We start from the raw sequence: 57,671 nt of genomic DNA on the forward strand, positions 1-57,671 counted from the left end.
TATAAAAATTAAATAGAACCTCACGAGTGATATAATTCCCTTCTTCAGATAGATTGATTTAAAAAGCTTTTAATGTTTTTAAGGGAATAACCTTATGGTGAAATCTCGTTTAAGAGAAAGATTGGCACAGAGATTTTGAATGAAGAGAAAGGTACAAACATCGTCGTAGGAATTCAATACCTCCATAGGCTGTGTTGGGTAAAAGCTGCTTAAGAGGAAAGAAGAGGTAAGCAAAGGATCCCTAAAGAAAAGACCTGTAGATAAATCCTGAAGTTCCCATTATACAAGAGATGGCCGCTGGGGAATATGCGAGGTCATGAAAGTCTCAAGAGGTGGCTTTTATAAGTGATGGAAAGATTGGAATGCCTTCGGAGAAAACATTGGAAGACTAGGATTAAAAATATCCTGAACGATGCCCCCGGAAACTGAAAGGGAGCAATAGTTACAGACGTGTAAAAGGTACTTTAATATCGTGATTCCAATAGAAATTAAACGACCTGAGCCCATCATGTACATATAGGACTCAGGTCGTTTAAAACCTTTTTATTCCTGCCTACTTGACAGGAATAACTATTCCTTTTTAATGCCCCGCCTTAATCCCGGCAAGATGCTTACGTCCCATGAGAAGGACAAGCATGCCGACAAAAACGACGATCCCGCCGACTGTATATGGTGTGCTTGCGGTAAAGTGTTCAGACAGCATTCCCGCAATCCACGGAGCGAGCGCACCGCCGATGAAGCGGACTGAGCTGTAGGCTGAAGACGCGATTGAACGTTCAACCGGCGCAGAACCCATCACAGCAGTTGTCATGATCGTATTCACCATACCAAGGACAGCACCGGCCACAACGATACATGTAATAATCAACGCCTGATGCTCTGTCCAGATGCCCATAATGATCAGAATGACCGCAAAGGCGATAAAGAGAACAACCAAGGAACGCACTGTGCCCAGCGCTTTGTGCACGATCGGCGCCGTAAAGACTGACGTAATCGCCAGCAGAAGTCCCCAGCCAAAGAAAACATACCCAAGGCCGTGTTCATCTAAATCCAGTACGAACGGAGAATAAGCGAGCAAAATAAAAAATCCAAAGTTGTATAAGAAAGCCGATACCGCCATTGTCAAAAGGCCTTTATATTTGAGTGCCTTCATGGCGTCAAATACCCCAACGCGCTTCGCCGGTTTAGGCAATTTCGGCAGCATCAAGGAAATGGCGATTAACGCAATAAACATCAGGACAGATACCCCGAAGAACGGCGCGCGCCATGAGATGCTTCCAAGCTCTCCGCCTGCAAGCGGTCCGACGGAAATCCCGAGTCCGAGCGCCGCCTCATACAAAATAATCGCTTGAGCGCTGCCGCCGACAGACACGCCGACAATGACCGCAAGCGCTGTTGAAATAAATAAAGCATTACCTAGTCCCCAGCCGCCGCGATAGCCGACAAGCTGAGCAATTGAGCTTGAACTTCCGCCAAGCGCTGCAAAGACAATAATAAAAATAAGTCCGAGAATTAACGTCCATTTTGCGCCGATCCTGCTGGAAATGGCTCCTGAGAAAAACATCATAAATCCGGTAACGAGCAAATAACTTGTAAATAAGAGTGATACTTCACTAGGTGAAGCATGTAATTGTGCGGCAATCGCCGGAAGAATAGGATCGACCAGCCCGATTCCCATAAAGGAAATCACACAGGCAAACGCGACAGCCCATACCGCTTTCGGCTGATTCAGCAAACCTGTCTTCTGATTCACTTGTTTTGTATTGTCCATTTGATCTGACCTCCATCTTTATTCCATTAAAAGAAACGCTACAAAAATAGCGTTTACCAAACGTTTTATTCGATTGATTGAATGGCATGCTCCGCTTTGTCTTTCATCCCGTGCAGACGTTCCTTAAAGCTTTGGAATGTGCGGATTTTTTCATCAATCAAATCCAGCTGGTGATTCAGCGTTTCCTGAATTTCCTCCAGCTTCTCTTTCCGTTCCTTTGGATCCAGTGACAACAAATACCCCTCTTTGTTTAACTCAAGCTGGCGGCTGGTTTCCATGAAATGCTGAAGCTCCTGAAGGGAAAAACCAAGCACTTCCTTTGTGCTGATCACTTTCTCAAGCTCCTCCATATCATCCTCTGAATAAAGCCTTACACCGCCGTCTGTCCGTTTCGGCGCCGGAATCAAGCCGATTTCTTCATAAAACCGGATGGTCCGCTTTGTCAGTCCGCTTCTTTTGGCCACTTGATCAATCTTCATCCATTCCATGGTAAATCCCCCTTCGCCTGTCCTGTTATTATTATACACCTTTTGGACCTTAACGTAAACGTTAAGTTTTGAAATGTAATAAAAAAGACGAGTACATAAAGCACCCGTCTTTCATTATCCTATTTTAAGCCAAGCTCCCTGTCACTGACAAAGACTGGTTTTGCATGCTTTCAGAAAGCAGTCGATACGCGATAACCTTCTTCTTGTACTGTTTCACGACATCGATATGGTCATCGTAGCTGTACACAAACAGCTTTACATCTTTTTTGCCTTTTTTCGTATCTATCACGAGCGGTGTTCCGCCGTTTTCAGGGTATAAATAACGCTCTTCGTCGCCTGGGTAAATATAATATTTCTCCAGGAAGACAGCTTCGTTAAATTGATCGATCATGTGCCTTTTCTCATCACCCTCGAGCCGTTTTCCATCTAGAGAGAGAACAGCATCTTCGTCGTTCAGCTTGGCGTGCACCTCGAATTTGCTGAGCAGCCATTCTATGACGCCTGTTGGCAGGCAGGTTAATACGATTTTCACCAGACTCATGAGGATTAACATCACGATAGCCCATGTCATACTTCATCATCTCCGTTAGTTTTCCGTGTGCCGCTGACACACAATTCCATCCTATCATAAGCTGGCCGTTTCGTTTTTGTACATTATGTGAAAAAAAGTGCGGCCTGCTGCGGCCGCACTTTTCTAACTTTCAAGTTCTTCAATCATAAGGGACAATTCTGTCCAGCGGTCCATAGCCGCCTCAAGCTCTTCCGCCGTTTTCGCCTGCTCGGCCATCAGCTCTTGGATTTTTCCGAAATCGCTGCCTGCTGCGGCGATGTCAGCTTCAAGCTGCTCATGCTTTTCTTCCAGCTGGGCAATTTTATCTTCGATGCCGTCCCATTCAAGCTGATCTTTGTAGGAAAGCTTTTTCCGTTTTTTCTTCGGCTCAGCTTCGGGCTGTTTTGCTTCAGCAGCCGGTTTTTCAGCTGTTTTTTTCGCTCTTGATTCCTCCATGTAATCACTGTAGGAGCCTTGGAAGCGGGAAATGACGCCATTTCCTTCAAACACAATCAAACGGTCGACGACACGGTCAAGGAAGTAGCGGTCATGGGATACGGTGATGACGACGCCAGGGAACTGGTCGATATAATCCTCCAGGACGCTTAATGTTTCAGTATCCAAATCGTTCGTCGGCTCATCGAGAAACAGGACATTCGGCTCCTGCATGAGAACCTGAAGCAAGTATAAACGGCGTTTTTCTCCTCCGGACAGCTTACGGATATACGTCTGCTGCATCGAACGCGGGAAGAGGAAACGCTCCAGCATTTGTTCAGCTGTAATGATATCGCCATCCGCCGTTTTTACGACCTCCGCCGTTTCTTTTATATATTCAATGACCTTTAACTCGCCATTCATTTCACTGTGATCCTGGGTATAGTAGCCGATTCTTACTGTTTGGCCGATCGTAATATGCCCGCCGTCAGGAGTGATTCGTCCGGCAAGGCTGTTTAACAGTGTTGTTTTTCCAATGCCGTTTGGCCCGATGATCCCGATTCGTTCACCTGGTATAACCAGTTCATTGAATCGATCGACAAGCACGTTTCCTCCATAAGCGATCACCACGTTCTCCGCTTCGATTACTTGCTTTCCAAGACGGTGGGAGCCGATCGCAAAGTCGAGCGACCCGGCTGACTGAGGGCCTTTCTGCTCCTTAAGCGATTCTACCCTGCCGATTCTCGCCTTTTGTTTTGTGGAGCGTGCTTTCGCTCCGCGTCTGAGCCAGGCCAGTTCACGGCGCAGCAGATTTTGCCGCTTCGTTTCTTTTTGCTCGGCCTGCGCTTCCCGTTCCGCGCGTTTTTCCAAAAAGACTTCATAGTTGCCTTTGTAGGTATAGAGACTGCCCCGTTCAAGCTCATAAATTCGGTTTGTCACGCGGTTTAAGAAGTACCTGTCGTGCGTCACCAGCATGACAGCGCCTGGATATTGCGCCAAATACCCTTCAAGCCATTCAATCGTTTCATTATCCAAATGGTTCGTCGGCTCGTCTAAGATCAGGAGGTCGGCGGGCTGGATTAAGTTTTTCGCAATCGCCACCCGTTTTTTCTGTCCGCCTGAGAGCTCGTTGACAGGCTTTGTCACGTCAGTTACTCCCAGCTTCGATAACACCGTTTTCGCCAAGGTATTCGCATCCCACGCAGTGTTTGCGTCCATTTTCGCCTGCGCAGCCAGCAGGTGTTTCTGGCGTTTTTCATCTTCCGGGTCTTCTCCCAGTTCATAGAGCGCCTTTTCATATTCACGGAGCGTTCTCATGACAGCCGATTCACCAGAATAGATATGCTCCAGCACAGTTTGCCCCGCAGGCAGCTTCGGGTCTTGATGAAGAAATTCGACGTGCACACTGCCGGATTTCGTAATTTCTCCCTCTTCAATAGATTCCAAGCCGGCAATCACTTTCAGCAGCGTTGATTTTCCGGTGCCGTTCGGCCCGATTAATCCGATTCTCTCATTCTCTTCAATATGAAAGGAGATATGGTCAAATAACGTCTTATCTCCGTATGTTTTGTAAAGGTTCTCCGCTTTTAGTATGCTCATGGTTCCTATCAATCCTCACGTAAGTTCATGTGTACATTTTAAATCAGCCGTTGGAATAAAACTAGTAAAAGAGCAGACAAATTTCATGGAAATACCGGACGAAAAAAAAAGACCGGGGACTCTGTCCCCAGTCTCTTACTCTTCTTCAAGCGCTTTCTCTGCCATTTTAGCGAGATGCTGCGCACTGCCTGAGATCTCCTGCATCGTGGCGGAAATCTGTTCAACAGCAGCAGCTTGTCCGTCAGTATGCTGATTAATCGATTCAATCGATTCTTCTAGCCCTTTTAACAGGCTGTGGATTTTTTTCGTGATCTGATCGATCTGGCCGACATTTTCTTTCGAATGCGTCGCAAGCTTTCTGATTTCATCCGCTACGACAGAAAATCCTTTTCCGGACTCCCCTGCCCGTGCGGCTTCAATCGCAGCATTTAAACCGAGCAGATTGCTCTGGTCAGAAATGCCTTTCACGGTTACTGAAATATCGGCGATTTCTCCCGCGCTTTCGCTTACCTTTTTCGCTTGTGAGGAAATGCCCGACATTTGCGATGAGAATCCGTTAATTGATTCAGAAATATCGGAAATGGCCGCAGCCGTTTGTTCAACGACAGCCGATAAGCTTTCCGCTACATCATGAAGCTTAGAGGACTCCTCAAGGCTCGTGCCGAGGCCCACTCCCCCAATCACTCTTCCGTTCTGGTCATGAAGCGGGATGGCGCGTGCGATTAATGGAAAGCCGAACAACTCCTTCGGCACCATGCTCGTTTTTTTCTGATTGCTGCGGATCGCGTCTGTGATGATATCCCCTTCCTGCAGCGGATCTCCGGCTTTTACGTTAAGGGAAAAGGTTTTTGCCGGAATATTGACCAGCAATTTCTCCGTATCATAAATGCCGATTGTAATATCATCCTGAACTAGGCTGTTTAAATAAGGGGCTACTTTCACAAATGCGTCTAGAAGATCTGCTGTTTCATTTTCCGTTCTTATGCTCAATTCCAATCACTCCTTTTATTAGTAAGGGAAGCTGCGTTTTTCGTGCTGAACCGAAATCCATTTCAGCGTCGTAAATTCTTCAAGGCTCCAATCGCCATTTAATCGGCCGAGGCCAGATTGCTTTTCACCGCCGAAGGCCACATTCGGCTCATCATTAATCGTCGTGTCATTAACATGGATCATGCCCGTTTCAATGCGTTTCGCAAAAGCCACGCCGCGCTCCAGATTTGAGGTATGTACGGCTCCGCTTAAGCCAAATGGGGTATCGTTCGCGATATCCACCGCTTCGTCTTCTGAATCAAACTTCATGAATGAGACGACTGGCCCGAACAGCTCTTCCTTGGCAATGCTCATAAACGGTTTCACGTCTTTTAAGATGGTCGGCTCCACGATCGTCCCGTTAAATCCGCCAAGCTTCACTGGAACAGCCCCTTCTTCAATCGCTTTCTCAACAGATTTCATTAATCCGTCAGTCTGCCTGCTGTTGATTAAAGGCCCGATAATCGTATCAGGGTCCATCGGGTCGCCAACTTTCAGCGATTCCACTTTTGCCTGATACAGCTCAAGGAATTGATCATAAATTGATGAGTGAACCAGTACGCGATTGGCTGACATACAAATCTGGCCTTGGTGGGTAAATCTGCTGAACACTGCCGCATTGACTGCATATTCGATATCCGCGTCTTCAAGCACGATAAAGGCGCTGTTTCCGCCAAGCTCAAGAAGCGGCTTTTTAAAGTGCTTCATCGCGAGCTGGCCGATGTAGCTCCCCACTTTCGTAGATCCTGTAAATGAGATGATCCGCGGCACCGGATGTTCGACAAAGCTGTCACCGATTTCTGCAATGTCAGTGACAACAACATTCAGCAGTCCTTTCGGAACGCCCGCGGTTTCAAAAATCTTCGCAATCAGCGTACCGCCGCAAATCGGTGTTTCTTCGTGCGGCTTCAAAACGACGCCATTGCCTGCTCCGAGTGCCGGCGCTACTGATTTCATAGATAAAAAGAATGGGAAGTTAAAAGGACTGATGACACCGACAACGCCTGCCGGCACGCGATATAATCTGTTTTCCTTGCCGTCTATTGTAGAAGGAAGAATTTTCCCCTCCATGCGGACAGGGAACGTCGCCGCTTCTTTCATGATATTTTTCACGAGTCCGATTTCAAAAGCGGCTTTCAGCCTTGTGCCGCCCAGCTCTTCCATAATCAAATAAATGATGGCTTCTTCATTCTCTTCTATATACGTTACGGCTTTTTCTAAAATTGCTCTTTTCTCGAATGGGTTGACCGCATCCCACTTTTTCTTTGCCAAAGCCGCTGCCCGGTATGCTTCATCTACATCATCAGCAGTCGCTTTTTGAAAGGATGTGATTGTTTTTTGAGTATAAGGATTTTTGTTTTCCAATACATTTGGGCTTCTGCCCTCCTGCCATTTTCCGCCAATAAATTGTTTGTTTAATTCTTCATATTGAAACATGGTCAGCATCTCCTTTTTAACAGCAAATCAAAATATGGCCAATCTATCATTTCTATCGGTTCACCATCAGCAAAATTCAATATCATGTTTGTAAAAATTACTATATTATGATACGCCAACGCTTTTTAGCTTCTATCGTTTAAAGCAGAAAAATATATGATTGACGGCGTCAAATTTCGACAATATAATACAACGAGAAATGTATATAATGATTAGAATATTTTGAATTTTCCAGGAGGAACTTTTTATGAGTTCATTATTTAGAAAAAAACCGCTTGAAACATTAAATGCGCAGAGCCAGTCAAAAAGCCTCGCCCGTACGTTAAGCGCATTTGATTTAACACTTCTCGGTATCGGGTGTGTCATCGGCACTGGGATTTTCGTTATTACAGGAACTGTGGCCGCGACCGGTGCCGGTCCCGCCCTCATCATATCGTTTATTTTAGCGGGGCTCGCCTGTGCGCTTGCCGCCTTCTGTTATGCTGAGTTTTCGTCTTCGATTCCGATTTCAGGAAGCGTGTACTCATACTCCTATATCACACTCGGAGAGCTGCTCGCCTTTTTAATCGGATGGGATCTCATGCTTGAATATGTCATTGCGCTGTCGGCGGTTGCCACGGGCTGGTCTTCATACTTTCAATCGCTGCTCGCCGGCTTTAACTTTCATATTCCGGCTGCGCTGACAGGAGCTCCAGGAAGCTCGCCGGGCGCCGTGTTTAACCTTCCGGCTGCGGTTATTATTCTCATCATCACTGCAATTGTCAGCAGAGGTGTCAAAGAAAGTACACGCTTCAACAACGTGATCGTGCTGATGAAAATCGGAATTATTTTATTGTTCATTATTGTCGGCTTCGGTTATGTCAAACCGGATAACTGGACTCCTTTTATGCCGTTTGGAATGAAAGGCGTCATTGTCAGCGCGGCAACGGTTTTCTTCGCGTATCTCGGATTTGACGCAGTTTCCAACGCTTCAGAAGAAGTGAAGCATCCGCAAAAAAATATGCCGATCGGAATCATTTCAGCTCTGGCCGTCTGCACCATTTTGTACATCACGGTATCGCTTGTTTTGACAGGCATGATGCCTTATGCCAAATTAAATGTCGGTGATCCGGTGTCCTTTGCGCTTAAATTCGTCGGCCAGGATGCGGTTGCGGGAATTATTTCTGTCGGCGCTATCATCGGAATCACAACAGTGATGCTCGCATTGCTGTATGCCCAGGTCCGTTTAACCTTTGCCATGAGCAGAGACGGTCTTTTGCCGGGATTGTTCGCAAAGATTCATCCGTCATTCAAAACGCCGTTCCGCAACACATGGCTGACAGGAATCGTCGCGGCGGGAATCGCAGGATTTATTAATCTCGGCACACTTGCGCACCTTGTGAACATGGGAACGCTTGCGGCATTTACAGTCATTTCGATCGCTGTGATTGTGTTAAGAAAAAAACACCCGGAAATCAAAGCCTCCTTCAGGGTGCCGTTCGTTCCGGTTGTGCCAATCATCAGCGCTGGAATATGCCTTTGGTTTATGTACAGCCTTCCAGGCATCACATGGCTTTCATTTGTCATCTGGATCGCCGTCGGAACGCTCGTTTATTTCCTTTACGCAAAAAAACACAGCTTATTAAACAAATAATTGTAAGCCGTCGGTGCGGACATTTCAAACGTCCAATCCGCCGGCTTTTTTCGTTTTCGCGTGTGCTATACTTTGAGTACACATACAGAAAGGAAGACCAGCCTTGAAACCATACCGCACTTTATTATTTGATGTAGATAATACCATTTTGGATTTTACAGCGGCAGAAAAATTAGCGCTGCGCCTGCTGTTTGAAGATCAGAACATTCCGCTTACCGATGAAATGGAATCCCGTTATCAAACAATTAATCAAGGTCTATGGAGAGCCTTTGAAGGCGGATACATGACTCGCGATGAAGTGATGACCACCCGCTTTTCCGCTTTGTTCAAGGAATATGGCTATGAAGCAGACGAAGTGCTGCTAGACCAGAAATATCGCCGTTTTCTTGAAGAAGGGCACCAGCTTATGGACGGAGCTTTTGATCTCATCGCAAAACTGGAACAGCATTTTGATTTGTATATCGTGACAAACGGCGTTTCCAGAACTCAGTATAAGCGTCTCAGAGATTCAGGATTATTTCCGTTCTTCAAGGACATTTTCGTTTCTGAAGACACAGGTTTTCAAAAGCCGATGAAAGAGTACTTCGACTATGTGTTTGAACGGATTCCCCATTTTTCAGCGGAGCACACCTTAATCATCGGCGATTCGCTGACAGCGGATATCAAAGGCGGACAGCTCGCCGGAATTGATACGTGCTGGCTTAACCCTGGCATGAATCTCACTGAAACAGAGGTTGTGCCAACGTATCATATCCGTAAGCTTGAAGAGCTATATCAAATTCTGAAAATCGAAAATACAATCCTCAACTGTTAATGTTTTTTGGCTGCGGGTGCTGCTTCTTTCCAGAAGGAGTCTTTTTTCCTCTTGATAAATCCTTCACCTTATGAATAATATGGTGGTATGCATTGGTGATATATGTTAGGAGGAGAATCATTTGGCTATTGCCGCCCCGCTGAAGGAAAAACCTGTTCAAAAACCCGGCACCACCGTGTATCCGATTTTGTTTATCATCGGAATCTGTCACATGCTCAACGATTCGCTTCAGGCTGTGATTCCGGCCATGTTCCCGATTTTGGAACGCTCCATGAGTTTGACGTTCACACAGCTTGGCATCATCGCTTTTACGTTAAACATGGTGTCATCCGTCATGCAGCCTGTCGTCGGCTGGTATACGGATAAACGGCCGCGGCCGTACGCCCTGCCGATCGGGCTGACTGCCAGCATGCTCGGCATATTGGGTCTTGCATTTGCCCCGTCATTTGTGACGATCTTGTGCTGTGTGTTTTTCATCGGATTAGGCTCCGCTATTTTTCATCCGGAAGGCTCCCGTGTGGCCTATATGGCCGCCGGCACCAAACGCGGGCTTGCCCAGTCCATTTATCAGGTCGGAGGAAACTCAGGCCAAGCGATGGCGCCCCTGATTACCGCGCTGATCCTTGTTCCGCTCGGACAATTCGGTGCTGTCTGGTTTACACTTGTAGCCGCGCTCGCCGTTATGTTTCTGCTTTATATTGCAAAATGGTACGCCGCTCGGCTCGGCAGTCTTGCACAGAAGCAGGGCACCCAAAAGAAAGCCGCTGAACAAAATTCGTCTGTTACCAAGTCCGTTATAACCGCTCTTATTATTATTATCTTTTTGATTTTCGCGCGTTCTTGGTATACGAGTGCGATCGGCAACTTTTACACGTTTTACGCGATGGATACATATCACGTAAGCATTCAGCAGGCTCAGAGCTATATTTTCGTCTTTTTGCTGTTTGGCGCTGTCGGAACCTTTCTCGGCGGCCCGCTCGCAGACCGTTTCGGAAAACGAGTTGTCATTCTCGGCTCGCTGCTGTGCTCAGCGCCGCTGGCGATTCTGCTTCCATTTGCCGGACCGATTCTGGCCTATGGGGTACTCGCTTTGATCGGCTTGGTTCTCATGTCGAGCTTTTCCGTAACAGTTGTGTATGCACAGGAGCTTGTCCCCGGAAAGATCGGCACGATGTCCGGTTTAACCGTCGGCCTCGCCTTCGGTATGGGAGCAATCGGCGCTGTGGCGCTTGGCGCTCTCATTGATGCTGCGGGACTGACCCCGACCATGATTGCCATTGCGTTTCTCCCGATTCTTGGCATCCTCGCGTTTCTTTTGCCGAGTGATCAGAAACTGAGAGAATGGCATAGCTGAAAAAACCCCTGCCGCCGGGACTGACCCCATAAGATGAGACAAATAAAAAACACCTTCAAGTTTGAAAACGGATGATTGTTAGCCGAAATTAGACTTGGAGGTGTTTTTTCTATGGGGAGAAGAGTGAGTTATCCGGTTGAAGTGAAACAGAAGGCTGTAGAAATGAGATTGGCAGGCGTGCCTATGAAAGAGATCATGGAGAAATTAAAAATTAAGAATAAGACACAGATTAAGACGTGGGTTAGATGGCATAAGGCTGGGGATACACATAGATTCGAACAGCCTGTTGGAAAGCAATACACTTACGGAAAAGGGCCGGAGTATGCTTCCGATTTAGAGAAACTGCAGGCAGAGAATCGTTATCTGAGACAACAAAATGAAGTTCTAAAAAAGTACAACGAATTGGAAAGGAAGTTGATAGCGAAACGTCAGTCGAACTTGTAGAAGGATTGCGCAGCACAATGACCGTGCAGGATATCTGTATTCATTTAGGTATCTCTCGAGCGTCTTATTATCGTTGGAAGAAGAATCAGACGAAAGATCATCCCAAGCGCTATTTTGAAAAACAAATCGGCACGTTGTGCCGAGAGCACAAGTATCGATATGGATATCGGAAAATCACAGCCATACTAAAAAAGACAATGCGTATCAACCATAAAACGGTTCAGCGTATTATGCAGAAAAATCAATGGCAGTGCCGGGTTAAGGTGAAAAAGCGCAAGAAGAATGGGCAGCCATATGCCGTGGTCGATAATATGTTGGATCGGAATTTTCAGTCTGATCGCCCTCTTGAAAAACTAGTAACGGACATCACATATTTGCCTTATGGACAGAAACAATTGTATCTTTCCAGTATATTAGATTTATACAATGGAGAAGTGATTGCTTTTACGATTGGCGATAAGCAGGACACAGACTTTGTCTTAAACACACTTGATCAGCTGCCAACGCTGCCTGAGAACTGCGTGTTACATAGTGACCAAGGATCTGTGTATACATCTTACGAGTATCAAAAAGCTGTTAACACAAAAGGCATTACCATGAGCATGTCCCGCAAAGGGACGCCCGCTGATAATGCCTCCATCGAATCGTTTCATTCCTCACTAAAGTCTGAAACGTTCTATCTTAACAGCATTGATCGAACCACGACCGCCATCGTAGAACGCACTGTCAAAGAATACATTTATTATTATAACAACATTCGTATTCAAACGAAACTAAACAGCCAATCACCGATAAGCTATCGGCAATTGGCTGTATAAAAGGTGTTTTGATCCCTGTCTCAAAAACGGGGGTCAGTCCCGCCTGGCAGGGTTTTTTAATCAAGCTGTATAAAATGAGTGTCCGGCACCGCATGCTTCGGGATAAAGCCGTCCGCAAAGTCCGGAAATGCCGCCTGTATTTCGTCAATCCATCTTTTCAGGTTTAACACATACGGCATATAAATCATTTCAATTGTCGCTTCGTCTTCAATGCGGTAATACCAGCAAAGATTAAATTCGTTCTCCGTCACCAATGTGAATCCGGAGAAATGATAGAAAATCAGCGGCGTTTCATCTAGATAAACGCGGCCGTCCTTTTGAGTCACCTGATAGTTTTCTATATTCCAAAGCGCCGTATTGGCTCCGGTTGATTTGACAACATGCACACCCTGATACTGCGCCGGCCACTTCTCCACATACCTTTGATCGCCGTACGTCTTTCTTTTCGTATTCATTTCCACCGTGCAATATTCAATGCAATCCTGTCTCCACTGCCACACCGCTTGATAGGCTTCTTCCGTATTCCGGGCGCCGACAAAGCCTGTGTTAAAACGCCCGGTCCGCTCATAATAAGACATGAACCGCGGCGAGTTGCGGTGATCGGTCAAATACAGTGAAGCCGCCGGATTTTCGGCAAAAATACGCGCTGGATCAGAAAAGAAAAACAGATCGGTATCCATATGGGCGTAATATTCGGCGTCATCCCACTGACTCATGACATGGAACAAAAATGCGGGCTTCAGTGTCCAGCAATACTCATGGAACGTTCTATTGCTTTTCGCTTCCAATAGCTCCGGGTCTTCCATTTCATGCAGCTGCACAAAGGTCACATGCTCCCATGGCACGTGCTGAAGCAATTCATACGCTTTCTGATCGACACACAGCACATACAAATGAAAATCATCGCAATGCTCATGGAGAGAATGAATCATGGGCATGAGCTTAAAGATATGCGTCCTTGACACTATTGTTGAAAAATGAAATTGACTCACCATACCACATCCATTTATCTAAGATCCACGTGCAGTAAATCATTGACAAGCGCATACAGCGCATTGGCAAAATCGTTCACGCCAAGCTTCTTCTTCGCTTTTGCCAGAAGCTTTTGAACGGCTTGCAAATCAAAGCTTTTCGCAGTCACCCGCGGTGGTTTTTTCTGCCAACCGGGGTCCAGATTGCGATCCTTCACGACATGGAGCAATTCAAGAAACAGATGCAGCAGCATGTCGTATTTCTTCGAATCCAGCAGCTTATGAATATCAGCCATGATCCTGTTGGTCATGTCCGGAGGGAATGGGCCGTTAAAGGCAAGATGAACGTCTAATGACTGAATGTTGTTATATTTGTCGCACATATAGGCAATATTTGCTCTGATATCGTCTACTGACTGACAATTGCTCGGGTGCTCCTGATGAACGCTGACAATATCGCGATGCAGCCTGAACGTGAGTCCGGCCTGATGGAGCCTGATCCCAAGATCATAATCCTCAAACCCGTACCGCACAATGCCTTCGTCAAACAAACCGAGATCAGCCACATGCTTTCGTCTTACTGATGAATTGTTTGTGATAAAAAAACGCCACGGCATATGGTAGCCCTTTAAGTCATCGCCGTATGCATCCAGTATCCGCTTCAGCACGTCAATAAAATCGGTATCAAGGTCAAAGCTTTGATCCAGAAAACTTTCGTTTTTGATATCCGCTTCCGCCAGAAGCTTTTGTTTGTCTTTTTTCGGCATTTCATCATATAACTTCGCGAGCTGCTTCTTATGTTCATCTTCAAAGCGCTCATAATAATAGCTGTAGATCCTTTTCCAAAATAAACCGCACACGACAAGATTCTCTTCGTTTTCATGCGCTTTGATATGCTTTGCCACAAGATCCTTGGCAGCAAGCATATCGCTGTCATGGAATATCAGAATATCTCCTCTGGCATTGCGGACCGCCTGATTTCTTCCGTATGCAATGCCCCTGTTTTCTTTAATCCGTGTAAAAACCAGCGGAAAATCCGCTTGAAACGACTCAAGCATCGAGAGCGTTCCGTCCTCAGAGCCATTATCCGCTACGATGACCTCAAACTCTTCATCGCACTCCTGCTGGTTTAAAGACAGAAGGCTGTTATAGAGGCGCTCCTTGGAATTATATGCAGGAATAATAACGCTTGCTTTCACTTCATTTTCACTTCCTGTATTTAATCATTTATTTGTTATCATCTTTTGAAGCAAAACCGTTAAATTCAGGGTCAAGCGCTTTGATATGCTGGATGATATGCGGCAGGGTCTGCTGGTACAGCTCATGCACAAACGGCAGGTCTGTGCGTGTTGTTTCGTGAATCTGTTTGATTTCATTGATGCTGACGATTCGATATCCGCTGAAATGATAGAAGATCAGCGGGTTTCCATCTTCCAGCACAATTCGGCCATCCTTCCAGGAAAACGTATGCTGTCCGTAATTCCAATGGCCGATGTTCACACCTGGTGTCGTAATGTCACACACATTCGGAAACAGCTCAGACATATAATCCAAATAGCCCTGATCCCCGAATTTCCCTTCACCCGGCGCATTTTTACACTCCTCAAGACAGCGCTCCTTCCACCACTCCAGACAGTCCGTTCCTGCTTTATCATGTTTAAAGCTGATAAAGCCCGAGTTATATCTGCCTAACAGACGCTGCAGCATATCAATTTGCTCTCTTTCAAAGGAAGGGATGATAATATCGCCCCGGGAAAGCAGCACCGAGCAGTCCGGCTGGTTCGTAAATATCGGTGACGGGTCGGTGTAGAAAAATAAATCTCCGTCAATATACGTCACCCGTTCCAGTTCGGGATTGCTGTTCAGCACAGCTTGCAGAAAGATCGGCTTCATCGTCCAGCAGTATTCGCTTTGATCCCGTGTATCCTTCAGCTTCAGGAGCGTTTCATTTTCAAGCGCTGCCACCGGTACAAGTGTCAGCTGCTTCAGATTCAATTTCTGCAATACGCGGTGCGTGTCATCATCCATACAAAGCGTAAAAATGGGGCTGTCTTGATCGACTTGCGCTAAAGACTTAAATAAGGCGACTGCCTGATATAATCTTCCTTTTGATAAAACGGTGCAATAGGCGCTCGTCACGGTATGTTCACCTCATTTCGCGTTACTTTTTGAAGAATTCTGTGTACCACGCAATGGTTTTTTCAAGTCCTTCATCAATGGTGTAAGCAGGTGTCCAATTCAGCAGCTTTCTCGCTTTTTCCGCAGATAAATATTGGTGCTTGATTTCATTGCTTCCCTGATTCAGCACCTTCGGCTTTAGATTGCTGTTCATTTTCTTTAATATTTTCTCGACTAACTCAAGCACAGTCAGCTGAATCTCATTGCTGAAGTTAAAGGCTTCCCCGGCGAGATTGTGTTCCTCCATTTTCTCCGCCAGAAGCAGATAAGCCTGAACGGCATCTTCAATATAGAAATAATCGCGGACAAAAGTGCCGTCGCTGCGGATTTCAGGAGCTTCCCCGTTCAGCACAAGCTGAATCGTCTGCGGAATGATGCGGTTGAAGTTCAAATCCCCGCCGCCGTACAGATTTCCGCAGCGTGTGATACAGACCGGCAGGCCATAGGTGTGAAAATACGTATGGCTGATCAGATCCGCGCAGCTTTTCGATACGTCATACGGATGCTTGCCTTGCAGCGGCATATCTTCATCGTACGGAAGGTTTTCCTGATCGCCGTATGCTTTATCGCTTGACGCGACAATGACACGCTTGATTAACGGATGCTTCCGGCAGGCCTCAAGAACATTCCACGTGCCGAGAATATTCGCTTCAAAAGTGGAAACCGGGTTGCGGTTCGCTACGCCGACAATCGCTTGTGCAGCGAGGTGAAACACCGTGTCGATTTCATACTCGCCAAGTGCGCGTTCAATTACGGGCAAATCTTCAAGAGCGCCCTGCACGATGTTCATTTTCTTCACGTGTTCTCCCTGATATAGGTTGGACTGAGGCACATGATCTCTGACAAGCCCCGTCACGTTTGCGCCCTGTTCGATCAGCTCTTTCACCAAATAGCTTCCTAAAAGACCTGTACAACCCGTGACAAATACGTTTTTATTTTTCCAGAAACTCAAATCAGTTCACCATACCTTCCATACATGTTGTCCTTGATCCCACAGCTTGTTGACTTCCAAAAGATTTTTATACGTATCGATTGCCGTCCAAAATCCGTAATGGCGATACACGGCAAGTTCACCGTCTTTCGCAAGGTTCTTCAGCGGTTCATCTTCGAACATGGCGTTTCCGTCCTCCGGCAAATAATCGAAAACCTTTGGATTGAGAACGAAAAATCCGCCATTGATGATGCCGTCACTCGATGTCTTTTCAGAAAATGTTTTCGCTATGCCATCCTCAACCGTCAAGGTGCCGAACTGCGAGACTTTATCAATGCCGGTGACAGTCGCGGCAGCACCCTTTGTTTGATGATAGCTGATGAGATGAAAAAGATTGATATTGGCCAGCCCGTCCCCATAGGTGAGCATAAACGTTTCATCGCCGATGTAGTCCTTCGCCTGCAAGATTCTTCCGGCTGTCAGCGTGTCTTCCCCTGTCTCCAAAAATGTGATTTTCCACGTTTCAGGCTGCCCCAGCATCTGCACCTCTCCTGTAGAACTGTCGAGCGTGAGGCTGTTGTGCTTCCATTCGTAGTTCAGAAAATATTCTTTGATTTTTTCTCCTTTGTAGCCTAAAAGCAGAATAAACTCGTTCACTCCGTAGTACTGATAGATTTTCATAATATGCCATAGAATCGGTTTTCCGCCTATCATGGCGAGCGGTTTAGGAAGTTCATTCGTGACCTCACTCATTCTGGTTCCTTTTCCGCCGCAGAGAATGACCGCTTTCATCTCTACCCCTCATCTCTATGAATATTGAGTTCGAAACCTTGGTACCTCCTTACAATCTATCAAGGCATTTCCCCGATAATTTGTCCGATTCCAATACCGGTTTCAAAATCTACTGTAATGATATGAGAGAGAGGCGGCCTTGGTGACCAAATGGAATCTATTTTTTCAACTTGGTTATGTAACCACACAAAAAAAGAGCCCTGAGCGCGGCAATGCGCCCGCTCAAGGCTCTTCTTTGTCTTATTCGATATCTTGTTCCTTGCCGTAATGATAATCAGAAGGATCAACGGTTTTAAAGTCACTGAGTTTATGGAATCTCAGCAAGTCTTTGTAAAGGACACTGTCTGAAAGCTTCAGCTGCTGTGTCACTCTCGTTTTCAGGTTCTTCGTATCTTCATTCGCTTTTACTTCTTTACCTGTCTTCGTATCATAGATGATATTGTCGACAGATGTGTACTTCGGCGTTACGAAGTCACCGTTTCTAAACGCCACTGTGTCGTCGTGGTCTTTAGAGAATAAATCGGTACCGAAGTTGATATATTTCTCGGAATCAATACCTTGCAAGTGAAGAAGTGTCGGCATGACGTCAATTTCGCCGCCATACGTATGGTTCACTCCGCCTTTTTTGCCAGGAATGCGGATCATCAGAGGCACACGCTGGTTTTGCGCGTTTTGATAATCTGTGATCTCTTTTCCGAGAATTTCTTTCATCGCGCGGTTATGGTTTTCAGAAATCCCATTGTGGTCACCGTAAATCATGATGACTGAGTTGTCATACAGACCTGCTTCCTTCAGTTCCTTGAAGAATTGCTCAAGAGACTCGTCAAGGTAACGGGCAGTCTGGAAGTAATTATCAACTGTTTTATCACCGGTTGTCGCTTTCTTAATGGTCGCATCTTTTTCATCCAAGTTAAACGGATAATGGTTTGTCAAGGTAATCAAATGCGCGTAAAACGGCTGTTTCAGAGATTCAAGTTTTGGAATCGATTCTGTAAAGAACGGCTTATCCTTGAGCCCCATATTAATGATGTTTTCTTCTGACATGTCATACGTGCTTGCGTCGAAAAATTTGTCATAGCCGATATGTTTGTAAATCTGATCACGGTTCCAGAACGATTTGTAGTCACCGTGCAGGACGGCGCTTGTATAGCCTTCCTTCTGATCCAAAATCGCAGGAAGCGACTGGTACGTGTTTTCGCCTTTTGTTACAAATGCGGAGCCTTCCGGAAGACCGAAGATCGAGTTATCCATTGTCAGCTCGGCATCAGATGTTTTACCCTGACCTGTCTGATGGAAGAAGTTATCGAAGTACGTGACGTCTTCGCCGCCGTGGGCCAGTTTATTTAAGAATGGCGTAACTTCTTCACCGTTCAGCTTGTAATCAATCAGGAACGACTGGAAGCTTTCCAGGTGAATCTTAATGATGTTTTTGCCTTTGGCAGAACCAAAGTACTCAGCGTTCGGCTTCGCGTAATGTGACGTTGTGTAATTCTCAACACTTGTCAGATCATCGCTGCTTGCATACGCTCTTTGCGTTTCTGTTTGAGCCGTCTGCACACCGTCATAAATGGTGTAATTGTAAAGACCTAAGTATTTTACGATATAATTGCGGTCAAACGTTCTTGTCAGCAGCTGCGGGCGGTCTTTTTCCGCAAAATGCAGGTTGATGAAAAACAGTGCGACCCCGGAAAGGATCACCAAAGACGCAAAACGTTTTTTCATTTTGAATCCTTTGAATTCAGGTCTCCAGATCAGTACCGCAATCAAGATGATAATATCTAAGAAATAGAAAATATCATGACCGGCCATGATGCTGAAAATACCGTCTCCCATGTTTCCGACGTTGCCGGACTGTTTAATGTTCGGGAACGTTAAGAAATCATCAAAGAAACGATAGAATAAAATATTTGCATATAAAATGAACGTCATCACAAAATCAATAATCAGCATGATAATAGCCGATTTTCGCCCTTTTGCAAGCAAAGCCAGTCCTAAAAAGAAGACGGCGCTTGAGAACGGGTTAAACACCAAAAGGATTTCTTGGGTTGTGCCTTTTACCCCAAGGTTAAACTCTGTTTTGTAGGATAAATACGTTTTTGCCCAAAACAGTATAACAGCTAACACAAAAAAGCTAAGTTTGTAAGAAAAAAGTTTCTTCATGGCAACCTCTACTTTCTTAAACACTTTAAGTCTTTATTTACTTTTACCTTCTCTTTTTATCCTGTCTTCCAATTCCTTCTTTCCAAACAAAATCAAGGCATCACACAACAAATAAATATACCGCGCTAACCGGGATATTTACGTTTTGCACCATACCATTTCTATTACACCTATTTCAAACCAAACACTGGACGAAAGAAGCCCTCAATTCGTTTCACTTTTTTCTCGTAAATAAAAAAGGTTTCTTTTGTCATGCCCGCTTTTGGAAAAAAAGAAATAGATACCGAGTATAAGAATAACATAAACTAGCAAAAACGAAAAATAGGCCTTAAGGACAGCCCGCCCATCAGGCGGACTGTGGTTATTGTATGCACAGACGTTTAGCGAGATCACATTTTTTTAAAAATGACATAACAAAAGGACTGGATCTTTCCAGTCCTTTGTAAAAACAATCAAATCCCCGACCAGACATCCTTTGCATACATGCCTGTTTCCTGCAGATGTTTGAGCCAGTTTTGCGCTTCTTCTTCACTTGTGCCATGAACAGACTGATACGCGTTTTGCAACGCGGCCTCCACATCTGGCGCCATCCTGCTGCCGTCACCGCATACATAAAGCCGGCCGCCGCGGTCGAGGATCGAAATTAAGGTTTCCGCATGTTCCGCCATGAGGTGCTGAACGTACGTTTTCGGTATGCCTTCTTTACGGGAATAAGCCGTGTGCACAGTAACAATTCCGTCTTGTTCAAACTGCTTAAGCTCATCCCGGTAAATAAAATCGCGGTCGTTTCTGCAGCCAAAATAAAGATGGGCTTCGCCGAGCGTTTTTCCCTCGCGCTTTAAAGCTGACCGGGCTTGCAGGAATCCGCGGAATGGCGCAACCCCTGTTCCCGGCCCCACCATGATGATTGGTGTTTCAGGGTCTTCCGGAAGCTGAAATCGGGATTCCGGTGTGCGGACAAACATCACGACATCATCTCCCGACTTGCGCTCCGCCAAGTCATTCGATGCCACTCCGCGATATTCGCCGCGTCCGCTCCAAGCCGGCCCGCGCACAACGCCTACAGTAATCGAGGCTTGTTCCGGATTCACCCGCGGAGAGCTTGAAATCGAATAATATCGCGGTTTTAACGGGCGTAAAAGCTCTAAAAACCGTTCAAACGGCATTTCACATGATTCATATTGTTCGAGCAGATCCAGCATGGAAATCCGTTTTTTCAAAATTTGTTCCTGATAAACGCCCTCTTCTGTCATATCTTCCAATTCACGTTTATGAGGCGGGCAGACGGTAAATGCGGTCAGCTCCCGTATTTGCGCTCTTGTTGCCGCTTCCTGCACCTCGACGCTGTAGCTGAGCAGATCATGCAGGCTGACAGGCCGATCCAAAGGCAGATGCACGGAGCTGCGACCGCTTGCCGTCAGTGTGACTTGGTCAGTTCCTTTTAAGCCGAATCTGTGAAGAATCCGGCTGACATTTGTCCGGCTGTTCCTTGGCAGAACGCCAAGGTGATCACCCTCCCGGTATTCGACGCCAGAAGGCAGCGCAATTTCAATATGGCGGGTGCTGCGCCCACTGTCTGCGGACTGGAGTTCACGATTTTCCGCAATGGATGCGTGAACCGCTTCATACGACCGGGCTAATGGGGATTCTCCCAGCCCCCTGACAAACTGAAGGCTCAGCGTGCTTCTCTCCTTATCAGCGTTTTCATTAAGCTCGAGTCCGAAGGCTTTGATGGCGTCCGACCACATGCTTTTTTTCCACTGGTCAAGCTGTCCTTCAAAATCACCGCTCACATCGCCCTCTCCGCGTGCAGAAAAACGGGTCGCCCCTTTTTTCGCTAGCTGCTCGTCAATGGTTCGGGGAACGTACTGATACGTGCTTGCCCAGTTATGATCTCCGCAGCCAAACACCGCATAATGGACACCCTCAAGCTCACCTGTCCGTATTTCCTCAAGCCACTGCACAAACTGCCCCGCATTGCTTGGCGGTTTTCCATTGTAGGAAGAGGTGACGATCACAACGGCTCCCTCTTTCGGAAGCTTTCCAATCTGATCGTTCAAGGGCGCCACCTCAGTCCTTACGCCGTGAAGACTGGCTGTATCTGCAAGTTCCCGGGCGACGCCTTCCGCAGTGCCGGTATCAGAGCCGTACAATACGAGTAGCGGCCGGTTGTTGAGACCGATAACCGAAGCACTTTTCGTTTCCTGCTTGCCCTTTTGTTCATCGTCGTGCGCCGCTTTTTCCTCCGACGGGACGCCAGCATGAATCGCTTCCTGATTTCGCGTTTGAACCCGGATGTGAAAATCACCGGGCTTAAGTGTCAGCGTTTGTTTGATATCAAGCTCATAATTCTCATGATCAATCAAAGTGAAATATTTTAAAATCATGCCAAGCACAAGTGTAGCCTCATGCAGGGCGAACTGCATGCCAATACAGGCTCTCTGTCCATTCCCGAACGGCTTGTAGGCATGATGAGGCACTTGATCCTGATGTTCGAACCGTTCTGGACGAAATTCCTCAGCGTCCTCTCCCCATGCGTCTTGATCGCGGTGAAGCTGCGGAATCAAGACAGAAATTCTATCCTTGGTTGTGATCGGATATTTTCCGCCAATGACCGTATCTTCCTTCGGATAAAGACTGAAAGCCGGAGCCGTCGGCCATAAGCGCAGTGATTCATTTAAAATCATCCGTATGTATTTCAGCTCGAGCACTTGTTTATAGGTCGGCGCTGCACCCGTCAGCACCCGGTCGACCTCTTCATACGCCTTTTTCAGTTTGTCAGGATGCTTCATTAAAAAGTAGATCGCAAACGAAAGCAGGCCGCTCGTTGTTTCATGGCCGGCAATTAAAAATGTAATGATCTGAAAACGGATATTTTCATCATCAAGCTTCTCCCCGGTCTCCGGATCTTCCACCTTCAGCATCCGGGCAAGCAAATCTTTTTCATCCTGATCTCCATCCGCCTTGCGCTCCGCAATAATGCTGTCGACTAACGAAAACATCGTTTGAATATCGTGGTGGAATTGGCGCTTTGTTCTGACCATGAGTTTATCCTGAACATCAAGCCGCTGCATCTGGTGCATCGCTTCATCCAGCGCGCGCACCATGCTGTTGATAAACGGATGAGGCGTTTCTCTGTAGTAGCTGTTAAAACGATAGTTAAATCCGCATAACCCGATCGTGTCCAGCGTCAGCCGGGTCATATCCGCGGGGACGTCGACTGCTTCATTCGGATTGAGCCTGGCCCACTTTTGAATCAGCTGAACAGCGATATCGACCATTTTTTCATGATAATCCTTCATGGCCCGCTGGCTGAACGTCGGCATCAGAATGTTGTGCGCTTTTCTCCAGTTGGGCTCATGCGTCCAGCTTGTAAACAATCCGTCACCGGAAAACGCGCGAACTTTTTCCAAAGCGCCTTCAATGCTTTTATCGAAACGCTCTTCATCACAAACTTCTTTCACGAGTTCATGGCCGGACACCACAATTGTCGTGCCCGCCGGTGTGTGAATTTGAAAAATGGGGCCTTGCTCGTCCGCCAATTTGATCAGTGACAGGGTCGGTTTATCTTTATCAATTAAAGGAAGATTGCCGAGCGGTCCAAACGTCTTCGGCTGAGGAATCGGGCTTGTTTCCTTCATCGAACCATTCCTTTCGTATGTAATGCTTTCTATCTGACTACATTTCCCTTTCATGGTGACGATTATTCCATTTCTCTGATTGACGCCTGATCATTGTTTTTTCTATACTTGAGAAGCTGTACAATACGCAAATAAGGTGAGTTCATATATGGATTTTGAAATTCGGTTTTTATCCTTTTATGTCATACAGGTGGAAGGCAAGGATGAGCAGGCAAACAAGCAATTCAAGCACTTCCAGACCCTTGATACAGAGGAATTTGAAGAAAGCGAACTGAAGGACTTTCTTGACGGAGAGCTGAAAAAAATCGTCAAACGGAAAGCCGACCGCCATCCGCAGTCCGAGCAGGTGCCGACGAAAATCGGCCATTTTATCGTCGAACCCGGCCACGAGCTCGATTCCAACCCGAACTACAACATGTTCAACCGCGCGCGCCTGGCGGAAACAAAAGAGGACTTTAACGAGCTGAGCGAACAGTTCGTCCGCACGTACCTTGATACAAGCGCGGTCCGCGGCGGTGTGTTCTTAGTCGCTTCGGCCGTGCCGAGAAAGTACTTCGACGAGTCATTTGTCTTCATTATGAAATGTGATTTTGAGCCGAAGGTGGCCCGCATCTCAGACGCGTCCTCCCTCATTAAAAAAGTCGAAATGGCCATCACGACAAAAAACATGAAGAGCATCCAATACCCGTTCATGCCGGAGGAAGGAATGGTCGAGGAAGGCGAGCTGAAAATCCACCAAGCCTCGCACGCCCGCTATTTCGAGGATTTCCTGAAATTCGTTGAGTACGGCGAATCAATGCCGGAAATCATGAAAACCCAGGTCCTGAACATGGTGCAGGAGCACGTCTATGAGACATTTGAGGACAACAGTGAAGAGCTCAAGCAGTTTGAACAAGACATCGAAATCTGGGAAGCGAGCGAAAAACGGGAGATCCAAGAACGCCTCGACACGCATCAAGTGATCGAAGCCTCCGCCCAAATCATCGAGCACACGCCGGAAGCCGAGCTGAAAATGAAAGTCGGAGAAACCGAGATTAAGGGATTGCTAGCGGATTTTGGCGAATCGATTCACCTAGCGAAGGTGAACGGTCGCTATGTCGCGCTGATTGAAGCGGAGACGATTTCGTTTGAGAAGGGCAGTTCGCCGGTGGAGTTTTATAAGCCTGAGGGGCTGCATGAGGTGATTGAGCGGATACGGAATAAAACAGAGCAAGAATAAAAAGTCCAGAATTCAATTCTGGACTTTTCCTCTTTAATACCCTTCTCTCAACACCGCATAGCACTCACCGATCAGCCCGCGGCGGACGATTTCTGAGGATAAATCCTGCACGTTGAGCGCTCTTGGCGCTCTTCTTTCGTAGTATGCATGAAATGCGGTTTTGAGGTCGTCGTGGTTTTTGAGTTCTTCGGCGAGGACCATGGCATCCTCGATGGCCATTGCCGCTCCTTGTGCGAGGGTCGGCGCTCCGGCATGGGCGGCGTCTCCCCCGATGACGACGCGGCCTTTGTACCATGGCTCCTGCACTGCAACCTGCTCCAGCTTGTTAAAAATGACGGAATGCTCTTTTGACATATGCTTTGTGACAAAATTGAGCCCCGGAAAGCCTGAGAGGATCTCTTTGACTCTATCAAACCGGGTGTCTTCCTCATCCCAATAATCGCTCGCGCAAGGCTGGAGGACGAAAACATAACCGGCATGTTCCGCCAAAGGCACAACGCCGATTTGTGTCTCTCCGCTTCTGTACATCAATGTCGCGTCCTCAAATGTGTAATCAGGAAACTCGATATAAAAGCGCCACGCCCCCATGCCGAGAAACTCTTTTTCTATTTCTTTTTGCAGCATGGCATCGCGCACAATGGAATGAATGCCGTCAAAGCCCGCCAGAATGTCGGCCTGCATCTTTTCTCCATCACCAAATATGGCAGTAACCGCTTCAGGCGTTTCTTCATAAGCCACAATCTTTTTCCCCCACAAGATCCTTGCACCCGAAGCTTCGGCATGCTTGATGAGAATATCATTTAACGTTTTTCGCAGAATATTATTGCGGCCCGGAAGCTTATCATCTAAGAAAGACTCACTGACTTTGAATAATAGATTCCCCTGCTTATCGAATGTTTTAAACCATGCTGTTTGAAATCCATGCTCGCAGCACTCTTCAAATACGCCCAGCTCCTTTAACACCGCCAGTGCGTTTTGCGGCTGGAGAATCCCTGCGCCGGTCTTGCGGTTTTCTGCTGCCGCTTCACATAAGGTGACGGAAAAACCTGCTTTCCTGAGAGAAATGGCTGCCGACAGCCCGCCGATTCCGCCCCCCGCAATCAGTATATGTTTCATGTTGATAACCACCTTTTCAGTTCTCTGTATGTAGTTAGGCACCTAACTATATTACCTTACTATGTGCGGCAAACAGCTGTCAATCAACTCCAACACAGGTTGCGTTCTGATTTTCCCTCCATTATAATCGTGTCACGACAAACGTACGGGAGCTTATTGTGATGGAATTAAAACATTTACCGAAATACAAGCATATAACAGAACATGCAGAGACGTATTCCAATGTGGACGCCGGTTCTCTTGAATTATTTTTATCTTTGTTTGATATCTCGAAAAAAATGAATCATGTGATGGAGCATTATTTCACCAGACGCGGACTGTCTGAAGGAAAATTTAAAATCCTGATGCTTTTGTTCGACGCAAAGGACCACACGTTAAGCCCGACGGAGCTCGCCAAGCAATCGAACGTCACAAAAGCAACGATTACCGGCCTGCTTGACGGACTGGCCAGGGACGGATTTGTCCGCCGCAGGCATCATACAGAGGATAAACGAAAAACGAGTATCGAGCTGACAAAGGAAGGCAAAGAACGGCTGGAGCAATTTCTGCCCGGCCATTTCAGCAAGATTTCCGCTGTCATGGAAAACTACAGCGATGAGGAAAAAGACATGTTCGTGAATATGCTGGGCGATCTGTTTAAAAAGCTGAGCGTGTTTAAAGACTAAAAAACCCGTCCGGTCTGGACAGGCTACAGCGTCTTTTCTTTTGAAGCCGGATACGCATCCGGCTGTTTTTTCTTTATGACCGTAACAAATATACCGCTGATGACACATACAATGCCGATCAAATGCACAAGCTCAAACGGCTCCTTCAATATCACGCCTGACAAAATGACAGCGGAGACCGGAAGAACGGATGTGAAAATGCCCGATACCCCCGCCGGCACCTTCGTCACCCCGCTATACCATAAGTAAAACGCCAAAACGGTCACAAAAAGCGCGTAATACAGCACATACGACCAATCCAAAACAGTCGGCACGCTGAAATCAAAAGAAGAAGCCTCAAACAAAGCAAACGGGAGAAAAAACAGGAAGCCGAAAAGCGATACGAAGGTCGAGATCGCCAATGCCGAAATATGCGGAGATAGCAGCTTGGCCATCAATGTAAACAACGCCTCACCAATGACTGCGGCAATGATCAGCATGTTGCCGAATAAGGCGTGCGGCGTCCCGTCTTGGCTCCCCGCACCAAATAGATTAATCGTCAGCACACCGCAAACCGCCAGTATAATGCCGATCAGCGTCTTTTTCTCAATTTTTTCTCTCAGCAGGAAAAAGGATAAAATACCGATTACCATCGGGGTTGTGCTTGTCAAAATGCCGCTTTCCGTTCCTGTTGTATACTGAACCCCATACAGCAGGCAAATACTGAACAAAAACACACCTGTGAATGATTGCACCAGCAAGACAAACACATCTTTTTTCGTCAAAGCCGGAAACCCTTTTTCAATGCAAAACAGCAGCGTCAGCAATACGATAGAGGCCAGCAAAAAACGCAGTCCCGAGGATAGAAAAACCGGAATGCGCTCGACCATCAGCTTGCCGACGACGACCGAGCTGCCGACGATCGCCATGGCTGCTGCCAAGGAGACATAAGCGCCCATTTGTTTTTTCATCACAACATCACCTGCCTTTTTATGTATGACGAAAAGCGCCTATCTCAATGACAGGCGCTTTCTGATTAATCATCACTGCTTAAAATGCCAAAGAAGCGAAGCAGGTTGATGAACAAGTTGATAAAGTCAAGATACAGTGACAATGCCATAACCGGAATTAAGTCTTCCGTAATATGGCGGTGTTTGATTTGGTTCAAATCATACAAGATGTAAAGGGAAAAGACGATGGTTCCGATCACGGAATACGCCATCATCGCCGCTGAGTTTAACGGGCTGAAAATGTTGAAAATGCCCACCACTGCGAGTGCGAGCACCGCTACCAGCAGAAATGACCACAGGAAGGATAAATCCTTCTTCATTTTTGCGCCGATTGTGCCGAGAACGGCAAAAATGACAAATGTAGAGCCAAAGGCTTCAAGCACGACATAGGCGCCGGCGATGGAAGCGTAGTGGCTGACGATTGGAAATAACGTAATGCCGGAAACGAAAGCGAATGTATATACAAACGCATACCCGACCGCTTTTCTTCTGCGCATCCAGAAGGCCAGAATAATCATCCCCACTTCAAGAATGGAAAGCGGCAGCATCAAAGCGCCAGGAACAAATTGGCCGATATAAAGGCCGACAGTCGCGATCAGCAGCGTGAAGACAAAGACTGTCAAAATGCGCTGCATGATCGATTGCTTACTCTCGTGAACCGTAGCTTGCATGTCAAAAATCCTCCTAAGAAATGATCTTAAAGGTCTATTATATAAAAAATGGATGAAATATGTATATGTTTTAAGGAGAATTTAATGTCGAACAAAGGCCTTTAAAAACACCCTTTTACTTCAATTCTTTGCTTTTCAGTGAGAAACGGTGCTTTTCGACCTTCTCAATCTGTGTGACCTGGGAATCGTGTACGGTGATTTGAACGGTGCCGAAATCCAGTGTTTCCAACGAACTGATGATTTTTTCAATCACTTTCGGATCAACGGTTGTTTTTGAAACCAATGACCTTCCCCCCTGTTCGGTTTTAATTCATAGTATTCTTATAAGAATTATAATATTATGTTTTTTCCAATAAATCAATGGTGATTTCTATTCAAATCAAAAAGGCATATGATTGCCACATCAAAGGGCGGTCATATGCCTAATCAGACTTCATCTTAGTTTTCTTCCAATTCCTCAACAATGCAGCGGACGCCCATGTTTTCAAGCGCCTGCTTCAGCGTGCCGTATGTTTCATATTCACTGAAATCAAGCCCTAATTGAATGGATGTTTGGGCTACATCCGGTCGAATGCCTGAAAATACGGCTTTGACGCCAAGTAAGAAAAGTGTTTTTGACAGGTTGTACAATTGCTGCGCAACCATTGTATCCACAATCGGGACGCCGGAAAGATCGACAACAAGACTTGTGATTTTTCTCTCAATGCATTGGACAGGCACTGTCTCTAAAATCACCTGCGCACGTTTTGTGTCGACAGAGCCAATCAGCGGCAATATGCCGATTCCATCCGCAATGGAAATCACCGGACAGCCTAATTCACTGATTAATTCCTGCTGAGAAGTGAGCCTCATCAGCATAAATTTTTGATACTGCTCGGAAAACTCAATAATCAGCTTATCGAAAGACTGATTCACAATACGGTTCCAGCGGTCAGCATCCTCACTTGTGACGATATCCCGATGCTCTTTTATAAACGTAACGACAGCATCCCAGAATGCGATTCTTGAATTTGATATGGCTTCGACGACCTCATGCACCGGAACATCTTGCTCTACTCTGTTTTTCGCAACATTCAGCGCCCATTTTGCCATATTGTCTTGAAATTCGGTTTGTTCCTCCAGGAATGCACTAGCGATTGTTATATTCGTAAACGTATGCTGCTCTGTCAAAAGCTTTTTCGTTTCTTCACTTAAATGGTCGGCGGAATATAATTCGCCTTGCAGCTGACTTCGTAAACTGAACCATTTCTCAGTAATGTCAGCCGTATGGTCTATGATATATTGATATAGTTTTTGATCGATATTCACGGTCTGTCTCCTTTTTCATAATAGAAGCTCTTATATTATAAAATTATAAATCGGAATTGTGAATGGGACTAGGGAAAAATGGATTGATTCTGCACACTGAGCGCAGCCAATTTCATCCATAGGCAGGTTCACTAATATAAGCCCACTCTCATATCCTGTCAAATGTACAGTTTACCATGAGAAAGGGCGTTATGATATGTATTATCATCCATATATGTATGACGGGTCGATTTATGATCCATGGCTCGCAGTTGAATATGATTACCGCTACCCAGTTGGATACCCAGGGCCTGGAATTGGCGGGGGTGCCGTGCCCGGAATTGGCGGAGGCGCCGTACCCGGAATTGGCGGAGGCGCCGTGCCCGGAATTGGCGGGGGTGCCGTGCCTGGTATAGGCGGAGGCGCCGTGCCCGGTGTTGGAGGCGGGGCGCCGCAAGGTCCTCCTCCGCATAAAAAGCCGGCAAAACCGACAAAGCCTCAGGGCTTGCATGGGGCGGCTTATTTAGTTGAACCCGTTCTCATTCAGCCTTGCCTCTTCCGTTTTACCTATGTTTGGTTAACCAACGGCAGCTCATTTTGGTTCTATCCAGTCATTCTTGGCAGAGAATCCGTCGGCGGCTTTTATTGGGATGCCTCACACCACCGCTGGTTTTATTACGCCTTGGACACAAAACATATAGATGTCGTAAGCTGCTCATTTTAATGGTAAATCAGCCGGTTCTCCCGGCTGATTTTTCTGTGTTACTTCAGCTTTATAAAGGTTATGATATATATACATATCTATTGAATTGGAGGTTTCCCTATGATCAAACAAATCGGCACTGTGGCTGTATATGTTGAGGATCAGCAGAAAGCGAAGCAATTTTGGTCGGAGAAGGTGGGTTTTGACATTATAGCGGACCATCCGATGGGGCCAAACGCAAGCTGGCTGGAGGTCGCGCCCACGGGGGCACAGACTCGTTTAGTCATTTATCCGAAAGCGATGATGAAAGGCGCCGAACACATGAAGGCTTCTATTGTCTTTGAGTGTGAAGACATCTTTGGTACATATGAAAGAATGAAGGCAAACGGCGTAGCATTTCTCAGTGAGCCGAACCAGATGGAGTGGGGCACCTTTGTTCAATTTCAGGACGAGGACGGCAATGAGTTTTTATTGAAAGCATAAGTGTGACGGCGGAGAAAATGCTCCGCCGTGCTCTTTTTTTGACATTGAGAATGAATTTCATTTACAATAACGGATATATGAACGTGATTGGAGAGAGATAAATGTTTGTTCAGTTAAGAAAAATGACGGTAAAAGAAGGCCATGCTGATAAAGTAATCGAACGTTTCAGCGCTGAAGGAATCATTGAAAAACAGGAAGGCTTAATTGATGTGACCGTGCTTGAGAAAAACGTCCGCCGCGGCGATGAGGAAGTCGTTGTCATGATCCGCTGGCAATCCGAGGATCACTGGAAACAGTGGGAAAAAAGCGATGCGCATATCGCCGGGCATAAAGCGAACAAAGGCAAGCCAAAGCCTGACTATATGATCAGCACTGAAGTGAGCATGTATCACGTGAGAGCTGTTAAACAAGGGACTCATCAATAACGAAAAAGAGCTTGGGCTATGCCGCAAGCTCTTTTTTCATGAGGATCTGCTTTCTTCAAATGTGATGGCGTACAGCGGTTTATTAGGATGCCATTCAGCAAATAATACATCCTTAGTCTTTTCAATCCCCTGCTTTTTCAGCGTTTGCTTCAGCCACTGTTCGTCTACCCCTGCTTCTCGCAGGTTGTCATACACAATCTCGCCATCAAGAATTAACGTGGTGGGCAAAGACACATTTTGCTGCGGAAGATTCATATCTTTTCTCGTCGGATTGCCAAAATCGGATTTCTGAAGAACGCTGACCATCCCGTTTGTTTCTAATATGGCATATTCCACTTCCTGTATGGAAAAGCAGCCGGCCTGCCTTAAAAGGCTCTGCAGCTGATTAATGTCGAGCTTGTTTTTCTTCAGCATTTCATATTTGAGCTTTCCATTATGGATGACGATATTCGGTTCACCTTCCAGGAACTTTCTGGACCCTTTTATTTTTTGGGTAATGAATTCAATCAGATAAATCAGCAGTCCCCACAGCAGCGAAGCGAAAATAATCTCTCTGATCTTAATTTCATGATCGTACACAGCATTTCCGACCAGTTCCCCTAAAATCAATGCAGAAATAAAGTCAAACGGAGTGATTTGAGAGAATTGGGTTTTTCCGAGAAACTTCAAAATGACAAATAAAATACCCAAACCGCAAACTAATTCTGCCGCTACACTGAGATAATCTCCCATTGTTGATAGCACCTACTTCTTAAGAGCTACTATCATTATGGTCAACTGCACGTTTTCTAAACGGTCACTGATCGCTATTATAAAATCGGCTGGTGTTTTGAAAGCATGTCGTCAAAAAGCTGCTCCGCATCACGGCGGTCGAGCGTGACAAGCGGGTCATTGAGAAACGCTTGAAAAGCGAGACCGCGGTCCTTTGTTAGCCCCGCTTCCGCCACTGCCTCCTGATTGGATACGTGTCGTGCCGCCAGCATTTCCACACCCTTCGGCAACGCTCCGGAAACAATCGGCTGGACACGGTTGCGGGTAATGAATGCGTTTGTTTCCACGATCGCATCTAATGGCAGATGAGCGACCTGGCCTCGATTCGGCAGATTCACATTTGTTACAAGTTCGCCCAGTCCGAGGAGCGCCGCTATGATGTTCACGCCCTCTTCTCCTGATGCTTTCCTCTCAACACCCTGTTTTTGCTGCGCCATGTGATCCATTTCTTTTTGTTTCCGGTCTCTGTCCTGTTTTCTGAAGGATATGGGTGTCAGGTGAAACTTCCATGTCTCAGGCTGTTTGAGATAACAGCCGGGGAGAAACTCAGCCAGGTGCCTGTCACCGGCAGCGGGGATGGCACCGTACGCTTCAAATAAATCGAATGCAATACGGTGCGCAGAGTGAAATACGCTGTCCTTCCAGCTTTCCCCCTCCAGCTCATAGCCGGATTCGGCATAATGCGCGCAGAAATCACGGAAAACAGGCAGCAGATCAATATGCCGGTAAGAAGCTGCTGTGACCCACGTGAAATGGTTAATGCCCAGCACATGAACATGAATATCTTCACGCCGCTTTACCTCTAGTCCAAGCCTATTTGTAACCATCTCCGCCAGCAGTTTTTGCGTGCCGAATACTTCGTGGCAGCAGCCGAACGCTTTTATGCCGGGAAACACTTTATACAGCGTTCTCGTGCACACAGACATTGGGTTTGTATAATTGATGACCCATGATTCGGGGGCGTAGTCTCTTATTGCCCGGGCAATTTCTGCAAACATCGGAACGGCCCGCAAACCTCTCATAATTCCCCCCGGTCCGACAGTATCACCAACTGATTGATAGATGCCGTATCGCTCAGGCAGATGAACGTCCGTTTCCATGTCATCCAGAGTGCCTGGCAAAATCGAAATAATGACGATATCCGCACCTGATAATACCTTTTTCAAAGTAGAAACCGCCTCGTACCGCCATCTGCCGTCCCCGCTGTTATTGCCGATGATTTCATTTTTCTGCGCCGCTTCAACATTCAGGTCATAGAGCGCCACCGTGCCTGACATTCGGTCATCAAGGGACAAATCGCTCATCAAGCTTCGGGCCCAGCCTTGGGAACCCCCGCCGATATAGGCGATTTTGATCTGATCTAACATACTGATATGAAACACTCCCTTTCTCAGCCTTTCACAGAACCGATCAGCATTCCTTTGGCAAAATGTTTTTGTAAAAATGGATAAACCGCCAAAATCGGTATGGTCGCGATGACGATGACAGCAAGCTTAATTCCCTGCTCCGGCGGAATGGTATTTTGCATCGTATCGCCATTGGTCGCCGTTAAGTCCGATAAAATCGTGACCTGGCGGAGCACCATTTGCAGCGGCCATTTTGCACTGTCATTGATATATAAGAGAGCATGGAAGAAATCATTCCAAATTCCGACCGCATAAAACAGAGCAAAGGTGGCAATGACCGGCTTTGACAGCGGCAAAGCGATCCGCCAAAAGACGCCGATTTCTGAACAGCCGTCCATTTTTGCTGATTCCTCAAGCTCCCGCGGCAGCTGCTGAAAGAAGTTTTTGATAATAATGAGGTTAAACGGATTGATCGCCATTGGCAGGATCAACGCCCAATAGGAATCCAGCAATCCAAGTGATTTGACAACAAGATACGTCGGAATCATTCCCCCGGAAAACAGCATCGAGAAAATCACCAGGTTTAAAAGCAGATTCCGTCCCTTCACATGCCGCTTCGCCAGCGGATACGCCATCGTGAAGGTGAAAAACAGCTGCACGGCTGTCCCGACTACAGTGATGAAGATGGATACGCCCATACTTCTGATAAACGTCGGTGTCGAAAACACGTACCGATAAGCGTCAAGGGTAAAGGTTTTCGGGAAAATAAAGAAGCTGCGCTGAGCCAGCTCAGCTTCTGTCGCAAAGGAACCAGCGATAATATACAAAAACGGCAAAATGGTAATCGCGCCGACGCCGCCAAGAAACAAAATGTTGCAGACGTCAAATACCCGTCCGGCTTTTGTGTTGTGCATCGTATGAATGTCAGCCATACCTCTCCCCCCTTTAAAACAATCCTTCCTGATCGAACTTTTTCGCGATGTAATTGGCACAGAAAATTAAGATAATCCCGACAACCGATTTAAACAAACCGACAGCTGTGCTGTAGCTGTACGCGCCTTGGGTAATCCCCATCATGTAAACGTACGTGTCGAAGATGTCAGCCACGCTGCGGTTAAGCGAGTTTGTCATCAAATACACCTGTTCAAAACCGATATTTAAAAAGCTTCCGATCCTTAAAATCAAAAGAACAATGATGGTGCTTCTGATTGCCGGAAGCGTAATATGCCACATCCGCCTAAACCGGCCGGCCCCATCCATAATCGCCGCCTCATATTGCTCCTGATCCACCGTTGCCAAAGCGGCGAGAAATAAAATCGTCCCCCAGCCTGTCTCCTTCCAGATGCTTTGCATGACAATCATCGGCCGGAACCAGTCAGCGTCTGATAAGAAAGAAATCTGATTCCCTGTCAGGCTCATGACCATTTTGTTGATGACGCCTGTATCGACTGTAAAGAAAACAAAGGTGATGCTGACCACGATTGTCCATGAGACAAAATGGGGCACGTAAATAAGGGTCTGAATGCACCTTTTATACACAGCCTTCCTCAGCTCATTCAACAGCAAAGCCAAAATGAGCGGCGCGGGAAAGGCAAACAGCAGATCAAGGCTTGCCAGCATGAGCGTGTTGCGCAGCAGCCGGAAAAAATCCGGATTCATAAAAAAATCTTTAAAATAATCAAGACCGACCCATTCGCTTTTCCAGAAGCCGAGATATGGCGAATAATCCTTAAACGCGATAAGCACGCCCCACATCGGCAGGTATTTGAAAATCAGAAAATAAAGCAGACCGGGAATAAGAAGAAGATAAAGCCATTTGTCTCTTTTGAGCGCAGCCATCCAGCTGATGCCTTTTCCAGCAGCGAGAACTGGTGCGTTTCCCTTCTTCGGCACCGTTTCCATATCTGTTCTCCTTTCGTGATACCGGTGCGCCCGCCGAACGGCAGGCGCATCGGTTTATTTTGACGATTGATACAATTTGTTTAAGTCCTTCATCAGTTCATTGCCGCCGCTGTTTTCCCAAAGCTTCACCGCATCCTTGAAGCCTTTTTCATCAATTTCTCCGATAATAAATTGTGTTCTTGCATCGAGAATGATGTTGTCCAGCTGGGCTCCTTTTTGGGTATATACATCGGATACAAGCGACTCAGCCGGGTTAAAGACGGCTATTTTTTCTCCTTCAGTGATGATGTCCTTGCGATGCTGAAAGAGCTTTGTTTTCTGATCTTCGATGTAGTACTCGCTTTTTGGGATGGACATGCTGAACTGAGCCAAGCCTTCATGCTCATACAGAAGGGATTTGTTGTTTTTTTCAAGAGAGGTGAATACGCCGTCCTTCAGCTCATAATTACGGTCCTCGACTCCATTGTTGGTCAGAATCTGTGCTTCCTTATCGTTCAGCTTATCAAGGAAGGACAGCACCTCTTTCAGCTCTTTTTCCGTTTTCACACTTGATTTTGGTATCGCGATCATGCCTGAATATCCTGATGTCGGGAAAGTGCGCTTGCCTTTTGGTCCTTCTACTGTGCCGACGATATCAATGATATCCTTGTTCGACTCATCCGCTTCTTCCATGGCGCTTTGAATTTGCGACGCTCTGGAGCCTGTATCAACGATGACACCCGCTTTTCCTTTTACAACCGGGTCATTCCACTTCGCCGAATCCATGACAGCGAAATCCTTGTTGATCAAGCCTTCATCATACAGCTTCTTAAAGAAGGTGAGCGCCTCCATATATTCCTTCGTTGTAAAATCAGGCACCAGCTTTCCGTTTTCAACGCCGTAGCGATTCGGGGCGCCGAACCAGATTTGCAGAACATCCCACGGGCTTCCGTTGCCAAGCCCCATCCATTTCGGCACGACCATGCCGTACGTATCGTCCTTGCCGTTTCCGTCAGGATCTTTTTCCTTAAAGGCCTTCAGCACTTCATAAAAATCATCAAGCGTTTCCGGCATATCGAGCCCGACGTTTTTGAGCCAGTCGGTTCTGATGATCATACAGGCTCTGATCAAGTCTCTCGATCTGTAGACCCCGTACACCTCGCCATTTACCGAGCTGTTCTTGAGTATCTTTTTATCAGCCTGGCTTACATTCTTGTAGTCTTTTAAATAAGGAGACAGCTCCCAAAAAGCGCCCGCTTTGACAGACTTAATAAAGCCGGCTGACTTATCTTTAATCACAATCGCATGCGGCATCTCTCCGGAAGCCATGACGATGTTGAATTTGTCGTTGTAGGATGAATCAGGCACCCATGTGACCTTAATCTCTTTGCCTGTGTATTTCTCTAACGCTTTTAATGATGGGCTTTTATCACTCGGGCTTTCCGGTGACAGCAGCGGCGCCATGATGTTGATCGTGTTTTTTGAATCGCTCGCTGAATTGGATGTTTCTGAATTGCTGCATCCCGCTATCATCATGGCAGCGAGCGGTAACGCAATCCATCTTTTTCGTATTCTTTTTTTCATGATGCGTAAGTCCCCCTTTTTCTCCTTTTTCATTTCCCCTTTGCCACCCCTAATATAAAGCGCTTACATAAATTCTTGCAATCTTCATTTTTTGCATCATTTCTCCTATGAATTGACGGCAGTTATCCTTTTTTGCCGGATGTATCTTTTTTTGCGGGGAGGTATTCACCAATTAATTCAAGTGCCGCAATGACATTTAAACACCATTGGGAGACAGTGTTTGTCGTTACCCACGGAAGCTCTTCAAGCTGAGTCCACGTCTCGATTTGCGCGGGTTTGATCGGAAGCGGCGTATGGCTCAGTTTATGGTCGAGCAAAAGATTCCACGCTTTTTCGGCGAGGTTATGGTCTTGCTTTTTTCTCGCAGCATAGGCTGTCATACCAGCCGCAAACATCGGCCAGTGAAAATGCCCGTCATGGAGCGCACCTCCGCTTTTTTTGCGTTTTTCTTCATCACTGAATGTGTAAAACTCGCCGAATTCACTCAGCATTTCCTCCCATTCCCGGTCTTCAATAAGCTCAGCCAGCTCCATCCATACTTGCGGCGCGCCAAAGGCAATGATCATATGATATCCGCCCGCTATGCCGTCTCCCATGTGATGAAGCATTGAGGTCGCCGGATCATATTCGAATGTCGGGCCGGATAATAAGCGGAGCGGGAGCCGCTTCAGACAGCTGATGCCCGTTTCGATTTTTTTGAGATATTCGAGATTCTCGGTCCGCTCCCATTCCGCCAGCCAATTCGAGCAAAAAGCCGCCCAGTCCGGTCCCGTTCTCACGTGGGTCGGATGCTTGCCTTTCTCGTAAAAAGCGCGCATCGGATCGGTTTTGACGAGGGCGCAGTCGGCGTCCTTCACTTCTGTCAAAAGATCTCCCGTCCGCTCATCTCCCGTCAGATAATAATAGAATTTATAAAGCCCGGCCATGCTGATCCTCGCTTCCTTGCAGCCGCATCCCCAATGAACAACATTATGCCGTGAGCCAAGCCCTGCGTATTCCCCGAGGTGAAAGCTGTCCGTTTCGCTCGTGTGGCGGGTCATGGCTTCTGCCATGCGGAAGATATCCTCTCGGCCTGAGCGGAAAAACGCCTGCCACAGCCATAAGGTCGGAACGAGCTCATTGTTTTGCCATGCGTATCCGCCGAGATCGTACCTCCACATATGCCGGATCGGGTCATATGTATGCATGACATCGCCATAATGCCAAAACCCGTACCACCTTCGCTGCTCTACTTCCTTTTTATAAAACAGAAAGGCGGCGTCGAGCTGTTCCTCCAGCTCTTTTTTGAGCGGATGGGATGTGTCAATGACACTCCAAATCCCGAGTGCCTTTGATTCGTAATAAACATCCGGCTCACATACTAAGAGCGGCGGCGCCTGCCATTTGTTGGCGTGCGCATTGAGGACATCATCTGATGGCATGCGTGAAAAGCACGACAGACTGATTTCATTTGTGTTGGCAATGCCGGTCGGGTCAGAGCGCAATTCATCAAAGCCTTCATACGCGCTGGCGACATGGGTGTTTCCTGTATAATGCCGCAAATCCATCGCTTCCCCGTTCGGGGGCCAAAGCCAGATGGTCATTTTTGGATGGCTGCCGGCAAGGCCGGTGATCTCCAGCGCTGACGGATATTTCTCAAAAAAATACCGCAGGCCGAGTGCTATGCCGCCATTTTCGCCGCCCGCATAGCAAAGCCCCTGCGCCCGGCTGCCATGCAGCATGCCGACCCACGTATAATCTTTTCCGGTCCGTTTTGACAGGCTGTAGTGATCACTGGAATCCTGAACGAGCTTAATATCATTCCAAACCGCGTTCTGTGTGCCGTGAGCAAACCACTCCTTATGCTCTTCACTTGGAGACAGCAATTCGCCATTGATTTGTTTTTCATAAAGCGGATACCGTTCATTGAATTTACGTGTGCCAAACAGCTGGGCGGGTTCTTTGTACATCCCTTTCTCTCCCGCAAAACGGAAATGGCGGTTGTACGGCTCCCCTTCCAAAACAAGGTCAAATTCGATGCCGAGCCCTTTAATGAATTCTTGTTTGCTATTTTTGTCGATCAGCTGCGTGTGTACGATGCTGATCTCAGACAGCCCGGCATAAAACGTCAATCGGATGACAAACGGCAGCCATTCTTCATTTTTGAGCACGTGCACACCCTCTATTTTGACCACCGCTTTGATAGGGCCGCTCTTTTCAATCATCACCCGTTTGATGAGGCTGACAGACGCTTCATGAAAAAGAACCGTTTCCGCCGCCGTCTCTTTTCTCGTTTCTCTAATGGCAACAAGCCTCCCGCCTGCGGCGATCGGCTTTCCGTTGTTCTGCAATGATTGAATGAAGTCTGAGCCTGTTTTATTGATGGTGCAGATGAGTGTTCCTGTATCGACTTGGATGTCACGCCCTGAGTCTTTGATGCTGAGCGTTTCGGCTGGCCGCGGGGCTTCGCCTTTTTGGATTGCATATCTATGATGTTCCTGTCCGCGGAACACCGCCGCGTGCTTCGTCCACTTGATGCTCCCGTCCGGCCAATAGGCCGACGGTTCGCATTGCACATATCGGCTTTCCTCCTTTTCATTCACAAGCGCCAGACAGTCTCCTTTTTGCAATTCTCCTTTTTTCCATGGCACGCCCCACGCCACACCGCTTGTCACCTTCGGCTGTTCTGATAACCATTTGATCTTTTTCATCGTCCTCTCCCTCCATAGAAAAAAGCTGATTCATTGCAAAGAATCAGCTGCGATTACCAAACTGAATCACACGGTATTCATGCGGTCCGACAGCCAGCCTCCCCGCTTTCGCCGAACGGTTCGTCAACAAATCCGTTCCCGCTTCCGGCAGTGTCACGCTTCCGCCTTTTCCATCCATATTGATGATGATCCACACAAGGCCGTTATCGCCTTTGCGCGGGGCAACGATCGTGCCGGGTGTAACATCCGACCGGACAGAAATGGCTGCTTCAGCCGCGTAATGCCTGACGAGCGCTTCCAGCATCGCATCCCCTTCGTTCCCTGATGGAAGCGCTCCGAGCATAACGATTTTCCCCTTGCCGTGCTTCTGTTCTGTCAAAAAGGCATGGCCTGCTCCAGGTCCCGATTCAACCGTGCCGAGGATATTTCCGCTCCCGGTATCAAACACCGCGCTCCAAAGCCCAAGCGGCGCCGTGATGCCAAACGCTTTTCCTGTATTCACGTCCTCGTTCATTGGAAAGGTAAACAGCGTTTTGATACCGGCTGTTTTCTCAAGTTCTCCAAGTCCGCAATCGGTGTGAATGGTATGTTCGCTTGTACGCCCTCCAGTCAGCGGCCCGGCGATCCAGATGCCGCCCGCTTCAGCGAATGCCGAAGCTTTGTTGATAAATTCAGCAGACAGATACGGCACAAATGGCGTAAACAGCAGGCGGTAGCCGTCCAGCGGAACACCTTCCGGAATGAGGTCACGGTGAATCCCCGTGTTAAGAATGCGCTCATAAAAGTGCGTCACTAGCGAACGGTGCTGGAGTCCCCGGTGAGGCTCAGTTTTGATAAATGCTTTTGCTCTGTCGGAGTACGTCATCGCCGCCTCGGCTTGAACGGGTTCAGTGGATAGAATGACTGACTCGATTTCCTTTCTTGCCCGCTCGACAGCCAGCACGTTCTGATAGCCAACGGTCGGCTTGCCCCAGGCACTCAGAACGGAGCCGTGTGAAATCTCACTGCCTGAACGCTGCTGACGCCACAGCCAATAACAAAACCCCTCGCTTCCTAAGGCGTAGGAAGATACGGCTTCAGCCTGTAAATAACCGTCGGCGTGCGGGAAAGCGGAGCTCTCGAGCGAGGCCGCATACGACGGGCTCGTTTCCAAAATCCAAAACGGGCGTCCTTGTTTCATAGTTCTCCATAAATCACAGTTCAATAAAAAGGCAGAGGCGTTTTCCTGCGAAGCGTATGTGTCATAAGAGGCAAAATCGAGATTCCGAAACATCCGCTCATTGTCCACGCTGAACATGACAGAGCCGTTATGCGTGATTGGCGCATCTGAATAACAGCGGATGATTTTCGCCTGTTCATCCGCAAATTGAGCGATCATCTCCATCGAAAACAGCTGATACATCGTGCGCAATGAAGCGTGATGCAAAAACGGGGCCGGACCCGGCTGCGGCACCTGCTCAAAGGTTTGATAGGTTTCGCTCCACACATCGGTTCCCCACGCTTCATTTAACCGTTCAATCACACCGTAACGGTTTCTAAGCCAGACATGCCATAAGCTTAAGCACGTCTCACACATGCATTCAGCCACATGGCATTTAAATTCATTATCGAGCTGCCACCCGATCAGCCCCGGCAGGTGTCCCAGCTCTTTGGCGATGCTTGTGGTGATGATGGCGGCTCTTTTTCGGAAATATTGGTTATTTGTACAAGCATGCTGACGGGAGCCGTGCCCCATCACCTCTCTTTTTTCGTTGATATGCATTCGCTCAGGCCGGCCGTGCGACAGCCAAATAGGCGGTGTCGGCGTCGGTGTGCACATGATCGTTTCGATGCCGTTGTCATACATCCGGCTGATCATTTCCTTAAAAAAGCTCACGTCAATTTTTCCTTCTTCCGGCTCGATCACAGACCAGGCGAATTCACCCATTCGCACGACATTGATGCCGACCTCCCGCATCCTGTCAATATCCTGCTGAATCGTCTTTTCATCCCATAGCTCCGGATAATAGCAAGCGCCGTGATATAATTTTCTCCCCAAGTCCTTCACCCTTCTTTGACGATGGATTCCGTTAATGGCAGGCCGAGCTCCTTCATGCCTTTCGCTACGAGTTTTGCCATTTCATTTGCGCCTTTTTTTGTAAAATGCGTGTAATCGTCAATCCCCTCAGAAACCATAAAATAGGTGTATACTTTTTCTTCGCCCTTCTCAGTAAAGAAAGCGAGGCTTTTTTCCATCAGATCAATGAGCTGGACATTCTCCTCAGTGGCCGTCTGCTTCATGGCAATGCAATAATCAGGAAAGTCGTTCAAAAACACGCCGTTTTCATAATGAAAGCGGGCTACTGGGGTAATGAGAAGCGGATGCGCGCCTTTTTCTCTAGCGCCTGCGATATACTGCTTTAAATATTGTTTATAGGTGGTATAGGGCTCGGTGTAGCGCTCCGGCTTATTTTTCGACGCGTCATTATGGCCCATCTGCACAAACAGCCAATCATCCGGCCCAATCACATCAAGGATCGCCTGAAGCCTGCCTTCCTCCACAAAGGTTTTTGAGCTTCTGCCGCCGATCGCTTTATTGATCACCTGAATATGCTCCGGCAGATGCGAACCGAGAAACTGCCCCCAGCCCCCTTGATTTGTACTTTCTCCATACGTTTGGACAGTCGAATCACCAGCAAGATAAAGATGATGTGCCATGTCTCATTCCCCCTCGTTTTTTTCACTTAATATAAACTCGATGGCAGAAAGCTCCTCGTTTGAAAAGTCCGCTGATTGCAAGGCTTGAACGTTTTCCTCTATCTGTTGCGCCCGGCTTGTTCCAATTAAAAAGGAGGTCATCCGGGCATCCTTCAAAAGTCATGAGAGCGCCATTTGCGGGAGCGTTTGTCCCCGTTCTTTCGCAACCAGATTCAGCCTTTGCGCCTTACTGACCGCTCTTTCGGTTATGTGCTCCGCCTGCAGGAAAGGACTGTTCGCATCCTTTGCTCTTGATGTTTCCTGGATGCCTGAAGCGTACTTTGTCGTGAGAAGCCCTTGAGCAAGCGGCGCAAACGCGATGCAGCCGGCTCCCTTTTTGTCCAGCACATCAAGCAGCCCTTTTTCCGGATCTCGGTGAAACATCGAATATCGCGTCTGATGGATGGCGAGCCTGACTCCGAGCTATTGTAAAAGATCGGCGGCGCGCTCTGTCTCTTCAGGGCTGTAGTTTGACAGTCCGACATACAAAGCTTTTCCTTGGCGCACAAAGCCCGCCAGCGTCTCCATCGTTTCCTCAAGCGGCGTTTCAGGATCAGGACGGTGCGAATAGAAGAGATCCACATAATCAAGCCCCAGCCGCTTTAAACTTTGATTCAAGCTGGCACTCAAATGTTTTTTCGAGCCGCCATTGCCATACGGCCCCTTCCACATGTCATAGCCGGCTTTAGTGCTGATGACGAGTTCATCACGGTAAGGCGCAAAATCCGTTTTCAGCATGCGCCTGAACATCTCCTCAGCGGAGCCGGGCGGCGGGCCGTAATTGTTGGCCAGATCAAAATGGACGATGCCTGCATCAAATGCGGCTCTCAGCATGGACCGCGCGTTCTCCGGAGAATAGGCAGCGCCGAACTGATGCCAGAGGCCTAGAGAAATGCGGGAAGCCTTAATCCGGTTCGCCCGGCTTTGTGATAGATCATTTTGTCATAGCGTTCAGCCTTTGCTTCGTATCCCATACGGTTCCTCCTAAAGCGGCGTCTCCGCTTTGTTTCCCGCTATGTACAGAGCGGGCTTCGGCGGTTTTTTCATCCCTGTTCCGAGATAAAAGCTTGTGTGCGGCGGCTGGTTGTACGCGGTGTTCTGCCAAGCGATTCCCAGCCTGTAAACCGGATCGTGCATCAGTGTGTAAAAACGATGGCGGGTAAGGTGTGTCGTTGTATAGATACGGAGCGCACTGCTGTCTTCGGTTCTCCAAATGACCTCTTCCCGCCAGTCTCCGAACAGGTTGGCCTGAAGAACCGGGTTTCCTTTTGTCCCGTTGTTGGACAGCACACCTTCCGGCTGAAAAATCGTTTTTAAACAGCGGTTTTCAGCATCCCACTTTTCAATCTTTGGTTTGCCGATCGTTCCATTCCATTCATGATCCAAAAGCTCCCTGACCAAGTCCCCGTCCCACCAAATGGCGAAATTGGCGGAAGCAGGCGCTTTGTCGCTGATTTTTTCTCCTTTGCTCGTATAGAGCCCATATGACATTCCTTCACTGCCCGGCGGATCGATTCCCCAGACGAGTGATCCCTTGTACCGAGGGTCAATGTGAGCCGCCATTCCTCTGCCGACATCTGTTCCGGCATGGACGCCCCATAACACCTCGCCTGTTCCGGCATCACGCAGCGACAACCCATACGGCTTGCTTGCGTCCTCATGAACCTGAAACACTTCAAGCCCTTTGCGTGACGGATCTAGATCGCCGACGTGCATGGCGTCTCCGTGTCCCAGTTCCGTCGTGTACAGACCGGTTCCGTCATGATCAACCGCCATGGCGCCGTAAATAATTTCATCCTTTCCATCGCCATCAACATCGGCAACGCTCAAGCTGTGGTTGCCCTGTCCCGCGTATGCTTCATGCCCCGGCTGATTGGAGTCAAACATCCAGCGTTTTTTGAGCCTGCCGTTCCTGAAATCATAAGCGACCAGTACCGTTCTCATATAATAGCCCCGTGCCATCACCAGGCTCGGCCGCTCTCCATCTAAATAAGCGATTCCGGCGAGAAAACGGTCCATCCGGTTGCCGTAGCCGTCTCCCCAATCCTCTAGGTTACCGCGAGGCGGTTCATAATCGACAGTCGTGAGCGCTTCACCGGTTTCCCCTTTAAACACTGTCAAATATTCCGGACCTGACAGGATTCTGCCCTGCTCATTCTTGAAATCGGCATGCGCTTCACCGATGATGTTTCCTTTGCCGTCTATTGTGCCATCGGCTGTTTTCATAGCGATTTCTGCTTTTCCGTCACCGTCTAAGTCATAGACCATAAACTGCGTGTAATGGGCGCCTGCTCTGATATTTCTGCCGAGGTTGATCCGCCACAGAAAAGCGCCATTCAATTTATAGGCGTCAATGAGGACGTCTCCGGTATAACCGTCGTGGGCGTTATCTTTTGAGTTGGACGGGTCCCACTTCAGGATGATTTCATATTCCCCGTCCCCATCCACATCTCCGACGCTCGCATCATTGGCGCTGTAGGTATACGGTTTTCCGTCCGGCGTCACGCCGCCTTCTGGTTTGTTTAGCGGGAGCTCGAGAACGTTTTCCCGCCAAACGGAAGCTTCTTTCGAAAGCCTTTCTTCCCGGCCTTTATAGACAGCCGCCACTTGATAGAGAGAGTCCTCCGTTCCCTTTTCATCCAGAAAATTGGTGCTATCCGCAATCGGCTCGCCATTGATCCGATTTCCGTCCCGATAAATGTGAAAAGCTGCAGTCTCATGATCGGTTCCGAGAAAACGCCAGCTCACAAATACGCCTTGCTCCGTTTTGACCGCGATCAGGCCTCTGGTCAGGTATTCCATCTGCCTCTTTTTTGGTTTCATTTTAAATGGGAACGGGCCAAGCGTGCGGCCCGTTCCTTCCCCCCTTCGTTAAGGCGTATACATATTCGGTTTAGACTGTGCCGCCATGCCGTCTCCTAAAAAGAAGCTTGTATGCGGCGGCTGGTTATACGCGACATTTTGCCAGGCAATGCCGAGCCGGTACACAGGATCATGCATCAGCGTATACAGCCTGTGCTCAGTCGGAATTGTGGTGGTGTAGATGCGGAGCGCACTGCTGTCCTCGGTTCTCCACACAGCTTCCTCCCGCCAGTCACCGAGCAGATCAGCCTGAAGAGCCGGTGTTGCTTTTGTAGAGTTATTGGAGGCAGCACCTGATGCCGTCAGCAGGTTTTTAGAGACGCCGTTTTGATAATCCCATTTATCAATCCTGTTGCTGTCCAGCTGTTCCCGCAGCAGGTCACCGTCCCACCAGATGCCGAAATTGGTTGACGACGGCACACTGCTGCCGATTTTGGCGCCTTTCGATGTGTAAAGAGAACCGTTCGCCCAAACCTCCTGTCCCGGATAGCGCGGATCAATATCAGCAGCCATGCCCCGGCCTACATCCTTGCCGGCGTGGACACCCCAAATGATTTTTCCCGTTGCGGCGTCACGGAAGGATAAGCCGTATTGCGCGTTTTTGTCCTCATGAACCTGAAATACTTCAAGCCCCGGCCGGCTCGGATCAAGATCTCCGGCATGCAGCGCGTCTCCGTGGCCTAAGCCTGTCGAGTACATGCCTTTGCCGTCATGGTCAACCGCCATTGAGCCGAAGATAATTTCATCCTTGCCGTCTCCGTCCACATCTGCAATGCTTAAGTTGTGATTGCCCTGTCCGGCGAAAGCTTGATTACCCGACTTAGAGGAATCCAGCGTCCAGAGCTTTGACAATTTTCCGTCTCTGAAGTTATACGCAACAAGCATGGTTTTGGCGTAATAGCCTCTGGTCATAATCAGGCTCGGACGCTGTCCGTCGAGATACGCAATGCCCGCAAGAAAACGATCGACCCGGTTGCCGTAGCTGTCGCCCCAATCTGATACATTGCCCCGTGCCGGTTCAAAGTTTGAAGTGACAAGCTCTTTTCCCGTTTCACCTTGAAAAACAGTCAGGTACTCAGGACCAGAAAGTACACGCCCCTGCTCATTTCTGTAATCGGCATTCGCATTTCCGATCACTTTTCCCGTGCCGTCTTTTGTTCCGTCAGCGGTCTTCATCGCCACTTCCGCTTTTCCGTCACCATCCAGGTCATACACCATAAACTGAGTGTAGTGTGCGCCCGCTCTGATGTTTTTGCCGAGACCGATTCGCCATAATCTTGTTCCGTCCAGCTTATACGCATCAATAAACACTTCACCCGTATAGCCGTCCTGTGAATTGTCCTTTGAATTGGACGGATCCCATTTGAGGATCAGCTCATACTGCCCATCGCCATCCACATCGCCCGTACTGGCATCATTGGCACTGTAGGTATAGGCTTCGCCCTTTGGTGTCGTGCCGCCAGCCGGTTTATCAAGCGGAACGGAGTGATACGGCTGTGCCCATACAGAAGCTTTTTCTGAAGCGGCCTGCTCGGTTCCGTTTACAACAGCCCGAATGGAATACAATGAGCCAGCTGTTCCGTTTTTATCGATATAATTCGTGGATTTGACAGGCGAAGCATTCAGCTTTTGTCCGTCTCTGTACACATTAAACGTCACAGATGCGTTTTCTGTCCCAAGAAACCGCCAGCTGACAAAAATGCCGCCATCCGTTTTGACTGCCACAAGGCCCCGGTTCAGCGCTTCCATCTGCCGCGCCGCTCCTTCTGCTTTGACAGGAAACACAGAAGCCCCCATCATCAACAACACCAACAATGTGAGAGTGGTAAACATGCTTTTTCTTCGTCTAATCATCAGACAGCTCCTTATCATTTATCTGTAAGCGCTTACTTAAATTGGATTTTATGCGCTCGAGGAGCTGTCTTCAATGTCACATTTTTGCATAAACGTTTTTGATTGGCTGCACTTTTTTGCCCGTTTGTCATTTTTTTGTTTATCCGGACTGATGACGTCGCTGCGCCTCTGTTTTTTGAAACCCACTGAAAGCAAAAAACATCGACACGAGCCCAAATAAACTTGGGCCGTAAAATGGGATCAGGCCCGGAAGCGTATACAGCAAATAAAGCACAAATCCGCAGCCGATCAGCATGCAGCCGGTGGTCAGCGGCCGCATGGCGCCAAACAGCAGCGCTTGCGGAATATATTGGCGAAGCGGAAGCTCGTAATGCACATAAAGAGGAAACACATACATGAGCGCGACGGTGTACAAAAGCCCCGCCAAGAGGGTGCAGCTCGTCACGGTAAAGGACAGCCAATCCGCACTTGCCGAAAAATAATAATAATTAGCCGACAAAATAAGCAAAAGGGCAAAAAACGCAAGTCCAATCGCATTGACCTTCAGAAACTCTTTTTTGTAGGTATCCAGAAATAACGTAAATACCGGGACATCTTTTTGCCCCATCAGCCATTTCCGTATGACGGCACACATCGCGGCTGTGCTCGGCGCCCATCCGAAAAGAACGCCGCCCAAAAGTGTAAACAACAGCCACAGCCCGTTCAGCCACGCGATTTTCACGACCGCCTCACAGCCTGCATAAAGCGCATCCGTCACAGTCGTCTTCATCTTCTCACCGCTTGGTGCACAGACAAATCACGATAAGCGGCTTTCATCGGCGCCATTTGCCTCAGTCCGATTTTTCCTTTCGTTAACACAGCTCCGAATGTGCTTCCGTCATCCTGCCACTCCAGAATGGTCAGATCATTGATCGAAAAATACACATACCCTTTATCCTTAATAAGCTTCATATGATACGGGGAATCAGCGTCGTCCGGAGAAGGCAGCGGATCAGCTCCCATTGCAGCGAGGTGGAAACCGCGGCTTTTTCTTACATTGCAGGTGCGGAACGCTCTTTCCTCCGGGTATTTTCTGCGGAAATACGACAGATGGAGCGCATTGATGTCTCCGGAATGGTATTCGGGGTACTTTCCTGTTCTTTTCTTGAGCCGCGGGTCAAATAAGTCCTCGCCTCCGATGCCGGCAGCTGCGAAAAACAGCATACACAGCCCCGGCTGTTCAATCGGGTAAAAATCCCACTTCACAATGATGCCGTCGGGAAATGTTTCCGGGCACCAATAAACAAAGTGCGCTTCGTCCTGTACATGTGACAGGTGCATACGGTAATCTTCGAATGAAACGTGCCCGCCTCCCTCCATCCGCCAGTCCTTCACATCGCTTGCTGAACGGAGCGGATTGCGGTACAGGCACGGGCCTTCTTTATACATGTTCTTTCCCCTCCCGGCTAACGAGATGGTCCTTCAGCGGAAAGCCGCTTTCTTCGATGCCTTCAGCAACGAGCTTCGCAACCTCCATGGCCCCTTCTTCTGAAAAATGCGTATTATCCTCAATGCCATCTGGGTAATTTGGATGTTCATTCGGCTGAAGCCACACGAACAAACGCTTTGACTCCTCCGGTCCGTATGTTTCATAAAGCGCCTTCGTTTTCGTTAACAAATCAATGACCGGCACATCAAGCTCCTTCGCTAACGCTTTCATCGCATCCGGATACTCACCGAGCGTGTGCTCAATCCTTCCGTTTTCATCAAAGCGGCGGCGCTGCACCGATGTAACGAACACAGGCTGCGCTCCTTTTTCTCGTGCTGTGTCCGCAAATAAAGTGAGAAATTGCTGATACGTCGAGTACGGCTTCGTCCCCCGCGGTTTCTGGTCATTGTGGCCGAATTGGATAAACAAATAATCGCCTTGTGCTATGCACTCAGCAATCGCCCGAAGCCTTCCTTCCTCCACAAAAGAGTTGGTGCTTGCTCCCCCTTTGGCGTGATTGCGCACCTTCACCTGTTCAGTGAACAATTGACCGAAAACCTGCCCCCAGCCTGCCATCGGCGCTTCATGCGGCGGGCAGTCGCTTACGGTGGAATCCCCTGCTAAAAACACCTGAATCGGTTTTTCCATCACATGTCCTCTCCTTTCACGGCGTTTCCTGATACATTTGCCTGAAAACTCCCGGCGGCATGCCGACCTGCTTTTTAAAAATCCGGTTGAAATAATTGTGGCGATAGCCGACTTCTTCTGACACATCATGAATTTTTTTATTCGTATTTACCAGCAGTTCTTTTGCTTTTTCGATTCTGATGCGGGTCACATAATCAATAAAATTAACGCCCGTCACTTGTTTAAAGGCCTTGCTCAAGGTATAAGAATTCATGCCCAGCGCATCCGCGCAGCTTTCAAGAGAAAGATCCGCCATATACTGCTCATGAATCATCGCAATCACACGTTCTGCCACCTGTTTTTGCTGTCTGTTTTTTCTGCCTTCAAGTTTGGCGAGATACGGGGTGACAACCGCATCCATCAGCCAAGCAGCCGCTTGGACAGGCTCATGCAGCTCAGATATTTCGCAAAGCATATCCCTGTTGCCAAACAGCTCGCTCGGATGAAGGCCGGAATGCAGAATATCCTCCTGGATGCGGGAAAACAGCTGAATCAGTGCAGAATGCACTTGTCTGTCGCTGACCGCCTTTTCGGCCAGTTCATCCATACATAAGCGAATCAGCTCTTCTGCTTCCGCTTTTCTTTCCAGCCGAATGGCTTGAACGATTTGCTTTTCAAGTTCAAAAGGATAGCAGGGTGCGGATGGTTCAGCCTGAAAAACATCATCCTGCAAATCTATAATCTGATGGCGATTGGCAAAACACCTGCGGGACTTGCCGCTTTTCACATCCTTAAACAGCGATGGGATATCCATAATACGGGCCGATTGCCTGCTCATTGTTCCGGCCAGGCTTAGTCCCGTGACAGCACCAAATATGCGGGCCAGCTCTGAAACATACCCCTTTAGATCCGATCCGCTCGTTTTCATCACAAGCACGGTGACGGAAAGGCGGCCAATATCAAGAATTGAAAGTTGAAAACGGCGGTTTGCCGCAAGCTCCTCATGTAAATTGGTCAGTGTAAACACAGCAAGCTGTTCATCATCGGCATAGAACATGCTCTTATCACCACGAAGCCCTGTCACCTGAAGATCAAGCACGTGAAATACGTGTTCCCCGATGTCCCAGCCCGCATCCTCCATCCGCGATCTGAGACTGTCCTCTGTGTCATAGTAAAAATCACCCTGGAGAAGGTGCTGCAAAAAACTCTTTTTCATATGGGGCGTCTGCCGGAGCAGCTGCTCTTGAAGCTTTCGGCTCTCTAGGGAAAGATCATTCCATCTCTTTTCTATCCACTTAAATTCATCCTGGCCTGACGCCTGCCATGTTTTTTTCTCGCCGCCGGTAAACAATCCGAGCAGATGCTGAATCGGGCGATAGATTTTCTTTGAAGCGTACCACGTCATGCACACAGCCAAGCCGATACAAATGACAAGCATCACAATAATCACCTTTGATAAAAACACCATCGGCGCTGTAATAGCTGAAAGAGGCGCCGCAGAAACAAAGGTCCACTTCTGATGCATTCGCTTCATTTCTCCATAGGAGACGGAATACACCGTGCCGTCCCAATCCATCTGAAAATGGCTGTTCTGGTGAGGCTGTTTTTTCACCTCATTCAGTAAAGCATTTTCAAAATCCTTTTCTCCCCCATGGAAAAGCACCTCCCGCTTTTGATCCAGAAGAAGCGCGCTGCCTTCAGGATAAGGAGACAAACTTTGCAGGAGCGCCTCCATTTCTTTCGGGTCTACCGTCAGCATGATCGCGCCAAACGGTTTCTCGGCCGCACCCGGGATGAGCTGAATCAGTGCGGCGTCTTTTCCCGGCCGGCTCCAATAAATACTCCGATCTGAAGTGAGAAGCGAGCGGTATTTGCGAAGCGTATCCTGTTCTGTCAGCGCGCTGTATTCAGGGCTCAGTACAAGAGGCCGGGGGCTGTTCAGAAAGATAGAAGCCTGCTGAATCAGCGGCTGCTGGTCCCGCAATAGAAACAGCTTTTTCGTTAATTGATAGGAGAATGTAAAGTCTTTCTCCAAATCCTTCTCGGCCAATCCGTTCATCAGCGAGGAATCGTATGCCATTTGGGCAAGCGTCAGCTCAAGGTCTTCCAGCTTCTCATCCATCCGGCTGACTTCACGCGCCACCTGTGTTTCATGCGACTTTTGCAGCTCTTTCTCCACCTTATCGATAGACAAAAAGTAGATGGCCCCGCCTGTCAGCAGTCCGGGAATACAGGCAATCAGCAAAATAAAAACAAAGTTTCTTTTGAAATACGTTCCCTTCCAGCGTGAAACCCGTTCTTTCTGTTGAGGCTGTTTTTTCATCCCTTTCCCCCCGCCGCCGTCTTTACTGATACACGCGTTTTTTCGTTCTCAGCACATCAGCGAGAAATGTGAGTGCAAGTCCCTGTCCCCAGCCTTGTATTCGTTTGTAAGGCACTTGTTTGTATCCTTCCGCATTTTTCATGACGGCTGTGCCCGCGGATACTTTGCTGACACGTCCGTCCTCTTCCACCGCATCCAAAATGGCGGCAAGTGATTTCTGCACGTATTTTGTATAGAGCTTCCCGCTCGACAGCAAAGCAGAGGCAATGCCCGCAGATGCCGAAACCTCCAAATACGAATCCGGATCATCCAAAATGGTATGCCACAGCCCTGAATCGTCCTGCAGCCGGACAAGCGCGCTCAGCTGGTCTCTGAGCGATCCGTCAATGATCATAAAAGAAGGATGCGTCACCTCAATGAGCGGGAGCGCTTTTGCCATCGTGAGCGCAGCCCAGCCATTCGCCCGCCCCCAATAAATCCCCGACAGGTGGTTTTGCAATTTGTTGTCCCAGGCATGGTAATACAAATTGGTTACGGGGTCCTGCAGCACGTCCTCATGTCCATGAAACTGGCGCAGGCCGTCCTCGAAGTAATCCTCCCGCTCCATCACACGGCCGATTCTCAGCATAAACAGCCCCGCCATCATCAGCGTATCCGCCCACGCCTGCTCAGGAAACACATAATCCGCCGAGTTCACCGTATGCTGAAGAATACCTTCCCCAAAGCGCGGCGCATGATGAAGCACATATTCCGCCATCTCGCCAGCCGTTTCCAAATAGACATGATCTCCCGTCACCTGATGCAGAAACAAAAGCGTATGCCCGACGGAAACACCGTTGATCGACAGCGGCGGCAGCCCATCCTCCAGCTGTTCATCCACCCACGTTTTTAACAGTTTGATATACTCCTCGTTTTCCGTCGCTTCATACGCCTCCGCCACGCCGTAAAACGCGACGCCGCCCGGCCAATCCCACGCAAAATCCATTTGAAATGTCCGTTTCACGATTCGGTCAATAACGGATGTGACCTTTTCTTCATCAAAGATAAGCTGTGCCATCTGCAACACTCCTTTTTATTTTAATCCGGTCGTACTGATGCCCTGAACGATATATTTTTGAAACAGAAAGAATACGAGAATCACAGGCAGCAAAGAGACGGCCGACATGGCAAACATCGCGCCCCAGTTCGAAGCGGATTCCGTGTCCAGGAAAAGCTTCAGCGCAAGTGAAACAGGATAAAGCTCCGGCTTATTCAAATATAAGAGCGGCTGAATCAGCTCCTCCCACTTCCAATAGAAAGAAAAAATCGCGGACGTCGCAAGCGCCGGTGCAATGAGCGGCAGAATGATCCGCCAAAAACAGGCAAAGCGCCCGCATCCGTCGATTCGCGCGGCTTCATCCAGCTCCTCGGGAATCGTCCGGATAAACTGGATCATCAGAAAGATAAAGAACGCATGCCCGAAAAATTGCGGAACGACAATCGGTTTAAATGAATTCAGCCAGTCTAATTTCGCAAACATAATGTACTGCGGAATCATCAGCACTTCATGCGGCAGCATTAACGTCCCCATCATGCAGGCGAACCAAAATGCTTTTCCTTTAAACGGAATGCGTGCGAAGCCGTAGGCAATGACAGCCGATGACAGGACGGCGCCGATTGTAGACAGCCCGACAATGATCGCCGAGTTTTTAATAAAGGTCCAAAACGGCTGACCCGCAATGCCCTTCCACCCTTCAGCATAGTTGCTGAGAATAAAAGGATCTGGAATGAGAGAATGAGAGGTTGTGAAAATACTGGAGCTTTCTTTAAAAGAACTGACAAACAGCCAAATGACGGGATACAGCAATAACACCGCCAGCGACGCCGTAAAAACATGGAACAGAATGCGTTTTGGCTTGATGCGCCCAGCTTTTTTCCCTTCAAACACCGGGGCTTGCCTGACAGGCTGGTTGACCGGCTCCATCCGTTACTCCTCCTTTGATTCGTAGTGAACCCAATATGATGATGTTTTAAATAAAATCAGCGTAATCAGCCCGACAATGATCAGCATGATCCACGCCATCGCCGAGGCGTAGCCCATTTGAAAATAGTTAAACGCCCGCTGGAACAAATAGAGTGAATACAATAGCGTCCCGTCAAGCGGACCGCCCTCGCCTTTTGAGATGATATAGGCCGGAGTAAAGGTCATAAAAGCAGAAATCGTCTGCATGACCAGGTTAAAGAAAATAATCGGCGTCAGCATCGGAAGCGTGATCCTAAAGAAGCGCTGCACGCGATTTGCGCCGTCCACGCTGGCCGCCTCCAAGTATGATGCCGGAATGTTTTTCAGCCCGGCCAGAAAAATCAGCATGGATGACCCAAACTGCCAGACGGACAGCAGAATCAGTGTCCATAACGCGCTTGCCGGGTCTTGGTACCAGAGAATTTTTTGATCGATCCCGACAAAAAACAGCAGCGCATTGATGACCCCGTCATTGCCGAAAATATTGCGCCACATAATGGCAACAGCCACACTTCCGCCGATGATAGAAGGCAGATAAAACAGCGTCCTGTAGATAGCCGTCCCCTTTGCCGCATTGTTTAAAATGACGGCAATAAAAAGCGCGAAGCCGAGGCGGAGCGGAACCCCGGCAAGCACGTACGTGAAAGTGACCTTCAGCGACTGCCAATACTTTTCGTCACCCGTAAACATTTCCTTATAGTTATCGAGCCCGATCCACTTCGGCGCCGTAAACAGGTCGTAGCTTGTAAAGGACAGAAACAGGGACGCGCCCATCGGAATCACCGTAAAACAGAAGAAGCCGATAATAAACGGAGAAATAAAAGCATATCCCGCCAGATTGTCTTTTCTCATACTCCAGCTTATTTTCATTCTGTCAGCCCCATTTCCCGTCAATTATTCCTCTCTAAAATGTCATTGGCCTGCTTCCGGAACGTTTTGGCGGCTTTTTCCGGCGATACCTTCTGATACAGAATCTGATCAGACGTATCCTTCAGCAGTTTAATAACCTCCGCGCTTCCCACCGGCTCCGGCGGATCGGCTTTGCTGATATTTTTCGATGCGGCTTCCACATATTCCACAATGTTGGCCTCTTCCTCATTCAGCCCCGGTTTAATGGCATTTGCCACCTTGTCGGATACCGGAACGCCCCGCTCGCCTTTAATCAGCTGGTTCGCTTCTTCATTATTCACGAAGAAATCGATAAACTTCGCGGCCTCTTTTTTATGCTCAGAGCTTTTCGGAATCGAAAACAGCATACTCGGCTTCAGTGTCAGCGCCTTTTCCTTCATTTGCTCCGGCGGCAGATAGAGAGAAAGCGGCGATTCTGTCAGCCGGGCAAAGCCTAAATATTGATTGGAGTAGTTCCATGTAATGGCTGATTTGCCTTTGACAATAAAGTCATCTTCCATCCCCTTAATTTGGGCGCTTTCGTCCGGTGTTGGCGACGTTTTTGCTTTGACCAGTCTCAGCTGCCTCTCAAAATAGTCAACAAACAGCTTGTCATCCTGGTACGCAAGGCCCGTGCCGTCCTCTTTATAAAAACGCTCACCCTTCGTGCGCAAATAATACGGGAAGAAAATATCAGGCGGGTGCATTCCGTTAGATCCGTAAACGCCGGCTTTTTCCTGCAGCTCATACGCCAGCTTCTCATAATCCTTCCACGTCCAGTTTTCCTGGTGAATTGAAACACCGGCTTTCTTCAGCAGATTATCATTGGCAATCACAGAAAGCACGTTGACCCCAAGTGTAAATCCGTAAAGCTTTCCGTCAATCTTTCCGCCGGACAGCATATTCTCATCGATTGAACTGACATCAATTGTTCCGTCCTTCATATATGGCGTTAAATCCTCAAGCTGATTTTTCTTTCCGTATTGCGCCAAATATGCCGTATCCATTTGAATGACATCAGGCAGCTGGCCCGCGGCAGACATTGGCGCAAGCTTCTTCCAATAGTCATCCCAGTTCGCAAATTCCGCTTCAATATGGACATGCGGATTCTTTTTCTCATATAATTCAATGACCTTTGTTGTATAGCCATGCCGCGGCTGTCCGCCCCACCATGCGATTCTGAGTGTAATGTCTTCTTTTTTCCCTGACGCTTCTTCCCCCGCAGAACATCCGCTGAAAAACAAGACGCACACAAGTGACAGCAGCACGTAGTAAACCTTCTTCACATCAATCCCCCCTTTAATGTAAGTGCTTACATTTCATTTTAAAGGGTTGTGACGAGGCGAAACACTCAAAAAACAGTGGCGAAAGTTAAAAAAACAGAGATGGCTATCCTGCGGAAGCGCCTCCCTGTTTTCTTCTGAATTCTGACGGTGTCAGACCGGTATATTTTTTAAAGACGAGACTGAAATACTTCGGATTATCACCGAATCCGATTTCTTCCGCGATTTCTGATACACTCACATCCCGCCTCAGCTTCATCTGCTTCATCGCATGCTCAAGACGCACCCGCGTAACATATTGGGAAAACTTTTCGCCTGTCTCCTGCTTAAAGATTTTCCCCACATAATCAGGGTTCATAAACAGCATATCTTTTGCTGCCCATTTTAGAGAGAGATTCGGATTGCCGAGCTCGTCGGCGACAAGCCTGTTGATTTTAGAAATCAATTCACTCCGCTTTTGGTCACCGGCCGTTTCAGTTGCTTCCCGGAACAGCTGTCCTGCGTCCCGCAGCTCCCCCGTCCGGCTGATGATCACCCGGCAGCCTGCAAAGCCGTCCGCCGCCTTTTTCTCCAGATCGGGCGTGCCCTCCTCCACGGCAAACACCGCACGTCCTCCGCTGCAGCAAAAAGCTGTCAGCGCGGAACCAAACGCCTCTCTGGCGGCAGAATCTTCAGGCTGAGCGTTCTCCGCGATGATAAGGCGAATCTTCTTTCCTGCAAGCGAAGGCGGCGGAGACAGATGGGTGACACCGGCGATCAAGCCTTCCAGGTATTGATCAGCCGCAAAGGAACGGATATGATTCAGCTCATGTTTCAGGTGGGCTGCTTTCTTCTTCCGCACATCACGCAGCTTCAGCTCGGCGATGATTTCCTCTAATGAACGGATAATCTGCTGCTCATTACAGGGCTTCAGCAAATAATGCCTTACCCCGTATTTCATCGCTTCCTTCGCGTACTCAAACTCCCCAAAACCAGACAGGACGATAAATTGCACGGGCGGGCAGACGGCTGACGCCTTTTTGATCAGCTCAAGCCCGTCCATACCGGGCATTTTTACATCAGTGATGACGATATGCGGCTGCTTGTTTACGATCTTCTCATACGCTTCAATTCCGTTCTGCGCTTTGCCGATTAAAGAAGCGCCAAGCGTCTCCCACTCAATGATCCCTGCCATTCCGTCAAGAATAATTCTCTCATCATCAGCAAGCAGTATTTTGTACATCACACCACCTCATTTCGGCACGGTATTGTCAGCAAAATCGCCGTTCCCTTCCCTTTTTCACTTTGAATGCGTAAGCCATACGGCTCCCCGAACATCAGTCGGATGCGTTCATGAATATTCCAGAGCCCGATCCCTCGTCCGCTCGTTTTTTCAAAAATACGTTCGTCCATGCCGGGCCCGTTATCTTCGACAGTAATACAGACGCAGTCCTCCGTTTTTTTCGCTTGAAGGCGGATGGCGCATGGCCGAGTAAAAGGCTCAAGCGCGTATTGAATCGCATTCTCCGCCAGCGGCTGGAGTATCAGCTTCGGAATTCGGCAATGCTTCACCTCATCGGCGATGTCCAGGGTGAAGTTCAAGCGCTCCTCAAACCGGAACCGCTGAATCGTCATATAGTGAAGCACAATATCCGCCTCCTCCTGAAGGGTCACTGTATCTTCTTTGATATGAATGCTGTTTCTCAGGAGAAAACCGAGCGATTCCACCATTTGAGAAATTTGCTTCTGCTGATTCGCTTTCGCCAGCCAATTGATGGACTCTAGCGTGTTATACAAAAAATGCGGGTTGATCTGGGCTTGCAGCGCCTTCAACTCTGTTTCTTTAATAATTAGCTGCTTTTCCACATTTTCTTCCATCAGCTCATTGATCCGCTTCATCATCACGGTAAAATGGCGGTTCAGCGTTCCGGCCTCATCCTGTGTGTGTTCCGGCAGTGACAGCGACACGCCCGCCTCAATCCCGCCGTGCTGCACCGATTTCATTGCGGACACAAGCTGCTCGATCGGCTCTGTGATGCTGTTGGCAATCTTCCGCCCGAATAGCAAAACCACACTGAAAAACAAAAGAAAGCACGTACCGATCACCGTTTTCATAAAGGAAATTTTCGCGAACATCTGATCAAAGGGGATAACATTGTAGTAGCTCCAGTTTTGATAGGATGATTGAAGGAAAGAAATAAAATAACGTTTGCCATTCTTTTTTACCAAGTCATAACCAGGATGCCGCAGCGTCTGCTTTGTCATCTCAGGCGTAAGCACCGATGCATGTGCCGAATATACCAGATTGCCGTCCTTGTCTGCGATCATCATATCTCCGACCGAATCGCCCCAATCCTTCGGCAAATCACGAATCATCTGTTTCACATTCACTTGAATCAGCACCATGCCCAAGCCATTTAAACTCAGCTGATGAAACGATCTGATTTGCCGCGCTGAAATCAGGACAGGATCTGAATTGCCCAAGGTCATCCAAAGATTTCTGCCTTTTTGCGCTTTCGCCCGTTCAAATACCTCTTCCTGCTGCTGCTTCATAAGGTCCGATGAACTGCTTCCGGCGGAATAATCTGAGCCCCGGGCATCAATCAAATGAATCGAATCAATGTACTTTTCATCGCCGGCATATTGCGCAAGCTGATCCCACAGCTCCTGCTTCATTTGATACTGGTCATACGTATCATCACGGTTTTGCATGCTGAGAATGCGCTGAATTTGTTCATCGGTAATGATTTCATACGATACATCTTCAATTTTCT

The 57,671-nt window shown here is 48.0% G+C and carries 46 protein-coding genes and 2 pseudogenes (1 of these 48 running past the window's edge); 9 read left to right on the forward strand and 39 right to left on the reverse strand.

Annotated features, from left to right (window positions below):
• Positions 1-580: 580 nt before the first annotated feature.
• From M1D69_RS17225 to yfmT, 6 genes are all read right to left on the reverse strand, one after another.
• Positions 581-1,771: an MFS transporter gene (locus tag M1D69_RS17225; RefSeq protein WP_277852539.1), complete on the reverse strand. Its 1,191-nt coding sequence runs from the start codon at positions 1,769-1,771 to the stop codon at positions 581-583.
• Between the two features lie 65 nt (positions 1,772-1,836).
• The gene (locus tag M1D69_RS17230; RefSeq protein WP_458105397.1) at positions 1,837-2,259 is read right to left on the reverse strand and encodes a MerR family transcriptional regulator; all 423 of its coding nucleotides are present in this window, start codon (positions 2,257-2,259) and stop codon (positions 1,837-1,839) included.
• Positions 2,260-2,383: 124 nt separating this feature from the next.
• Positions 2,384-2,830, reverse strand: a complete 447-nt coding sequence (locus M1D69_RS17235; protein ID WP_458105396.1) for a YfmQ family protein — start codon at positions 2,828-2,830, stop codon at positions 2,384-2,386.
• Between the two features lie 123 nt (positions 2,831-2,953).
• The gene (locus M1D69_RS17240; RefSeq protein ID WP_458105395.1) at positions 2,954-4,843 is read right to left on the reverse strand and encodes an ABC-F family ATP-binding cassette domain-containing protein; all 1,890 of its coding nucleotides are present in this window, start codon (positions 4,841-4,843) and stop codon (positions 2,954-2,956) included.
• A gap of 135 nt (positions 4,844-4,978) precedes the next feature.
• On the reverse strand, positions 4,979-5,599 hold the full coding sequence (locus M1D69_RS17245; protein WP_369810965.1) for a methyl-accepting chemotaxis protein: 621 nt from the start codon (positions 5,597-5,599) through the stop codon (positions 4,979-4,981).
• Between the two features lie 252 nt (positions 5,600-5,851).
• Positions 5,852-7,309 (reverse strand): benzaldehyde dehydrogenase, encoded by a 1,458-nt coding sequence (gene yfmT, locus M1D69_RS17250; RefSeq protein ID WP_458105394.1) that lies wholly within the window; start codon positions 7,307-7,309, stop codon positions 5,852-5,854.
• Positions 7,310-7,556: 247 nt separating this feature from the next.
• Here yfmT and M1D69_RS17255 point away from each other — a divergent pair, with 247 nt between their 5' ends.
• The 4 genes from M1D69_RS17255 to M1D69_RS17270 all read left to right on the forward strand — a co-directional run bounded on the left by M1D69_RS17255 (position 7,557) and on the right by M1D69_RS17270 (position 12,372).
• Positions 7,557-8,942, forward strand: coding sequence for an amino acid permease (locus M1D69_RS17255; RefSeq protein WP_277535687.1), 1,386 nt, complete (start codon positions 7,557-7,559; stop codon positions 8,940-8,942).
• 103 nt (positions 8,943-9,045) lie between these two features.
• Entirely contained in the window at positions 9,046-9,756 is a 711-nt protein-coding gene (locus M1D69_RS17260; protein ID WP_458105393.1) for a YjjG family noncanonical pyrimidine nucleotidase, read from the forward strand.
• A gap of 121 nt (positions 9,757-9,877) precedes the next feature.
• Entirely contained in the window at positions 9,878-11,110 is a 1,233-nt protein-coding gene (locus M1D69_RS17265) for an MFS transporter (RefSeq protein WP_458105392.1), read from the forward strand.
• A gap of 111 nt (positions 11,111-11,221) precedes the next feature.
• A protein-coding gene (locus M1D69_RS17270) for an IS3 family transposase (protein WP_439024324.1) occupies positions 11,222-12,372 on the forward strand; the annotation gives its coding sequence in 2 pieces (ribosomal slippage) (positions 11,222-11,495 and positions 11,495-12,372; 1,152 coding nt in all).
• Between the two features lie 56 nt (positions 12,373-12,428).
• Here the strand turns inward: M1D69_RS17270 and M1D69_RS17275 are convergent.
• The 7 genes from M1D69_RS17275 to M1D69_RS17305 all read right to left on the reverse strand — a co-directional run bounded on the left by M1D69_RS17275 (position 12,429) and on the right by M1D69_RS17305 (position 23,045).
• Positions 12,429-13,364 carry a putative nucleotide-diphospho-sugar transferase gene (locus M1D69_RS17275; RefSeq protein ID WP_101863636.1) on the reverse strand — a complete coding sequence of 312 codons (936 nt, stop codon included), beginning with the start codon at positions 13,362-13,364 and terminating at the stop codon, positions 12,429-12,431.
• A gap of 14 nt (positions 13,365-13,378) precedes the next feature.
• On the reverse strand, positions 13,379-14,542 hold the full coding sequence (locus tag M1D69_RS17280) for a glycosyltransferase family 2 protein (protein WP_458105391.1): 1,164 nt from the start codon (positions 14,540-14,542) through the stop codon (positions 13,379-13,381).
• Positions 14,543-14,570: 28 nt separating this feature from the next.
• The gene (locus tag M1D69_RS17285) at positions 14,571-15,482 is read right to left on the reverse strand and encodes a putative nucleotide-diphospho-sugar transferase (RefSeq protein WP_458105390.1); all 912 of its coding nucleotides are present in this window, start codon (positions 15,480-15,482) and stop codon (positions 14,571-14,573) included.
• A gap of 22 nt (positions 15,483-15,504) precedes the next feature.
• A complete protein-coding gene (locus M1D69_RS17290) occupies positions 15,505-16,473 on the reverse strand; it encodes a GDP-mannose 4,6-dehydratase (RefSeq protein WP_024120527.1) in 969 nt (322 codons plus the stop codon).
• Between the two features lie 6 nt (positions 16,474-16,479).
• Positions 16,480-17,244 carry a glucose-1-phosphate cytidylyltransferase gene (locus M1D69_RS17295; protein ID WP_024120526.1) on the reverse strand — a complete coding sequence of 255 codons (765 nt, stop codon included), beginning with the start codon at positions 17,242-17,244 and terminating at the stop codon, positions 16,480-16,482.
• 240 nt (positions 17,245-17,484) lie between these two features.
• On the reverse strand, positions 17,485-19,404 hold the full coding sequence (gene ltaS1 / locus M1D69_RS17300; protein WP_458105389.1) for a lipoteichoic acid synthase LtaS1: 1,920 nt from the start codon (positions 19,402-19,404) through the stop codon (positions 17,485-17,487).
• Positions 19,405-19,856: 452 nt separating this feature from the next.
• Complete coding sequence (locus tag M1D69_RS17305; RefSeq protein WP_458105388.1) at positions 19,857-23,045, reverse strand: bifunctional cytochrome P450/NADPH--P450 reductase; 3,189 nt, start codon at positions 23,043-23,045, stop codon at positions 19,857-19,859.
• A 148-nt stretch (positions 23,046-23,193) separates the two neighbouring features.
• On the opposite strand from M1D69_RS17305, the gene M1D69_RS17310 reads away from it, so the two are divergent.
• A complete protein-coding gene (locus M1D69_RS17310; RefSeq protein ID WP_458105387.1) occupies positions 23,194-24,264 on the forward strand; it encodes a DUF3900 domain-containing protein in 1,071 nt (356 codons plus the stop codon).
• A 33-nt stretch (positions 24,265-24,297) separates the two neighbouring features.
• Here M1D69_RS17310 and M1D69_RS17315 read toward each other — a convergent pair whose 3' ends face one another.
• Complete coding sequence (locus tag M1D69_RS17315; protein WP_458105386.1) at positions 24,298-25,380, reverse strand: FAD-dependent oxidoreductase; 1,083 nt, start codon at positions 25,378-25,380, stop codon at positions 24,298-24,300.
• Positions 25,381-25,541: 161 nt separating this feature from the next.
• Between M1D69_RS17315 and M1D69_RS17320 the strand changes: the two genes are divergently transcribed.
• Positions 25,542-26,045 carry a MarR family winged helix-turn-helix transcriptional regulator gene (locus M1D69_RS17320; RefSeq protein WP_458105385.1) on the forward strand — a complete coding sequence of 168 codons (504 nt, stop codon included), beginning with the start codon at positions 25,542-25,544 and terminating at the stop codon, positions 26,043-26,045.
• Between the two features lie 23 nt (positions 26,046-26,068).
• Here M1D69_RS17320 and M1D69_RS17325 read toward each other — a convergent pair.
• The 4 genes and pseudogenes from M1D69_RS17325 to M1D69_RS17340 form a co-directional block, all read right to left on the reverse strand.
• Positions 26,069-27,061, reverse strand: a pseudogene (locus M1D69_RS17325) (DMT family transporter).
• Entirely contained in the window at positions 27,061-27,705 is a 645-nt protein-coding gene (locus M1D69_RS17330; protein ID WP_059335994.1) for a Bax inhibitor-1/YccA family protein, read from the reverse strand. The pseudogene M1D69_RS17325 and the gene M1D69_RS17330 overlap by 1 nt, the downstream one beginning before the upstream one ends.
• Before the next feature lie 115 nt (positions 27,706-27,820).
• Positions 27,821-27,988, reverse strand: coding sequence for a YezD family protein (locus M1D69_RS17335; RefSeq protein ID WP_445209084.1), 168 nt, complete (start codon positions 27,986-27,988; stop codon positions 27,821-27,823).
• A 155-nt stretch (positions 27,989-28,143) separates the two neighbouring features.
• Entirely contained in the window at positions 28,144-29,013 is an 870-nt protein-coding gene (locus tag M1D69_RS17340) for an STAS domain-containing protein (protein WP_458105384.1), read from the reverse strand.
• Positions 29,014-29,209: 196 nt separating this feature from the next.
• Here M1D69_RS17340 and M1D69_RS17345 point away from each other — a divergent pair, with 196 nt between their 5' ends.
• From M1D69_RS17345 to hmoA, 3 genes are all read left to right on the forward strand, one after another.
• A complete protein-coding gene (locus tag M1D69_RS17345; RefSeq protein ID WP_458105383.1) occupies positions 29,210-29,716 on the forward strand; it encodes a hypothetical protein in 507 nt (168 codons plus the stop codon).
• A 99-nt stretch (positions 29,717-29,815) separates the two neighbouring features.
• On the forward strand, positions 29,816-30,178 hold the full coding sequence (locus M1D69_RS17350) for a VOC family protein (protein WP_458105382.1): 363 nt from the start codon (positions 29,816-29,818) through the stop codon (positions 30,176-30,178).
• A gap of 101 nt (positions 30,179-30,279) precedes the next feature.
• Positions 30,280-30,603 (forward strand): heme-degrading oxygenase HmoA, encoded by a 324-nt coding sequence (gene hmoA / locus M1D69_RS17355; protein ID WP_024120514.1) that lies wholly within the window; start codon positions 30,280-30,282, stop codon positions 30,601-30,603.
• 36 nt (positions 30,604-30,639) lie between these two features.
• On the opposite strand, the gene M1D69_RS17360 is transcribed toward hmoA, so the two are convergent.
• From M1D69_RS17360 to M1D69_RS17460, 21 genes and pseudogenes are all read right to left on the reverse strand, one after another.
• Positions 30,640-31,335, reverse strand: a complete 696-nt coding sequence (locus M1D69_RS17360; protein ID WP_458105381.1) for a DUF421 domain-containing protein — start codon at positions 31,333-31,335, stop codon at positions 30,640-30,642.
• Positions 31,336-31,412: 77 nt separating this feature from the next.
• The gene (lplD, locus tag M1D69_RS17365; RefSeq protein WP_458105380.1) at positions 31,413-32,756 is read right to left on the reverse strand and encodes an alpha-galacturonidase LplD; all 1,344 of its coding nucleotides are present in this window, start codon (positions 32,754-32,756) and stop codon (positions 31,413-31,415) included.
• Between the two features lie 8 nt (positions 32,757-32,764).
• Positions 32,765-33,652, reverse strand: coding sequence for a carbohydrate ABC transporter permease (locus tag M1D69_RS17370; protein ID WP_202647038.1), 888 nt, complete (start codon positions 33,650-33,652; stop codon positions 32,765-32,767).
• 13 nt (positions 33,653-33,665) lie between these two features.
• A complete protein-coding gene (locus M1D69_RS17375; RefSeq protein ID WP_458105379.1) occupies positions 33,666-34,622 on the reverse strand; it encodes an ABC transporter permease in 957 nt (318 codons plus the stop codon).
• A 54-nt stretch (positions 34,623-34,676) separates the two neighbouring features.
• Positions 34,677-36,185 (reverse strand): extracellular solute-binding protein, encoded by a 1,509-nt coding sequence (locus tag M1D69_RS17380; protein WP_458105378.1) that lies wholly within the window; start codon positions 36,183-36,185, stop codon positions 34,677-34,679.
• 122 nt (positions 36,186-36,307) lie between these two features.
• On the reverse strand, positions 36,308-38,875 hold the full coding sequence (locus M1D69_RS17385) for an exo-rhamnogalacturonan lyase family protein (RefSeq protein ID WP_458105377.1): 2,568 nt from the start codon (positions 38,873-38,875) through the stop codon (positions 36,308-36,310).
• A gap of 43 nt (positions 38,876-38,918) precedes the next feature.
• On the reverse strand, positions 38,919-40,913 hold the full coding sequence (locus M1D69_RS17390; protein WP_458105376.1) for a beta-galactosidase: 1,995 nt from the start codon (positions 40,911-40,913) through the stop codon (positions 38,919-38,921).
• 5 nt (positions 40,914-40,918) lie between these two features.
• Complete coding sequence (locus tag M1D69_RS17395) at positions 40,919-41,572, reverse strand: rhamnogalacturonan acetylesterase (RefSeq protein WP_458105375.1); 654 nt, start codon at positions 41,570-41,572, stop codon at positions 40,919-40,921.
• A gap of 3 nt (positions 41,573-41,575) precedes the next feature.
• Positions 41,576-42,585, reverse strand: a pseudogene (locus M1D69_RS17400) (aldo/keto reductase).
• 10 nt (positions 42,586-42,595) lie between these two features.
• Entirely contained in the window at positions 42,596-44,434 is a 1,839-nt protein-coding gene (locus M1D69_RS17405) for a rhamnogalacturonan lyase (RefSeq protein ID WP_458105374.1), read from the reverse strand.
• 48 nt (positions 44,435-44,482) lie between these two features.
• Complete coding sequence (locus M1D69_RS17410; RefSeq protein ID WP_458105373.1) at positions 44,483-46,327, reverse strand: rhamnogalacturonan lyase; 1,845 nt, start codon at positions 46,325-46,327, stop codon at positions 44,483-44,485.
• A gap of 139 nt (positions 46,328-46,466) precedes the next feature.
• Complete coding sequence (locus M1D69_RS17415) at positions 46,467-47,096, reverse strand: YesL family protein (RefSeq protein ID WP_458105372.1); 630 nt, start codon at positions 47,094-47,096, stop codon at positions 46,467-46,469.
• Positions 47,093-47,755 (reverse strand): YesU family protein, encoded by a 663-nt coding sequence (locus tag M1D69_RS17420; protein ID WP_458105371.1) that lies wholly within the window; start codon positions 47,753-47,755, stop codon positions 47,093-47,095. The genes M1D69_RS17415 and M1D69_RS17420 overlap by 4 nt, the downstream gene beginning before the upstream one ends.
• On the reverse strand, positions 47,748-48,446 hold the full coding sequence (locus tag M1D69_RS17425) for a rhamnogalacturonan acetylesterase (RefSeq protein WP_458105370.1): 699 nt from the start codon (positions 48,444-48,446) through the stop codon (positions 47,748-47,750). The genes M1D69_RS17420 and M1D69_RS17425 overlap by 8 nt, the downstream gene beginning before the upstream one ends.
• Positions 48,447-48,459: 13 nt before the next feature.
• Positions 48,460-50,745 (reverse strand): AraC family transcriptional regulator, encoded by a 2,286-nt coding sequence (locus M1D69_RS17430; protein WP_458105369.1) that lies wholly within the window; start codon positions 50,743-50,745, stop codon positions 48,460-48,462.
• A 22-nt stretch (positions 50,746-50,767) separates the two neighbouring features.
• Entirely contained in the window at positions 50,768-51,802 is a 1,035-nt protein-coding gene (gene yesR, locus M1D69_RS17435; RefSeq protein ID WP_458105368.1) for a rhamnogalacturonyl hydrolase YesR, read from the reverse strand.
• 15 nt (positions 51,803-51,817) lie between these two features.
• Positions 51,818-52,708, reverse strand: a complete 891-nt coding sequence (locus tag M1D69_RS17440; protein ID WP_333513852.1) for a carbohydrate ABC transporter permease — start codon at positions 52,706-52,708, stop codon at positions 51,818-51,820.
• Positions 52,709-52,711: 3 nt separating this feature from the next.
• Positions 52,712-53,641 (reverse strand): carbohydrate ABC transporter permease, encoded by a 930-nt coding sequence (locus M1D69_RS17445; protein WP_458105367.1) that lies wholly within the window; start codon positions 53,639-53,641, stop codon positions 52,712-52,714.
• Positions 53,638-54,921: an ABC transporter substrate-binding protein gene (locus tag M1D69_RS17450; protein WP_458105366.1), complete on the reverse strand. Its 1,284-nt coding sequence runs from the start codon at positions 54,919-54,921 to the stop codon at positions 53,638-53,640. Before M1D69_RS17450 ends, M1D69_RS17445 begins: the two co-directional genes overlap by 4 nt.
• A gap of 103 nt (positions 54,922-55,024) precedes the next feature.
• On the reverse strand, positions 55,025-56,140 hold the full coding sequence (locus M1D69_RS17455) for a response regulator transcription factor (RefSeq protein ID WP_458105365.1): 1,116 nt from the start codon (positions 56,138-56,140) through the stop codon (positions 55,025-55,027).
• A protein-coding gene (locus M1D69_RS17460; RefSeq protein WP_458105364.1) for a cache domain-containing sensor histidine kinase crosses the window boundary here: on the reverse strand, positions 56,140-57,671 show its 3' portion. 202 nt of this gene lie beyond the right edge of the window; the window shows 1,532 of its 1,734 coding nt (coding positions 203-1,734); the start codon falls outside the window, past its right edge; its stop codon occupies positions 56,140-56,142. The genes M1D69_RS17455 and M1D69_RS17460 overlap by 1 nt, the downstream gene beginning before the upstream one ends.

This window comes from Bacillus sp. PK3-037, from assembly GCF_054161355.1.

What these genes read in the sequence shown, in the direction of transcription:
- M1D69_RS17320 (WP_458105385.1), top strand. Translation starts at nt 25,542, where the DNA reads ATGGAATTAAAACATTTACCGAAATACAAGCATATAACAGAACATGCA.
- M1D69_RS17360 (WP_458105381.1), bottom strand. Translation starts at nt 31,335, where the DNA reads ATGGGAGATTATCTCAGTGTAGCGGCAGAATTAGTTTGCGGTTTGGGT.
- ltaS1 (WP_458105389.1), bottom strand. Translation starts at nt 19,404, where the DNA reads ATGAAGAAACTTTTTTCTTACAAACTTAGCTTTTTTGTGTTAGCTGTT.
- M1D69_RS17345 (WP_458105383.1), top strand. Translation starts at nt 29,210, where the DNA reads ATGTATTATCATCCATATATGTATGACGGGTCGATTTATGATCCATGG.
- M1D69_RS17380 (WP_458105378.1), bottom strand. Translation starts at nt 36,185, where the DNA reads ATGAAAAAAAGAATACGAAAAAGATGGATTGCGTTACCGCTCGCTGCC.
- M1D69_RS17255 (WP_277535687.1), top strand. Translation starts at nt 7,557, where the DNA reads ATGAGTTCATTATTTAGAAAAAAACCGCTTGAAACATTAAATGCGCAG.
- yfmT (WP_458105394.1), bottom strand. Translation starts at nt 7,309, where the DNA reads ATGTTTCAATATGAAGAATTAAACAAACAATTTATTGGCGGAAAATGG.
- M1D69_RS17395 (WP_458105375.1), bottom strand. Translation starts at nt 41,572, where the DNA reads ATGGCACATCATCTTTATCTTGCTGGTGATTCGACTGTCCAAACGTAT.
- M1D69_RS17225 (WP_277852539.1), bottom strand. Translation starts at nt 1,771, where the DNA reads ATGGACAATACAAAACAAGTGAATCAGAAGACAGGTTTGCTGAATCAG.
- M1D69_RS17410 (WP_458105373.1), bottom strand. Translation starts at nt 46,327, where the DNA reads ATGATTAGACGAAGAAAAAGCATGTTTACCACTCTCACATTGTTGGTG.
- M1D69_RS17440 (WP_333513852.1), bottom strand. Translation starts at nt 52,708, where the DNA reads ATGGAGCCGGTCAACCAGCCTGTCAGGCAAGCCCCGGTGTTTGAAGGG.
- M1D69_RS17455 (WP_458105365.1), bottom strand. Translation starts at nt 56,140, where the DNA reads ATGTACAAAATACTGCTTGCTGATGATGAGAGAATTATTCTTGACGGA.
- M1D69_RS17370 (WP_202647038.1), bottom strand. Translation starts at nt 33,652, where the DNA reads ATGGCTGACATTCATACGATGCACAACACAAAAGCCGGACGGGTATTT.
- M1D69_RS17305 (WP_458105388.1), bottom strand. Translation starts at nt 23,045, where the DNA reads ATGAAGGAAACAAGCCCGATTCCTCAGCCGAAGACGTTTGGACCGCTC.
- yesR (WP_458105368.1), bottom strand. Translation starts at nt 51,802, where the DNA reads ATGGCACAGCTTATCTTTGATGAAGAAAAGGTCACATCCGTTATTGAC.
- M1D69_RS17330 (WP_059335994.1), bottom strand. Translation starts at nt 27,705, where the DNA reads ATGCAAGCTACGGTTCACGAGAGTAAGCAATCGATCATGCAGCGCATT.
- M1D69_RS17315 (WP_458105386.1), bottom strand. Translation starts at nt 25,380, where the DNA reads ATGAAACATATACTGATTGCGGGGGGCGGAATCGGCGGGCTGTCGGCA.
- M1D69_RS17350 (WP_458105382.1), top strand. Translation starts at nt 29,816, where the DNA reads ATGATCAAACAAATCGGCACTGTGGCTGTATATGTTGAGGATCAGCAG.
- M1D69_RS17295 (WP_024120526.1), bottom strand. Translation starts at nt 17,244, where the DNA reads ATGAAAGCGGTCATTCTCTGCGGCGGAAAAGGAACCAGAATGAGTGAG.
- M1D69_RS17310 (WP_458105387.1), top strand. Translation starts at nt 23,194, where the DNA reads ATGGATTTTGAAATTCGGTTTTTATCCTTTTATGTCATACAGGTGGAA.
- M1D69_RS17420 (WP_458105371.1), bottom strand. Translation starts at nt 47,755, where the DNA reads ATGTATAAAGAAGGCCCGTGCCTGTACCGCAATCCGCTCCGTTCAGCA.
- M1D69_RS17375 (WP_458105379.1), bottom strand. Translation starts at nt 34,622, where the DNA reads ATGGAAACGGTGCCGAAGAAGGGAAACGCACCAGTTCTCGCTGCTGGA.
- M1D69_RS17235 (WP_458105396.1), bottom strand. Translation starts at nt 2,830, where the DNA reads ATGACATGGGCTATCGTGATGTTAATCCTCATGAGTCTGGTGAAAATC.
- M1D69_RS17385 (WP_458105377.1), bottom strand. Translation starts at nt 38,875, where the DNA reads ATGAAAAAGATCAAATGGTTATCAGAACAGCCGAAGGTGACAAGCGGT.
- M1D69_RS17240 (WP_458105395.1), bottom strand. Translation starts at nt 4,843, where the DNA reads ATGAGCATACTAAAAGCGGAGAACCTTTACAAAACATACGGAGATAAG.
- M1D69_RS17405 (WP_458105374.1), bottom strand. Translation starts at nt 44,434, where the DNA reads ATGAAACCAAAAAAGAGGCAGATGGAATACCTGACCAGAGGCCTGATC.
- M1D69_RS17415 (WP_458105372.1), bottom strand. Translation starts at nt 47,096, where the DNA reads ATGAAGACGACTGTGACGGATGCGCTTTATGCAGGCTGTGAGGCGGTC.
- M1D69_RS17430 (WP_458105369.1), bottom strand. Translation starts at nt 50,745, where the DNA reads ATGAAAAAACAGCCTCAACAGAAAGAACGGGTTTCACGCTGGAAGGGA.
- M1D69_RS17245 (WP_369810965.1), bottom strand. Translation starts at nt 5,599, where the DNA reads ATGGTGCCGAAGGAGTTGTTCGGCTTTCCATTAATCGCACGCGCCATC.
- hmoA (WP_024120514.1), top strand. Translation starts at nt 30,280, where the DNA reads ATGTTTGTTCAGTTAAGAAAAATGACGGTAAAAGAAGGCCATGCTGAT.
- M1D69_RS17230 (WP_458105397.1), bottom strand. Translation starts at nt 2,259, where the DNA reads ATGGAATGGATGAAGATTGATCAAGTGGCCAAAAGAAGCGGACTGACA.